Source organism: Citrobacter sp. A316 (assembly GCF_002042945.1).
Taxonomy (GTDB): Bacteria; Pseudomonadota; Gammaproteobacteria; order Enterobacterales; family Enterobacteriaceae; genus Citrobacter; species Citrobacter portucalensis.
This window is the reverse complement of the sequence record NZ_MVFZ01000022.1, coordinates 1-57,224: the sequence shown is the minus strand read 5'-3', so window position 1 is coordinate 57,224 and position 57,224 is coordinate 1. Positions and strand designations below refer to the sequence as shown.

Sequence of the window (57,224 nt, the reverse complement as noted above, 5' to 3'; positions counted from 1 at the left end):
CGGTGTCGTTTGGCCCGGCTGGCGTGGGGCAGGCGGGTAACTTCCGCCAGATGGTCACCGTGCTTGGCGTCCTGGCGGGGGCCGGCATTTTCAACGGCGTCACGAAATATGTTGCGCAGCACCATGACGATCCGACCCGGCTCCGTACGGTAGTCGGTACATCTTCCGCGATGGTGCTGGGATTCTCTACGCTGATGGCGGTAATTTTTCTGCTGGCGGCCGCGCCAATCAGTCAGGGATTGTTTGGCCATACTCATTATCAGGGGCTGGTAAGACTGGTTGCGCTGGTGCAGATGGGCATTGCCTGGGCGAACCTGCTTCTTGCGTTGATGAAGGGCTTTCGCGATGCGGCGGGTAACGCGCTGTCGCTGATTGTGGGTAGCCTGGTGGGTGTGGTGGCTTATTATGGCTGTTATCGCCTGGGAGGGTATGAAGGCGCTTTGCTGGGTCTGGCGTTAGTGCCCGCGTTGGTGGTTATCCCTGCAGCCATCATGCTGATTAAACGTGGCACTATTCCGCTGCATTATCTGAAACCCTCATGGGATAACGGTCTGGCTGGACAGCTAAGCAAGTTTACCCTGATGGCGCTGATTACCTCCGTAACGCTGCCTGTGGCATACGTGATGATGCGAAACCTGCTGGCGGCGCAGTATAGCTGGGATGATGTAGGGATCTGGCAGGGGGTAAGCAGTATCTCTGATGCTTATCTGCAATTCATTACCGCTTCATTCAGCGTTTACTTGCTGCCGACGTTGTCGAGGCTGACCGAAAAGCGCGACATCACACGCGAGGTAGTCAAGTCGCTGAAGTTCGTGTTGCCGGCGGTTGCCGCCGCGAGCTTTACTGTTTGGCTGCTGCGTGATTTTGCGATCTGGCTGCTTTTCTCCGCAAAATTCACCGCCATGCGCGATCTGTTTGCCTGGCAACTGGTCGGCGATGTACTGAAAGTTGGGGCGTATGTCTTTGGGTATCTGGTGATCGCGAAAGCATCGCTGCGGTTTTATATTTTGGCTGAAATTAGCCAGTTCATGTTATTGACGGTGTTTGCTCACTGGCTGATCCCTGCACACGGTGCGCTGGGAGCGGCACAGGCTTATATGGCAACGTACATCGTCTATTTTTCTCTTTGTTGTGGCGTGTTTTTACTCTGGCGTAGGCGGGCATGACTGTACTGATTCACGTTCTGGGATCGGATATCCCTCACCATAACCAAACCGTCCTGCGGTTTTTCAACGACTCGCTGGCTGCGACGAGCGAGCACGCGCGCACGTTTATGGTTGCCGGTCAGGATGCGGGATTCAGTGAGAGCTGCCCGGCGTTATCGCTAAGCTTCTACAGCGGGAAAAAGGCGTTGGCTGACGCTGTTATCGCGAAGGCAAAAGCGGATCGTCAACAGCGTTTCTTCTTCCACGGTCAGTTTAACACCAGCCTGTGGCTGGCGTTGCTGAGTGGGGGGATTAAACCGGCGCAGTTTTACTGGCATATCTGGGGCGCTGATTTATACGAAGTCTCCAGTGGGCTGAAATTCCGCCTGTTTTACCCGATTCGCCGCATGGCGCAGAATCGCGTGGGCTGCGTGTTTGCCACGCGGGGCGATTTACGTTATTTCGCCGAGCAACATCCGCATGTACGGGGTGAGTTGCTCTATTTCCCAACGCGAATGGATCCTTCACTCAATAACATGAGCAATGATTGCCAGCGCAGCGGCAAGATGACGGTGCTGGTTGGCAACTCTGGCGACCGCAGCAATGAGCATGTTGCCGCGCTTCGCGCCGTCCATCAGCAGTTCGGTGACTCGGTGAATGTCATTGTGCCGATGGGTTATCCCGCCAATAATGCGGCCTATATCGACGAGGTTCGCCAGGCCGGTCTGGCGTTATTTAGCGCTGATAATCTGCAAATTTTGAGTGAAAAACTGGAATTTGATGCTTATCTCGCGTTACTACGTCAGTGCGATTTGGGTTACTTTATTTTTGCCCGTCAGCAGGGGATCGGTACGCTTTGTTTGCTGATCCAGGCGGGTATTCCGTGCGTGCTCAACCGTGAAAATCCCTTCTGGCAGGATATGGTGGAACAGAATATTCCGGTGTTATTTACCACTGATGATCTCAATGAAGGCGTTGTACGCGAAGCGCAGCGCCAGTTGGCATCGGTAGATAAAAATACTATTACCTTCTTTAGCCCGAATTATCTGCAGCCGTGGCACAACGCGCTGCGCATTGCTTCAGGAGAAACCGTATGAGCCTGATGCAATTCAGCGGTCTGCTGGTAGTCTGGCTGCTCTCCACCTTGTTTATCGCCACGCTGACCTGGTTTGAGTTCCGTCGCGTGCGTTTTAACTTCAATGTTTTCTTCTCATTGTTGTTCTTGCTGACGTTCTTCTTCGGATTCCCGTTAACCAGCATCCTGGTGTTCCGCTTTGATGTGGCAGTGGCTCCGCCGGAGATCCTGCTGCAGGCCTTGCTGTCAGCCGCCTGTTTCTATGCCGTCTACTACGTGACGTATAAAACGCGCTTGCGCAAACGAGTAGAGGATAAGCCGCGCAGACCGCTGTTTACCATCAATCGCGTTGAAGCCCATTTGACCTGGGTTATCCTGATGGCGATTGCGCTGGTGAGCGTGGGCGTCTTCTTTATGCACAACGGCTTCCTGCTGTTCAGACTGCAATCTTACAGCCAGATTTTTTCCAGTGAAGTCTCTGGTGTCGCCCTGAAGCGTTTCTTCTACTTCTTCATTCCGGCGATGCTGGTGGTTTATTTCCTGCGTCAGGACAGCAAAGCGTGGTTGTTCTTCCTGGTGAGCACCGTCGCGTTTGGTTTGCTGACCTATATGATTGTGGGCGGGACGCGTGCCAATATCATTATCGCGTTTGCCATCTTCTTGTTTATCGGCATTATTCGCGGCTGGATTTCGTTGTGGATGTTGGTCGCCGCAGGCGTGCTGGGCATTGTCGGCATGTTCTGGCTGGCGCTGAAACGCTACGGAATGAGCGTTAGCGGCGATGAGGCGTTCTATACGTTCCTGTACCTTACGCGCGACACCTTCTCACCGTGGGAGAACCTGGCGCTGTTGCTGCAGAATTACCACAATATTGAGTTCCAGGGGCTGGCGCCGATCGTCCGTGACTTCTACGTCTTTATCCCCTCCTGGCTGTGGCCTGGGCGGCCGAGTATTGTACTCAACTCAGCAAACTACTTTACCTGGGAAGTGTTGAACAACCACTCAGGACTGGCGATTTCGCCGACGTTAATTGGTTCACTGGTGGTGATGGGCGGGGCGCTGTTTATACCATTAGGCGCGATTGTTGTTGGGCTCATCATCAAGTGGTTCGACTGGCTGTATGAGCTTGGCAATCGCGAAACCAATCGCTATAAGGCGGCGATTTTGCACAGTTTCTGTTTTGGCGCCATTTTCAATATGATCGTTTTGGCACGTGAAGGGCTGGATTCGTTTGTCTCACGAGTAGTCTTTTTCCTCGTGATTTTCGGCGTTTGCCTACTGGTGGCAAAACTGCTGTTCTGGCTATTCGATAGCGCGGGACTCATCCATAAACGAATCAAGTCGCTGCCCCGTACACAGATTGAAGGATCGTAATGACAGATAACACAACTGCGCCGCTGTATTCGTTGCGCGGATTACAACTGATTGGCTGGCGCGATATGCAACATGCGCTGAATTACCTGTTTGCCGAAGGACACCTCAGGTCAGGAACGCTGGTGGCTATCAACGCTGAGAAGATGCTGACAGCAGAAGATAACCCTGAAGTGAGGGAGCTGATCAACGCCGCGGAGTTCAAATATGCGGATGGAATTAGCGTGGTGCGTTCGGTGCGCAAAAAATTCCCGCAGGCGCAGGTTTCACGCGTGGCCGGAGCTGACCTTTGGGAAGCGCTGATGGCGCGAGCCGGGCAAAACGGAACGCCTGTTTTCCTGGTTGGTGGCAAGCCTGAAGTTCTGGCACAAACAGAAGCAAAACTACGTGCGCAGTGGCGCGTGAACATTGTGGGTAGTCAGGACGGTTATTTTGCCCCAGAGCAGCGTCAGGCGTTGTTTGAGCGTATTCACGCCAGCGGTGCGCAAATTGTGACGGTGGCGATGGGCTCGCCGAAACAAGAGATCTTTATGCGTGATTGCCGCAAGACTCACCCTGACGCGCTGTATATGGGCGTGGGGGGCACCTACGACGTCTTTACCGGTCACGTTAAGCGTGCGCCTAAAATCTGGCAAAATCTGGGGCTGGAGTGGCTGTATCGCTTGTTGTCGCAGCCGAGCCGTATTACTCGACAACTTCGCTTATTACGCTATCTCCGCTGGCACTATACCGGCAACCTCTGACGCCCTCTCTCCTCTGGTAAGTAGCGTGATCTGCTAATTACGCTACTTATTCACAACATAATCGCTGCTTTCTCGCACAATCTATTCATTTTTTGAATGCTTTAATTGCCATTTAAGCGATTTTAGGAAACCATTCGCAACAATCATTGCAGTGCCATGGTGTGTTTGGCGCCAGCCGTTAAGCGGTCGGTGCCGTATGGCCTGTTATGGCATAACAAGATGTACCCATAACGAGAACCGGTAATACCGGACAGCATGCAAACACAACAAGAGGATTTATGGCCGAGAACAAACCTGAGCTACAGCGTGGGCTGGAGGCTCGTCACATCGAATTAATTGCCCTTGGGGGCACTATTGGCGTTGGGCTATTTATGGGGGCCGCCAGTACCCTTAAATGGGCGGGACCTTCGGTTCTGCTGGCGTATATCGTCGCCGGGCTGTTCGTCTTTTTCATCATGCGTTCTATGGGGGAGATGTTATTCCTCGAGCCGGTTGCCGGTTCATTTGCTGTTTACGCCCACCGTTATATGAGTCCCTTCTTTGGCTATCTTACCGCCTGGTCATACTGGTTTATGTGGATGGCGGTGGGGATCTCAGAGATTACCGCCATCGGGGTGTACGTACAGTTCTGGTTCCCGGAAATGGCGCAATGGATACCCGCACTGATCGCAGTCGGACTGGTTGCGTTGGCAAACCTCGCAGCGGTTCGCCTGTATGGTGAAATTGAGTTCTGGTTTGCCATGATCAAAGTGACCACCATCATTGTGATGATCGTCATTGGGGTTGGGGTGATTTTCTTCGGCTTCGGCAATGGCGGCCAGGCGATCGGCTTTGGCAACCTGACCGAGCATGGCGGGTTCTTTGCTGGGGGCTGGAAGGGCTTCCTGACGGCATTGTGTATTGTTGTGGCGTCTTACCAGGGCGTGGAGCTGATTGGCATCACTGCAGGGGAAGCGAAGAATCCACAGGTCACGCTGCGTAGCGCGGTGGGTAAAGTGCTGTGGCGCATTCTGATTTTCTACGTTGGTGCGATTTTTGTCATCGTCACTATTTTCCCGTGGAATGAGATTGGCAGCAACGGCAGCCCGTTTGTTCTCACCTTTGCCAAGATTGGTATTACCGCCGCGGCAGGGATTATTAACTTTGTGGTACTGACGGCGGCGCTGTCTGGCTGTAACAGCGGCATGTACAGCTGTGGGCGTATGCTCTACGCGCTGGCAAAGAATCGCCAGCTTCCTGCCGTTGTTGGAAAAGTATCACGCCATGGCGTGCCGGTTGCCGGTGTAGCTATTTCTATCGCGATCCTGCTGATTGGTTCGTGCCTGAACTACATCATTCCTAACCCGCAGCGCGTGTTTGTTTATGTCTATAGCGCCAGCGTGTTGCCGGGGATGGTGCCGTGGTTTGTGATCCTGATAAGCCAGCTGCGTTTCCGTCAGGCGCATAAAGCGGCGATTGCCAGTCATCCATTCCGCTCCATTCTGTTCCCGTGGGCGAATTATTTGACGATGGCGTTCCTGATTTGCGTATTAATTGGCATGTACTTTAATGAAGATACCCGAATGTCGCTTTTTGTTGGCATGGGTTTCTTACTGGCCGTGACGCTCATTTATAAGGTTTTTGGTCTGAATCGTCATGGCGCAGCCCATAAATTGCGGGAATAAGCGACAAAACGCACAAACCATGACCAAACGATAATTTATTTTAAAAAAGCACTAGACAGAAGACCGAGACCTCCGTAATATCCAGCCCCGCAACGGCGCTAAGCGCCCGTAGCTCAGCTGGATAGAGCGCTGCCCTCCGGAGGCAGAGGTCTCAGGTTCGAATCCTGTCGGGCGCACCATTTAGTAGGGTGCCAGAGCTGCGGTGGTTTTAATACCGCGTAAAAGATTTGCAGTGGTGGCTATAGCTCAGTTGGTAGAGCCCTGGATTGTGATTCCAGTTGTCGTGGGTTCGAATCCCATTAGCCACCCCATTAATTTAAAGTTGTGAAATGCGAAGGTGGCGGAATTGGTAGACGCGCTAGCTTCAGGTGTTAGTGTCCTTAGGATGTGGGGGTTCGAGTCCCCCCCCTCGCACCACGACTTAAAGAATTGAACTAAAAATTCAAAAAGCAGTAAAACGGCGAGTAGCGCAGCTTGGTAGCGCAACTGGTTTGGGACCAGTGGGTCGGAGGTTCGAATCCTCTCTCGCCGACCAATTTTGAACCCCGCTTCGGCGGGGTTTTTTGTTTTCTGATTTTCCCTTCTCAGCCTTCGCACCTGCGAATTTCCTGAAGTCTTAAAAAGTCCGAATACCTGGTTTTTGCAGTGCAAACGTGGCATGCGTTGTGCAATAATATGCGGGTAGATGCTCATTCCATCTCTTATGTTCGCCATCTGGCCTCATAAACTCAGGAATGATGCAGAGCCGTTTACGGTGCTTATCGTCCACAGACAGATGTCGCATCTTATATGCTAAATCATTCATGATGTGTCGAGACGGCCAGCACGGGAATCCCCCGGAGCTTACAAAGGTAAGTGACAGGGGTGAGCGTACGCAGCCAACGAAGAGACAGCGTGAAGGATGATGCATATAGCCTCATCAAACACCATGGACATAACGTTGAGTGAAGCACCCATTTATGTTGTCATACAGACCTGTTTAACGCCTGCTCCAAAAGAGCGGGCGTTTTTTTATGCATATACACGTCATCCTTCGTGCTGCTTCCCGAATGATTTGTGTATACGATTGAAAAATATGTAGGCCCGGTAAGCGAAAGCGCCACCGGGCATTCAGGAATTACTGCGGGGGATTGTTGTTCTGCAGCGTCAACATTAGGCCATCACGGCGCATGGTGGCGGCTTCTTCCGGCTGGTGCAGTCTGTCCAGCGCGTCAGCAAGCCAGGCGTAGTCATAAGCATCAGGGCGCTGTTTGAGAGCGGCACGGAAAGCGAGCGTAGCTTCCTGCCATTCCCCATGCTTCATTAACGACTGACCCAGCGTACTCCACAGCAACGGGCGATCGCCCACGGCTTTAATCTGCTGGCGCAGCACTTTTTCTATCTGTTCCGGATTATTGGTTTTCAGACGCGGGATTGGCAGCACCAGGCGGTCATCGTACTGACGTTTCAAACCATCAATGATGACCTGCTGCGCCGTATCGTGATCGTCACACTCAATCAGATGTTCAGCCATCGCCACCTGCAGGGCAACCTGATGGCGGGTTTTACGGTTCTGGTTTTTCCACCATGCACGTAACCCTTCGCTGCCCTGATCGGCGCGGACCTGATCCATCAAGCCAACCCATGCCTGTTGTTCCAGCATAGCGCGGTGCTCGTCATCACCCACATGCGCTTTTGCCATGGATGGGATGATATCCAGCAAGGAGCTCCATGCGCCGGTGCGAATGTAAGCCTGCTCAGCCAGACGCAGTACTTCCGGATGACGTGGCGTCACCTCCAGCAGTTTGTCTACGCTGTGGCGGGCGGCGTGATTTTCATTACGCGCCAGTTGCAGGCGAACGCGAGCGATTTCTACCGGGATCGTATCATTTCCGGCCAGTTCGGCGGCACGCTCAAGGTGTTGGTTGGCGCGCGCTTCGTCACCGCGCTGCTGAGCCGCTTCTGCCGCCAGCAGATAATTCACTACCGGCTGTTCCGCATGATCGGCATTTTTCGACATCAGCTTCTCAACCTGCTGATAGTCACCTTCTGCCAGTTTGAGCAGCGCCTGTTCGGTCTGCTTACGGGCGCGACGACGCTTACGACCCACAAACCACCCACGGGTATGTGCGCCAGTGCGGAAAATTCGGCGCAACAGCCATTCAATCGCAAACAGGACGACCATGGCGACGATCAGGATGATCACCAGGCCCGTCACGCTGGTTTCGATATTGTAGTTATCCGTCTGGATCAGCACGTAACCCTGATGACCGGCTATCATCGGACCGACGACGATCCCGGCGATCAACAGCACAAAGAGCAACAATACTTTTAGCATCATTATTCTCCTTGCGGCGCGGTTGCCGGAGCGTCTGTCGAAGGCGCTGGCGCAGGCGCTGCTGCTACCGGTGCTGTGGCAGGCTGCGCCAGTAAATTACGTACGCGGGTCTGCATTAACTTGTCGAGAATAGCCTGGCTCTGCAGCGTTTCCGGAACATCCATGCTGATGCTTTGCTGGCTCAGTTGGTCTACTTCTTCAAGGAACGCTTTGGTCGCTGCATCGTCGGTGTCGTAGTAAGCACGCACCCATGTGGAGACATTTTCCAGCGCCTGGCGATATGTTTCTTCCTGATGACGCGGCACGGCCTGGGCAGCCACTAACAGGCGGGAACGGATGTTCTCCCGTAAGTAAACATCCTGGTTCGGCGCCAGCAGCGGAACGGCGGTTTCATCACGACGGCGAACGGTGATAAAGCTGTCCATAAAGTTCTGCCAGCTTTTTTGCAGATTGACGCGCCATTCGCTGATCGAGCTGGAAAGCTCGCTGCTGTCAGAATCCATCGGTGAATCGTCGGTGTCATTGTCGGCCAGACGCAGGTTATCAATCTGATTAGAGAGCTGATTCACTTTCAGGATAATGCCGTCATAGTCGACCTGAGTCACCGCGGATAGGCTCGCGATGTCGTCAGTAATCGCACGTCGCGCGGTAATTAAGCTCGGGTCGTTCATATCTGCCAGACTGGCGTCGGCGCTTTTCAACAGCGCCGCGGCGGTGGTGACGTCCTGATCGCTCCATAATTTACGACCGGCCAGTTTCACCAGAAAATCAGCCTGCGCCAGCAGCCATGTACCAGCATCGCTGCCGGAGATGGTGGCGACTTTTTGCTGGACTTCATCAAGCTGTTTGACCAGCGCCGCCTGTTGGCGAGTGGCTTCATCCAGCTGCGTTGCCTGCTGTTTAATAATGCCTTCCAGCTCAGCTTTTTGGCTTTCCTGGGCTTTTTGCAGCGCCGTCAGCTGGTTCGCCAGCGCATCGCTGGTTGCCGTTTGTGTTGTTGCCTGTTGTTTCCCCCAGCCGTATAGGCCAACGCCTGCTGCCAGAGCAATAGCAATCGCCACAGCGCTCAGAATCAGCGCCGTGCTGTTCTTACTCTTTTTTTCAGTATTAACTGGCTGTGACGTGGTTTCCACGGCCTCCCTGGTCTCTTCAACCACGGCGGAGGATTTTTCTTGTTCCGTCATTATGGCATCCCATTATGAGAGTTATTGTAATGCGCGTAGTAGCGCATCGTTGTCGGCGTTATCAGCGACCTTAATATCTTGCCAGCCCAGTTCCCGGGCGAGGTGCGCCAGACGCTCACTGACGACCAGCAGCCGACAGCGTAGTAACCAGTGCTCACGATACCATTGCGGAATGAGCGACCAGAGCTGCTGTAGCATCTCTCCGCTGGTGACAACCACCGTGGTTACGCCACGGGATTGCCAGCGCATCGCTTCTTCTGCACCATCGTAATATTTTGCACTGCGTTGATAACATTCACAAAAATCGACATCGGCTCCGCGTGCCGTCAGGGTTTCACCTATCAGCTCACGGCCACCGTTGCCGCGTAATATAAGCGCGCGTTTTCCCGCAATATTTTGTAATTCAGGTAATTGTAGCAAGACTTCGCTAATTTCCCGATCCAGAGGGTAGTGAATATTGAAGCCGCTAACAGTATGCAGCGCCAGCGCCGTTGTACGGCCAATGGCAAAATAACGCGGAAGGGATGGCCAGCTTTTCTCTTGCTGCTGAAGCTCAGCATCGGCAAAGGTGACCGCGTGCTGCGAGAGGGCGAAGACCAGATCGTTCTCCGTCAGCGCCGACAGTCGGGAAGCAAGCGTTGCCAGCTCCCGACCTGGTGAAAACTCGATGAGTGGAAAACTCCAGGCCACCTGCCCCAGTGTGCGCAGTCGGCTCACTAACTCTTCCCCTGCGGGAGACGGGCGGGTGACCAGAATACTCATGCGGGGGCTTCTCCGTTATAAACTTCCGCCAGAATGGCGCGCGCACCGTTCTCCAGCAGTTCTTCTGCCAGAGAGATGCCCATCTGTTCGGCATCCTGTGTGGCGCCGCGACGTTCTCCGCATACCATCTGTGAACCGTCTGGTGCGCCGACCAGCGCACGTAGCCAAATCTCACCGTCGATGATTTCGGCATAGCTACCAATAGGTACCTGACATCCCCCTTCCAGGCGGGTGTTCATGGCGCGTTCTGCTTTGACGCGTAGCGCTGTCTCTTCATGGTTGAGCGGTGCTAACAGCGCCTGAGTGCGCAGATCGTCGAGTCGACATTCTATGCCTACAGCGCCTTGTCCGACTGCGGGCAGGGAGACTTCCGGCGGCAGAGCGGTACGGACTCGCGACTCAAGACCTAAACGTTTTAATCCGGCGACCGCCAGTATAATGGCGTCATAATCGCCGTTATCCAGTTTGCTGAGGCGCGTGCCTACGTTGCCGCGCAGCGAACGGATGACGAGATCCGGGCGACGCTTTGCCAACTGGCACTGGCGGCGCAAACTGGATGTCCCGACGATGCTGCCTGCGGGGAGTTCATCCAGCGAGTTGTACTTATTTGAGACGAAAGCATCACGCGGATCCTCTCGCTCACAAATGGTGACCAGCCCAAGACCGTCAGGGAATTCAACCGGCACATCCTTCATGGAATGCACAGCGATATCGGCGCGTTTTTCCAGCAGCGCGACTTCCAGCTCTTTAACAAACAACCCTTTCCCCCCGACCTTCGCCAGCGGGGTATCAAGGATCACATCGCCACGGGTTACCATAGGAACCAGTTCCACGATCAGACCGGGGTGGTTTGCCATTAAGGCGTCTTTGACATAATGTGCCTGCCAGAGCGCAAGGGGGCTTTGGCGTGTGGCAATTCTCAAAACATTGTCTAACATGCTTGTTACCGTCATTATCAATCATTGACCATCCTAACATCCTTATCAAAGGGATGTCAGCGTTACGCTCAAACGTAAGTGAGAGGAAAAGGCGCTGCATCATCACTGGCAGTGAATAATGACGAGAAACCTCCCGACCGTATGAAGGAATTTACACGTAACGAACGGTGCTACACTTGTATGTAGCGCATCTTTCTTTACGGTCAATGAGCAAGGTGTTAAATTGATCACGTTTTAGACCATTTTTTCGGCTGAACAGCATAAAAAAATATGGGCGAAAAACAGGTAACGGTTATTTTTGACATACGGTTTATCCGAATTGATGGCGATTATTGTGAGCGCTTGCGCCGCGGCAATCGACAACATGACGGATAGCAACATCAGGCGATACGTCTTGTACCTCTATATTGAGACTCTGAAACAGAGACTGGATGCCATAAATCAACTGCGTGTGGATCGCGCGCTTGCTGCCATGGGACCTGCCTTCCAGCAGGTATACAGTCTGCTGCCGACATTATTGCACTACCACCATCCGCTGATGCCGGGTTACCTCGATGGTAACGTTCCCAAAGGCATATGCTTTTACACGCCTGATGAAACCCAACGCCACTACCTGAACGAACTGGAACTGTATCGCGGTATGTCGCCGCAGGATCCTCCCAAAGGCGAACTGCCGATCACCGGCGTTTACTCAATGGGCAGCACCTCTTCGGTAGGGCAAAGCTGTTCCTCTGACCTTGATATCTGGGTCTGCCATCAATCCTGGCTGGATAGCGAAGAGCGCCAGCTGCTGCAGCGAAAATGTAGTCTGCTGGAAAGCTGGGCCGCCTCGCTGGGCGTGGAAGTCAGTTTCTTCCTGATTGATGAAAACCGTTTCCGTCACAATGAAAGCGGCAGTCTGGGTGGTGAAGACTGTGGCTCGACGCAGCATATTCTGTTGCTTGATGAATTCTATCGCACCGCTGTGCGCCTCGCGGGTAAACGTATTCTGTGGAATATGGTACCGGGCGACGAAGAAGAGCATTACGACGATTACGTCATGACGCTCTACGCACAGGGGGTGCTAACGCCAAACGAATGGCTGGATCTCGGCGGACTCAGTTCGCTTTCCGCCGAAGAGTACTTTGGCGCCAGCCTCTGGCAGTTGTACAAGAGTATCGACTCCCCGTACAAAGCGGTGCTGAAAACGCTGCTGCTGGAAGCTTATTCCTGGGAATACCCAAATCCACGCCTGCTGGCGAAAGATATTAAACAGCGCCTGCATGACGGCGAGATCGTCTCTTTTGGTCTCGACCCTTACTGCATGATGCTGGAGCGCGTTACCGAGTACCTCACGGCGATCGAAGATCCGACGCGCCTGGATTTAGTGCGTCGATGTTTCTACTTAAAAGTGTGCGAGAAACTGAGCCGTGAGCGCGCCTGCGTGGGCTGGCGTCGTGAAGTATTAAGTCAGTTAGTGAAAGAGTGGGGCTGGGATGACGCCCGTCTGACCATGCTGGATAACCGCGCTAACTGGAAGATTGACCAGGTACGCGAAGCGCATAACGAACTGCTCGATGCGATGATGCAGAGCTATCGTAACCTGATCCGCTTTGCGCGACGCAATAACCTCAGCGTCAGCGCCAGTCCGCAGGATATCGGCGTGCTGACCCGTAAGCTGTATGCCGCGTTTGAAGCGTTGCCGGGTAAAGTCACGCTGGTGAACCCACAGATATCTCCGGATCTCTCGGAACCGAATCTGACCTTTATCCATGTGCCGCCGGGCCGTGCCAACCGTTCCGGTTGGTATCTCTACAACCGCGCGCCTAACATGGACTCGATCATCAGCCATCAGCCGCTGGAATATAACCGCTATCTCAACAAGCTGGTGGCGTGGGCCTGGTTCAACGGCCTGCTGACCTCGCGTACGCATTTGTTTATTAAGGGCAACGGCATTGTTGATTTGCCGAAGCTACAGGAAATGGTCGCCGACGTGTCGCACCACTTCCCGCTGCGACTGCCTGCACCAACGCCGAAAGCGCTGTATAGCCCATGCGAAATTCGCCATCTGGCGATTATCGTTAACCTCGAATATGACCCGACGGCAGCGTTTCGCAATCAGGTGGTGCATTTTGATTTCCGTAAGCTGGACGTCTTCAGCTTTGGCGAAGAGCAAAATTGTCTGGTAGGTAGCGTCGACCTGCTGTACCGCAACTCGTGGAATGAAGTGCGTACGCTGCACTTCAACGGCGAGCAGGCGATGATTGAAGCGTTAAAAACGATTCTGGGCAAAATGCACCAGGATGCCGCGCCGCCGGATAGCGTCGAGGTCTTCTGCTATAGCCAGCATCTGCGTGGTTTAATTCGCACCCGCGTGCAGCAACTGGTGTCTGAGTGCATCGAGCTACGGCTGTCCAGTACCCGCCAGGAAACCGGACGTTTCAAAGCGCTGCGTGTTTCCGGCCAGACGTGGGGACTGTTCTTCGAGCGCCTGAACGTTTCGGTACAGAAGCTGGAAAACGCGATTGAATTCTATGGCGCGATTTCACATAACAAACTGCACGGGCTTTCCGTCCAGGTTGAGACCAACCATGTGAAACTGCCGTCGGTGGTCGACGGTTTTGCCAGCGAAGGGATCATTCAGTTCTTTTTCGAAGAAACGGGTGATGAGCAGGGCTTTAATATCTACATTCTGGACGAAAGCAATCGGGCCGAGGTGTATCACCACTGCGAAGGTAGCAAAGAGGAGTTGGTACGCGACGTAAGCCGCTTCTACTCATCGTCGCACGATCGCTTTACCTACGGCTCCAGCTTCATCAACTTTAACCTGCCGCAGTTCTATCAGATTGTGAAAACCGACGGGCGCGCGCAGGTGATTCCTTTCCGCACCCAGCCGATTAGCGCTGTTCCGCCAGCCAGTCAGGACAACGACACGCCGCTGTTACAGCAGTATTTCTCGTGAGTTAACTTGCCCGGTGGCGCTACGCTTACCGGGCTTACAGCAGGCCGGATAAGCAAAGTGCATCCGGCAAATAAATCAACGGAAGCTCACCTCTTCACCCGCCTGCTGTGTTGCCGCCTGTTCCAGCAGATCCCAGAACGTTTCGCCGCTACGGTCGCAGATCCACTCGTCGCCTTTCAGGTCAAAGTGGTAGCCGCCCTGTTTGGTCGCCAGCCACACCTGGTGCAGCGGCTCCTGACGGTTAATGATAATTTTGCTGCCGTTTTCGAAGCTGATGGTCAGCACGCCGCCGTTGATCTCACAATCGATATCGCTGTCGCCATCCCAGTCATCCAGACGTTCTTCAATGGTCATCCACAGGGTGTCAGCAAGGCGATGAAATTCACTGTCGTTCATTTTCTTATCCTATTTTTCGTGATGCCCGCAGTATAACGTGGAATAAATCGCGATGCAGTTTTTAGCCAAACTCTTGCTTTTACGCCTTCTCCTGCGATGATAGAAAACAGAAAGCATGAACTTTACAGGCAATCCATAATGAAAAACGTGTTAAAGCCACTCGCTGTCATTTTTACTCTGTTCAGCCTGACGGGCTGTGGGCTAAAAGGCCCGCTCTATTTCCCGCCAGCTGATAAAACCGCGCCGCCTCCGACCAAGAGCGTTCAGCCGCAATCGCAATCCACCACGCCTGAGAAAAACGATCGTGGGATTAGTGATGGGCCATCTCAGGTGAATTACTAACGGCAGAAATAGATTTTACATTTCTGTACCCGCGTGAACGGAGTGAATGATGCAATTCTCTAAAATGCATGGCCTTGGCAACGATTTTATGGTCGTCGACGCGGTAACGCAGAATGTCTTTTTCTCACCAGAGCTGATCCGCCGCCTGGCCGACAGGCATCTCGGCGTTGGATTTGATCAACTGCTGGTGGTTGAACCTCCGTATGATCCGGAGCTGGATTTCCACTACCGTATTTTTAATGCCGACGGCAGTGAAGTGTCACAGTGTGGTAATGGCGCCCGCTGTTTTGCCCGTTTTGTTCGCCTGAAAGGGCTGACCAATAAACGTGATATTCGCGTCAGTACCGCGAATGGTCGTATGGTATTAACCGTAACCGACGACGAGCTGGTGCGGGTGAATATGGGTGAACCCAATTTTGAACCCTCGCAGGTTCCTTTTCGCGCTAACAAAGCAGAGAAGACCTATATTATGCGTGCGGCCGAACAGACAGTATTGTGCGGCGTGGTTTCAATGGGGAACCCGCACTGCGTGATTCAGGTTGATGATGTTGATACGGCTACGGTAGAAACACTGGGACCGGTTCTGGAAAGCCACGAACGCTTCCCTGAACGCGCCAATATCGGATTTATGCAGGTGGTAAAACGCGAGCATATCCGACTGCGCGTCTATGAGCGCGGCGCGGGTGAAACGCAGGCCTGCGGCAGCGGCGCATGCGCCGCCGTTGCGGTCGGTATCCAGCAGGGTCTGCTGGCAGAAGAAGTGAAGGTGGAATTACCGGGCGGTCGACTTGATATCGCCTGGAAAGGTCCGGGTCATCCGCTGTATATGACTGGCCCGGCGGCACATGTCTACGACGGATTTATTCACTTATGAAGCAACCAGGGGAAGAACTACAGGAAACGCTCATGGAGCTGGACGACCGGGCGGTCGTCGATTACCTGCAACGTAATCCTGAGTTTTTTATCCGTAATGCCCAGGCCGTTGAAGCGATGCGAGTTCCGCACCCAGTGCGGGGCACGGTCTCTTTAGTGGAATGGCATATGGCGCGGGCACGTAATCATATTAACGTGCTGGAAGAGAACATGGCGTTGTTGATGGAACAAGCCAACGCCAATGAAAGTCTGTTCTATCGTCTGTTAAATCTGCAAGGACGGCTAGTGTCGGCCAGCAGTCTTGACGACATGCTGATGCGATTTCATCGCTGGGCGCGTGAGTTAGGGCTGGCCGGAGCGACGGTTCGTCTGTTCCCGGATCGCTGGCGACTTGGCGCGCCATCAAAATTCACCCATCTGGCATTAAGCCGTCAGGCTTTTGAACCGCTGCGTATCCAGCGCCTGGGCCAGTCACAGCATTATCTTGGGCCGCTTAATGGTCCGGAATTGCTGGTCATGATGCCGGAGGCGAAAGCCATAGGCTCGGTGGCGATGTCGATGCTCGGGCAAGATGGATCCCTGGGCGTGATGCTGTTCAGCAGCCGTGACGTTAATCATTACCAGCAGGGGCAAGGCACGCAATTACTGCAGGAAATCTCGCTTATGTTGCCGGAGCTGCTGGAGCGCTGGATTGAACGCGTATGATCGACTCACCCCTTTCTCAGGATGTGGCGCGTTTTTTGCGCTATCTGGGCGTTGAGCGCCAGCTTAGCCCGATCACATTGCTTAATTATCAGCGTCAGCTTGATGCCATCATTGCGTTAGCCGGAGAAACCGGTCTGCAAAGCTGGCAACAATGTGATGCTGCGATGGTACGCAGTTTTGCCGTGCGCAGTCGTCGTAAAGGACTGGGGCCGGCGAGCCTGGCATTACGTCTCTCCGCGTTACGCAGCTTCTTCGACTGGCTGGTTAATCAGGGCGAACTGAAAGCTAATCCGGCAAAAAGCGTTTCCGCGCCGAAAGCACCGCGTCATTTACCTAAAAATATCGATGTCGACGATGTTAATCGCCTGCTGGATATCGATCTCAACGATCCCCTCGCCGTGCGCGATAGAGCGATGCTGGAAGTGATGTACGGCGCGGGTCTGCGTTTATCTGAGTTGGTTGGGCTGGATATTAAACATCTCGATCTCGACACCGGCGAAGTGTGGGTGATGGGTAAGGGCAGTAAAGAGCGTCGCCTGCCGATTGGCCGCAACGCGGTGGCGTGGATTGAGCACTGGCTGGATCTACGCGGGCTATTTGGTTGCGATGACGATGCGCTATTTCTGTCAAAACTGGGCAAACGCATCTCGGCGCGTAACGTGCAGAAACGCTTTGCTGAATGGGGTATCAAGCAGGGGCTGAACAGCCACGTACATCCCCACAAATTGCGTCACTCCTTTGCGACGCATATGCTGGAGTCGAGCGGCGATCTGCGCGGAGTGCAGGAGTTATTGGGTCATGCCAATCTCTCCACGACTCAAATCTATACCCATCTTGATTTTCAACACCTGGCTTCAGTGTACGATGCGGCGCATCCGCGCGCCAAACGGGGGAAATAATGCGTTTTTACCGGCCTTTGGGGCGCATTTCTGCGCTCACCTTTGACCTTGATGACACCCTTTACGATAACCGTCCCGTTATCACACGCACCGAGCAGGAAGCGCTCGCGTTTGTACAGAATTACCATCCGGCGTTGAATTCGCTGCAAAATAGCGACCTACAGCGCTTACGTCAGGCCGTTCGCGACGCTGAGCCGGAAATCTACCACGATGTTACCCAATGGCGTCACCGTGCCGTAGAGCGCGCTATGCTGGAAGCAGGGTTGTCAGAGGCAGAAGCCAGAATGGGGGCGAATGCGGCAATGATGAATTTTGCCAAATGGCGTAGCCGCATTGAAGTCCCGCAGACGACGCATGACACGCTGAAGGCGTTAGCCCGCAAATGGCCGCTGGTGGCGATCACCAACGGTAACGCGCAGCCGGAACTGTTTGGCCTGGGTGATTACTTTGAGTTTGTGCTGCGTGCCGGTCCTGACGGGCGATCAAAACCCTTTAGCGACATGTACACGTTGGCGGCGGAAAAACTGAAAATGCCTGTGGGTGAGATTCTGCACGTGGGTGATGACCTGACGACAGACGTCGCGGGCGCCATCCGTTGCGGCATGCAGGCCTGCTGGATCAAACCGGAAAATGCCGACCTGATGCAAACCGCAGACAGTCGTTTGCTTCCGCATATCGAAATTTCACAGTTGGCATCTCTGACCTCGCTGATATAATCACCAGCAGAACTCTGTATATATACCCAGCTTTTTGGCGGATGGCGCTACGCTTATCCGCCTTACCTACTTTTACGCGGCGGTGCCAATGGACGTTTCTTACCTGCTCGACAGCCTTAATGATAAACAGCGTGAAGCGGTGGCCGCGCCACGCAGCAACATGCTGGTTCTGGCAGGCGCGGGGAGTGGTAAAACGCGCGTGCTGGTGCACCGTATCGCCTGGTTACTGACGGTTGAGAACAACTCGCCGTACTCCATTATGGCGGTGACCTTTACCAACAAAGCGGCGGCGGAAATGCGCCACCGTATCGGCCAGATCATGGGAACCAGCCAGGGCGGTATGTGGGTAGGGACATTCCACGGTCTGGCGCACCGTCTGCTGCGCGCGCATCATATGGATGCAAACCTGCCGCAGGATTTTCAGATCCTCGACAGCGAAGACCAACTGCGTTTGCTTAAGCGTCTGATCAAGGCGATGAACCTTGATGAGAAGCAGTGGCCGCCGCGTCAGGCGATGTGGTTCATCAACAGCCAGAAAGACGAAGGGCTGCGTCCGCATCACCTGCAAAGCTACGGCAACCCGGTTGAGCAAACCTGGCAGAAAGTGTATCAGGCTTACCAGGAAGCGTGTGACCGCGCGGGGCTGGTCGATTTTGCCGAGCTGCTGCTGCGCGCCCACGAACTGTGGCTCAACAAGCCGCATATCCTGCAGCACTACCGCGAACGCTTTACCAATATCCTGGTGGATGAATTCCAGGATACCAACAACATTCAGTACGCGTGGATCCGCCTGCTGGCGGGCGATACCGGCAAGGTAATGATCGTCGGCGATGACGATCAGTCAATCTATGGCTGGCGCGGAGCGCAGGTGGAGAACATCCAGCGCTTCCTCACGGATTTCCCCGGCGCAGAAACTATTCGCCTGGAGCAGAACTACCGCTCGACTAACAATATCCTCAGCGCGGCCAACGCCTTGATCGAAAACAACAACGGGCGTCTGGGTAAAAAGCTGTGGACTGACGGCGTCGACGGCGAACCGATCTCTCTGTACTGTGCGTTCAACGAACTCGATGAAGCGCGCTTTGTGGTCAATCGTATTAAGACCTGGCAGGACAACGGCGGTGCGCTGGAGCAATGCGCTATTCTTTATCGCAGCAACGCCCAGTCGCGCGTACTGGAAGAGGCGTTGTTACAGGCCAGCATGCCGTATCGGATCTATGGCGGGATGCGCTTCTTCGAACGCCAGGAAATCAAAGATGCGCTCTCTTACCTGCGCCTGATCGCCAACCGCAATGACGACGCCGCGTTTGAACGTGTGGTAAATACGCCAACCCGCGGGATTGGCGATCGTACTTTAGATGTGGTGCGTCAGACCTCCCGTGACCGCCAGCTAACGCTGTGGCAGGCCTGTCGTGAGCTGTTGCAGGAAAAAGCCCTTGCGGGTCGCGCTGCCAGCGCTCTACAGCGCTTTATGGAGCTGATTGACGCACTGGCGCAGGAGACCGCCGATATGCCGCTTCACGTGCAGACTGACCGGGTGATTAAAGACTCCGGCTTGCGCATGATGTACGAGCAGGAAAAAGGCGAGAAAGGCCAGACGCGTATCGAAAACTTAGACGAACTGGTGACGGCAACGCGCCAGTTCAGCTACAACGAAGAAGACGAAGACTTAATGCCGCTGCAGGCGTTCCTGTCTCACGCCGCGCTGGAAGCAGGCGAAGGGCAGGCGGATACCTGGCAGGACGCGGTACAGTTGATGACGCTGCACTCGGCGAAAGGTCTGGAGTTCCCGCAGGTGTTTATCGTGGGGATGGAAGAAGGCATGTTCCCCAGCCAGATGTCGCTGGACGAAGGTGGTCGCCTCGAAGAAGAGCGCCGCCTGGCTTACGTTGGCGTGACCCGCGCAATGCAAAAGCTGACGCTGACCTACGCCGAAACGCGTCGTCTGTACGGCAAAGAGGTTTACCATCGTCCGTCGCGCTTTATCGGCGAACTGCCGGAAGCGTGCGTTGAAGAGGTTCGCCTGCGCGCCACTGTCAGCCGCCCGGTGAGCCATCAGCGGATGGGCACGCCAATGGCGGAAAACGATACCGGCTACAAGCTCGGCCAACGCGTGCGCCACGCTAAATTTGGCGAGGGCACCATCGTCAACCTGGAAGGAAGCGGCGAACACAGTCGTTTGCAGGTCGCGTTCCAGGGGCAGGGGATCAAATGGCTGGTTGCCGCCTACGCCAGACTGGAAACAGTTTAATCGGTTTGGCTTTGCCGGATGGCGACGCTGGCGCGCCTTATCCGGCCTACAGACCGGGTAACAATTTGATTTGTAGGTGGGATAAGACCAAGCCGTCACCCGGCTTTCTGTCTGTTAATATTCTGAAATCATAGATAAATAATTCCCCTCTGCTAACCTTTCTGTATAAGGGGAAATTATTACTTTTTCGCCATCCGTTGCGTGTTGACGTCAAAATTTTGCTGGCGTAACATGCGCGCACGATTACGCTAAGAGGACATTCGCCTTGGACACACCCAGTAGATACTGGCTCATTATCCTGTCATCCAGGATCAACTCCTAAGGCTATCCCTTTTTGCTGATAGCCTTCGCGGTTGTCAGCGACCTTCTGTTTTTTCCCGTCGCGCTGAGTCAGGCTGTTTAATGGTCTGAAACCCAATTTGTTTCTGTGTGCCCTCCGAACTGTCCGATAATTTTTTGCATTGGGAGTCCCGGTCATGCTGAGCGCATTTCAACTGGAAAACAATCGTTTAACTCGCCTTGAGGCAGACGAGATCGAGCACCTGGCCAGTTCGGTTTGGGTCGATTTAGTCGAGCCGGATGACGAAGAACGAAACCGTGTGCAAAAGGACTTGGGCCAGAATCTGGCTACGCGCCCTGAACTGGAAGACATCGAAGCATCCGCACGTTTTTTTGAAGACGAAGACGGTCTGCACATTCACTCCTTCTTCTTTTATGAAGACGCCGACGATCACGCGGGTAACTCAACCGTCGCATTTACCATTCGCGAAGGCCGCCTGTTTACTCTGCGCGAGCGCGAACTGCCGGCCTTCCGCCTGTACCGCATGCGTGCGCGTAACCAGGCGATGGTGGATGGCAACGCCTACGAGCTGTTGCTCGACCTGTTCGAAACCAAAATTGAACAGCTGGCGGATGAGATCGAAAACATCTACAGCGACCTGGAAAAACTCAGCCGTGTGATCATGGAAGGGCGTCAGGGCGATGAATATGACGAAGCGCTGTCGACGCTGGCGGAACTGGAGGATATCGGCTGGAAAGTACGTCTGTGTCTGATGGATACCCAGCGCGCGCTGAACTTCCTGGTACGTAAAGCGCGTTTGCCGGGCAGTCAGCTGGAGCAGGCGCGTGAGATCCTGCGCGATATCGAATCCCTGCTGCCGCACAATGAATCGCTGTTCCAGAAGGTTAACTTCCTGATGCAGGCGGCGATGGGCTTTATCAACATCGAGCAGAACCGCATCATCAAGATCTTCTCGGTGGTTTCTGTGGTATTCCTGCCGCCGACGCTGGTGGCTTCCAGCTACGGGATGAACTTTGAGTTTATGCCGGAATTGCACTGGAGCTTCGGTTACCCGGGCGCGATTGTCTTTATGATGCTCGCGGGTCTGGCGCCGTATCTGTACTTTAAGCGCAAGAACTGGCTGTAATAACTGTACTTTATCCGGCCTGCTGCGATGTGCTTTTGTAGGCCGGATAAGCGAAGCGCTATCCGGCAATCCCCTGGCTCCGACGAACCCGTCGTTGCGTATAAATCGCATCCATCACGAAAATCGCCAGCGCCACCCAGATAAACGCAAACGTGACCATTTTATCTGCTCCCGGGACTTCACCGTAGAAGGTGACGGCCAGCAGGAACATCAGAGTAGGCCCGATATACTGGAAGAATCCCAGCGTTGACAGACGCAGGCGGGTTGCCGCGCCGGTAAAGCACAGCAGCGGAATGGTGGTCACGACACCCGCGGCAATCAGCAGCAGATTGAGCGACATGGGGTTTTGCCCCATATGGCTGGTTGAGCTGTCCGCAATACCAAACAGATAGATGGCCGCAACGGGTAAAAGCCACAGGGTTTCGATCAGCATGCCGGTTTGTGCTTCGACGGCAATCTTCTTGCGCACCAGCCCATAGAACGCAAAGCTGAACGCCAGTCCCAGCGCAATTATTGGCAGCGACCCGAAGGTCCACAGCTGTACCAGTACGCCGCAGGCGGCTAACAGTACCGCCAGCCACTGCATGCGACGAAAGCGCTCACCGAGGAATAGCATGCCCAGCACAATATTCACCAGTGGGTTAATAAAATAGCCGAGGCTGGCTTCCAGCATATGGTGATTATTGACCGCCCAAATGAACAGCAGCCAGTTTCCGCCGATGAGCACTGCAGAGAGCGCCAGCATGAAGATCTTCTTTGGCGTTTGTAGCAGCGTTTTGACGCCTGACCACTGGCGGCTGATACTCATCAGTACCACCATAAAGAAAAATGACCAGATGACGCGGTGCGTCAGGATCTCATCCGCCGGAACATAGTAAATCAGCTTGAAGTAGGCGGGAGCGATACCCCAAATAAAATAAGCAGCAAGAGCGAGTAATACGCCCTGCCGCGTTTGTTTAGCATCCATCGGGAAAACTCATTGCAGAAATGTAACAGCAGTTTACCTTTTTTTGGCCACTTACCCCACCATATAAGTGGCGGTTGCGCTGGCAATATAAAGCTGTTCTTCGTTATGCAGTTCCACGCGCGCAACGGCGACTTTATTACCCGCCCGCAGCAGACTGCTGGTGGCGGTAAAGCGGTTCCCTCTCCCAGGGCGCAGGTAATCAACGCGCAAATCGATTGTCCCCATGCGTGACATCCGCTGACGCAGTTCGTCCTCGCTGATCGTTTCATGGCGAGTCAGCGTACTCCCAACGCATACCAGCCCGGCGGCGACGTCCAGCGCCGAGGCGATCACGCCGCCATGCAGAATGCTTTGCGCCCAGTTGCCGACCATCATCGGTTGGTTATTAAAGGCTAATTGAGCAAATTCTTTCTCATAGCGTTCGAGCTCCAGTCCCAGCGCCCGGTTAAACGGCATATGATAGACAAACATTTCACCCACTAACTTCAGCGCTTCCTCAGCAGTAAGTACGGCAGACATACGATCCCTACATCTTAATGGTTAATGAAATGTTGATATTATGCTTATTATTTGTTGTTTTCTACTTTAGGACGGGATAACTAACGAGGAACTCGCTAAGTATGTAGAATACTTGCCAGATAATTATACAATTCATCAATATTTTGGTTCAGGAGAACATGACCGATGCGGGCGATTCTGGGATGGTTACTACCAGCAGTCATGCTGCCGTTGACCGCGTATGCGCAGGAAGCGACAGTGAAAGAGATTCATGATGCACCAGCAGTTCGTGGCAGTATTATCGCCAACATGCTGCAGGAACATGACAACCCTTTCACGCTTTATCCTTATGACACCAACTATCTTATCTACACCAATACCAGCGACATGAACAAAGAGGCGATCAGCAGTTATAGCTGGTCGGAAAATGCGCGCAAAGATGAGGTTAAGTTTCAGCTAAGCCTGGCGTTTCCGCTCTGGCGCGGGATATTAGGCCCAAACTCGGTACTTGGCGGTTCCTATACCCAGAAGTCCTGGTGGCAGCTTTCGAACAGTGAAGAGTCTTCACCGTTTCGTGAAACCAACTACGAACCGCAATTGTTCCTCGGTTTCGCCACCGACTATCGCTTTGCCGGTTGGACGCTTCGTGATGTCGAAATGGGTTATAACCATGACTCCAACGGCCGCTCCGATCCCACGTCACGTAGCTGGAACCGTCTTTATACCCGTCTGATGGCTGAAAACGGTAACTGGCTGGTGGAAGTTAAGCCGTGGTACGTGATTGGTAGCACTGACGATAACCCTGATATCACCAAATACATGGGCTACTATCAGCTGAAAATGGGCTATCACCTGGGTGACGCGGTTATCAGCGTGAAAGGCCAGTATAACTGGAATACCGGCTACGGCGGCGCAGAGCTGGGGGCCAGTTACCCCATCACGAAGCATGTGCGTCTATACACTCAGGTCTACAGTGGTTACGGCGAATCGCTGATTGACTACAACTTCAATCAGACGCGTGTTGGTGTGGGCGTGATGCTCAACGATATCTTCTGATAAGAATTGAGAGTATTTTAATCATTGCAGTTTCTCTCTCAGGCGCTGAAAATAGCGCCTGTTTTTATTTCAGGCTAATGGGGTTAATGTGGCGCAGGCGGAAGTGTTGAATCTGGAAATGGGCGCTAAACAGGTTTTGCAGGAAACCTTTGGCTACCAACAGTTTCGCCCCGGTCAGGAAGAAATCATTGATACCGTGATCTCTGGTCGCGACTGCCTGGTCGTTATGCCGACCGGCGGCGGTAAATCCCTGTGCTATCAAATTCCCGCATTATTGCTAAACGGACTCACCGTTGTTGTTTCTCCGCTGATTTCCCTGATGAAAGATCAGGTCGATCAACTGCTGGCCAACGGCGTGGCGGCGGCGTGTCTTAACTCTACTCAAAGTCGTGAGCAGCAGCTTGAGGTGATGGCAGGCTGTCGTACAGGACTGATTCGCTTACTGTACATTGCGCCAGAACGCCTGATGCTGGATAACTTCCTTGAGCATCTGGCGCACTGGAATCCGGTGCTGCTGGCGGTTGATGAAGCGCACTGTATTTCGCAGTGGGGGCATGATTTCCGCCCTGAGTACGCTGCGCTGGGCCAGTTACGTCAGCGTTTCCCAACCCTGCCGTTCGTGGCGCTGACCGCGACCGCGGATGAGACAACCCGGCTGGACATTGTGCGTTTGCTGGGACTCAACGACCCGTTAATTCAGATCAGCAGCTTTGACCGCCCGAACATTCGCTACATGTTGATGGAGAAGTTTAAGCCGCTCGATCAGCTGATGCGCTACGTGCAAGAGCAGCGCGGTAAGTCTGGCATTATCTACTGTAACAGTCGCGCCAAAGTCGAAGACACCGCCGCGCGCCTGCAAAGCCGCGGCATCAGCGCCGGGGCCTATCATGCCGGGCTGGAAAACGCCGTACGCGCTGAGGTGCAGGAGAAATTCCAGCGTGATGACCTGCAAATCGTAGTGGCGACCGTGGCGTTCGGTATGGGGATCAACAAACCGAACGTACGCTTCGTGGTGCATTTCGATATTCCGCGCAATATCGAATCCTATTACCAGGAAACCGGCCGCGCCGGGCGTGATGGCCTGCCCGCGGAAGCGATGCTGTTTTACGATCCGGCTGATATGGCATGGCTACGCCGTTGCCTCGAAGAGAAAACCGCTGGGCAACTACTGGATATCGAACGGCATAAGCTCAATGCGATGGGGGCGTTTGCCGAGGCGCAAACCTGTCGTCGTCTTGTGCTGCTGAACTATTTTGGCGAAGGGCGTCAGGAGCCGTGTGGTAACTGCGATATCTGTCTTGACCCGCCAAAACAGTACGACGGACTCATGGATGCGCGCAAAGCGCTGTCGACGATTTACCGTGTTAACCAACGCTTCGGCATGGGGTATGTCGTGGAAGTGCTGCGCGGAGCGAATAACCAGCGTATTCGCGAACTGGCTCATGACAAACTGCCGGTCTATGGCATTGGTCGCGAGCAAAGCCACGAACACTGGGTGAGCGTTATTCGCCAGCTTATTCACCTGGGCCTGGTGACGCAGAATATTGCTCATCACTCCGCGTTACAGCTAACCGAAGCCGCGCGTCCGGTGTTGCGCGGTGACGTTGCGTTACAGCTTGCTGTACCGCGTATTGTGGCGCTGAAACCGCGTGCGATGCAGAAATCCTTCGGTGGTAACTACGACCGCAAACTGTTCGCCAAATTGCGTAAGCTGCGTAAAGCCATTGCCGACGAAGAGAACATCCCGCCGTACGTGGTGTTCAACGACGCCACGCTGATTGAAATGGCCGAACAGATGCCGGTTTCAGCGAGCGAAATGCTGAGCGTCAACGGTGTGGGGATGCGTAAACTTGAGCGTTTCGGTAAAGAGTTTATGGCGCTTATTCGCGCACACGTTGATGGTGACGACGAAGAGTAGTCAGCCGGGCAAAAAAGTGCCAGGATGGTGACTCACTGAACTATTCCCCCGCGAGTCATTTTTATGTTAACGCTATTTTTCACCGTTGCGTTGGTGCATATCGTTGCGCTGATGAGCCCCGGTCCCGATTTCTTTTTTGTTTCTCAAACTGCGGTTAGCCGTTCGCGCAAAGAAGCTATGATGGGTGTGCTGGGTATTACCTGCGGCGTCATGGTCTGGGCTGGCGTGGCACTGCTCGGCTTGCATCTGATTATCGAAAAAATGGCCTGGCTGCACACCATTATTATGGTAGGTGGGGGGCTGTATCTGTGCTGGATGGGTTATCAGATGCTGCGCGGCGCGTTTAAAAAACAGGATGTTGCAGCTCCCACTCCGCAGGTGGAGCTGGCGCAGAGCGGACGCAGCTTTTTGAAAGGTCTGCTGACCAACCTGGCGAACCCTAAAGCCATTATCTATTTTGGCTCCGTCTTCTCATTGTTCGTTGGCGACAACGTGGGAACGGGCGCGCGTTGGGGGATTTTTGCTCTGATTATCGTAGAAACGCTGGCGTGGTTTACCGTGGTCGCCAGCCTGTTTGCGCTCCCGAAAATGCGTCGTGGCTATCAGCGTCTGGCGAAGTGGATTGATGGTTTTGCCGGCGCGCTGTTCGCAGGCTTCGGTATCCATCTGATTATTTCGCGCTAAGTTTGTTGCCCGCCTGGGAGTCCCAGGCGGTATGCGGCTTATTGCGCAAGCTTCTGTAGCTCATCCTTCGAAAGGCCGGTCATTTCCATAATCGCGTCGGTATCAAGACCTCGCTTGAGCATCGCTTTCGCCACATCAGTAAGGGCAATGCGTTTGCCCTCTTCACGTAGTTGATCCGCCATTGTCATCAGTTTTTCTCCATGCTGCGGCACCCGCTGTGCCAGCTTATACAATAATGCCTGAACATCTTGTGTATTCCCTGCTTGCACCATGTAGTTTACCAGCACGGTTATTTGTTGTCCGCTCATCTTCTCCAGCATAAACAGACGGGTAAGTTTATCCAGCAGCTGCGCCATGTCGCGCTGGCGAATGTGTTTTTGTACTAATGTCAGCGCTGCCATACTGCGATGCTGCATGATCTCATCATCTGGAATAACCGTCACATCCACCAACGGAAATGGTGTGCTGTAAAGTTGAAGGGCGGTTCCAGAATCCTCAAAGTGATCCAGCCAGTTCATTGAGCCTTGCCATGGGCTTTGCTTGCCATGGTAAAAGAGAACAGGAATAACCAGCGGCAGAGTGTCGTTTCCAGCCTCAAGATGACGCTGCATCGCTGCGATAGCGTAGCGCATCAGGCGAAATGACATGTGCTTATCCGGTGAGCTTTGATGCTCAATGAGCACATGTACATAGCCATGTCCGCTGGTGGTTTCCAGTGAGTAGAGAATATCGCTGAAATAGGGGCGCAGATCGTCCTCCACAAAACTGCCTGATTCCAGACGGAGCGTTTCCAGTTTGCATATTTTGATTAACGAGGGAGGAAGATGAAGTTCGATAAAGTCCCGCGCGGTTTCCACGCGGGAGAGGAAAGTTTTAAATACTGCGTCATGTGGTGTTGTTACTTCCGCCATCGTTCATCATCCGTGAAAAGTGAATATGGCGGCATTCTGGCATTAGCAATCAATGTCTAACAGTGCAGAATGAAAGACTTTTCTCCCTTTGCGGCGAAGTACGAAAAGCCATGTTCAGAGGCTCTTACAGATAGCATTTCATTGCGAGCGACGTTCCATTTGCTAGGCATGCCTTGCCGATGCCAGCAGGGCGCCTATCAGCATAAACAGCGAGCCAAATACTTTGTTGAGCGCCTTCATTTGCTTTGGCCCTTTAATCCAGCCTGCAATGCGTGTGGCCAGCGTCGCGTAACCGATCATCACAATGATATCGACCACGATGGTCGTAACGCCAAGCACCACGTACTGCATCAGCTGCGGTTCCTGCGGCAGGATAAACTGCGGGAACAGAGCGGCAAGAAAAACAATGCTTTTGGGGTTGGTAAGATTAACAAAGACCGCGCGTTTGAACAGGCGGCTGCGCGATTGTGTATTCGCCATGGTGTTCAGATCGATAGCACCTGCTGCCCGCCATTGTTGAATACCCAGCCAAATCAGATAGGCCGCCCCCGCCCACTTCAACACCTCAAATGCGATCACCGAACGTGAAAATAGCGTTCCCAGTCCCACGCCAACCAGAACGATATGAATGCCCAACCCGGTCTGTAAACCCGCAATCGACGCACTGGCACCGCGATATCCGTGGCTGATGGCGGTGGTCATGGTGTTGATTGCGCCAGAGCCTGGGGACAAGCTCAAAATAATAGAGGTCAGCAGGTAGGCGAACCACCATTCAAAGGTCATGAGAAACTCCCGGATTGTCTATTTTTATGCCACAATACGCTACTGCCGTTAGGTTGTGTCAGTGACGGCGAAAAAAACGATTTTACTTGGTCAGCGAGGCTGGATACCCGATGTTTCAGCAGCAAAAAGACTGGGAAACAAGAGAAAACGCGTTTGCTGCTTTTTCCATGGGGCCACTGACAGATTTCTGGCGTCAGCGGGAAGAAGCGGAATTTACGGGCGTGGATGATATTCCCGTACATTTTGTCCGTTTTCATGCAGAAAAAAACGATCGCGTCATCGTCGTCTGTCCTGGACGCATTGAAAGCTACGTGAAATACGCTGAACTGGCGTATGACCTGTTTCATTCTGGTTTTGACGTTCTCATTATCGATCACCGTGGTCAGGGGCGTTCCGGGCGTATACTTTCGGATCCGCATCGCGGTCATGTCGATAACTTTAATGACTATGTCGACGATCTAACCGCCTTCTGGCAGCAGGAAGTGCTACCAGGCCCGTGGAGAAAACGCTATATCCTGGCGCATTCAATGGGCGGGGCGATTGCCACGTTATTCCTGCAGCGCCACCCGAATCAGTGTGATGCCATCGCGCTTTGCGCACCGATGTTTGGTATTGTGATGCGCTTTCCCGACTGGATGGTACGCCATATTCTGGACTGGGCTGAAGGGCATCCGCGGATCCGCGAAGGCTATGCGATGGGAACCGGGCGCTGGCGGGCGCTGCCGTTCGGTATGAATGCGTTAACCCATAGTCGACAGCGCTATCGGCGCAATCTACGCTTTTATGCTGATGAGCCGCGGTTGCGCGTTGGCGGTCCCACCTATCACTGGGTACGCGAAGGGATTCTGGCTGGCGAACAGGTTTTGGCTGGCGCGGGAGACGACGCGACGCCGACGTTGCTGATTCAGGCCGAAGAAGAGCGTGTGGTAGATAACCGCATGCACGATCGTTTTTGTGAACTCCGCGCCGCAGCGGGCCATCCTGTAGAAGGGGGTCAGCCGCTTGTCATCAAAGGCGCGTACCATGAGATCCTTTTTGAAAAGGACGCCATGCGCTCAGTCGCGCTTAACGCTATTGTCGAATTTTTCGACAAGCATAACTCATCCAGCGGAACCCGCTTTGCCTAGAGGTTGAATTTTCTTATGTATCAGGTTGTTGCATCTGATTTAGACGGTACGCTGCTTTCCCCCGACCATACTCTGTCCCCTTATGCCAAAGAGACGCTGAAGTTATTGACCGCTCGCGGCGTTAACTTCGTGTTTGCGACTGGCCGTCACCATGTTGATGTGGGACAAATTCGCGATAACCTCGGCATTAAAACCTACATGATCACGTCCAACGGCGCGCGCGTGCATGATTCTGACGGGAATCTGGTGTTTTCGCATAACCTTGATCGTGACATTGCCAGCGACCTGTTTGGCGTAGTGAATGCAAACCCGGACATCGTGACTAACGTTTATCGTGATGATGAGTGGTTTATGAATCGCCATCGTCCGGACGAAATGCGATTCTTCAAAGAGGCGGTGTTTAACTATTCCCTGTTTGAACCTGCATTACTGGAGCCTGAAGGCGTCAGCAAAGTGTTCTTCACCACCGACTCTCACGAAAGGCTGCTGCCGCTGGAGCAGGCGATTAACGCCCGCTGGGGCGATCGCGTCAACGTCAGCTTCTCTACGCTTACCTGTCTGGAGGTCATGGCTGGCGGCGTATCGAAAGGTCATGCGCTGGAAGCGGTAGCAAAAGCGATGGGCTACAGCCTGAAAGACTGCATCGCCTTTGGCGACGGGATGAACGATGCGGAAATGCTCTCCATGGCAGGTAAAGGCTGCATTATGGGCAACGCTCACCAGCGCCTGAAGGATCTGCACCCGGAACTGGAAGTCATTGGTCTTAATGCCGACGATGCCGTGCCACACTATCTGCGTGAGCTGTTTTTGCAATAACGCTATTGTTCGTTAGTTGACCAGTTGTCAACTAAGAACTTCGCTACAATGGGTGTACCTTTTGTTAAGAGACATCCATTGTGGCGTTACTCATCATTACCACAATTCTGTGGGCCTTTTCCTTTAGCCTGTTTGGCGAGTACCTTGCCGGTCATGTCGATAGCTATTTTGCGGTGCTGGTGCGCGTTGGGCTGGCGGCGTTGGTGTTCCTGCCGTTTCTACGTACTCGTGGACACAGCGTAAAAACGATCGGGCTATATATGCTGGTGGGTGCCATGCAGCTTGGCATTATGTACATGCTGAGTTTTCACGCCTATCTGTACCTGACGGTTTCAGAACTGCTGCTTTTTACCGTGCTGACGCCGCTCTACATTACGCTGATTTATGACCTGATGAGCGGACGTCGTCTGCGCTGGAGTTATGCCTTTAGTGCGTTACTGGCGGTGATTGGCGCGGGGATCATTCGTTACGATCAGGTGACCAGCCACTTCTGGACCGGTCTGCTGCTGGTGCAGTTGTCCAATATCAGCTTTGCCATTGGTATGGTGGGCTATAAACGTCTGATGGAGACGCGGCCAATGCCGCAGCACAACGCCTTTGCCTGGTTTTATATGGGCGCCTTTATGGTGGCTGTCGTGGCCTGGTTCATGCTGGGCAATGCGCAGAAAATGCCTGCAACCACGCTACAGTGGGGAATTCTGGTCTTTCTTGGCGTGGCGGCGTCCGGCATTGGTTACTTTATGTGGAACTACGGCGCGACCCAGGTGGATGCGGGCACGCTGGGCATCATGAACAATATGCATGTCCCGGCCGGGCTGTTGGTTAACCTGGCTATCTGGCATCAACAACCTCACTGGCCAAGCTTCATCATTGGTGCGGCTGTGATAGTGGCTTCACTGTGGGTACATCGAAAGTGGGTCGTTCCGCACTCCGTACAAACGGCAGGTGATCGCAGGCGTGATTCCGCGCTGAGCGAATAAACGCTTCTGTGACCGGCTGTCGCTGCTCGCCATCACGCACGGCGGCGTACAGTCGGCTCCACAATCCATCACCCAAGGTCTTGGTCACTACCAAACCCTGGCGTTCAAAACTCTCCACCACCCAGTGCGGTAACGCCGCGATACCCATTCTGGCTGCAACCATCTGAATCAGCAGCAGGGTGTTATCCACGCTTTTCAGCGACGGACTAACGCCTGCAGGCTGCAGGAAATGCCGCCATACATCCAGTCGACTCCGTTGCACCGGGTAAATGAGCAGCGTCTCACTGGCCAAATCTTCTGGCGTGATTTGCGTTTTACTGGCCAACGGATGGTCAGGCGCCAGTACCAGGCGGACTTCAAAATCGAACATCGGCGAGTAGTGCAACCCGCTGCGCGGCAGAATGTCGGAGGTTAACACCAGATCCAGCTCATCCTGCTGTAGCGCCGGTTGCGGATCGAACGTCACGCCGGATTTAAAGTCCATCTCCACCTGCGGCCAGTTAGCACGAAAATTCTCCAGAGCGGGCGTCAGCCATTGAATACAACTGTGACATTCAATCGCGATTCGCAGCCGGGTTTGCTGCGGTTCGTTGCAGGCTTGCAGCGCACGACCAATTTGCGGCAACACCTGATTTGCCAGCTGCAGCAAAATTTCGCCCTGCGGCGTAAAGCGCAGAGGCTGGCTTTTACGGATAAAAAGTCGAAAGCCAAGGCGCTGCTCCAGATCGCTGAACTGGTGAGAAAGGGCGGATTGGGTCTGATGCAACGTCGCCGCAGCGGCTGCCAGAGAACCACTATTCCGCAACGCCTGGAGCGTTTTCAGGTGTTTAATCTCGATCATGAAAGTCCTTCACTTCGGCATGAACAAATTGCGCTTGAGGAATATACAGTAACCGCCAATTATGGATGTGTAAACATCTGGACGTCCAAAACTCGTCATATTTCGGCTTGCAGATGCGTTGGCTTCCTCGCTTACCCCAGTCACTTACTTCAGTAAGCTCCTGGGGATGCGCTGTGTCGCCGCCTTCCTGCAAACAGAACTATTTAGAGTTTTTGCTTCAGATTCAATGAAATAAGAGAGGAAGAAAAATGACAATATTGAATCACACCCTCGGTTTCCCTCGCGTTGGCCTGCGTCGCGAGTTGAAGAAAGCGCAAGAAAGCTACTGGGCGGGAAATTCTTCCCGTGAAGATTTGCTGACCGTTGGTCGCGAGCTGCGTGCCCGCCACTGGGATCAGCAGAAGCAGGCGGGCGTTGACCTGCTGCCGGTGGGTGATTTTGCCTGGTACGATCATGTGCTGACCACCAGCCTGCTGCTCGGCAACGTTCCGGCTCGCCATCAAAATAAAGACGGCTCGGTCGATATCGATACCTTATTCCGCATTGGCCGTGGCCGCGCACCAACGGGTGAACCCGCGGCGGCGGCAGAAATGACCAAATGGTTTAACACCAACTATCACTACATGGTGCCAGAGTTCACTAAAGGTCAGCAGTTCAAACTGACCTGGACCCAACTGCTGGATGAAGTGGACGAAGCGCTGGCGCTCGGTCACCAGGTGAAGCCAGTGCTGCTGGGGCCGGTAACCTATCTGTGGCTGGGGAAAGTGAAAGGCGAACAGTTTGACCGCCTGAGCCTGTTGAACGACATTCTGCCGGTTTACCAGCAGGTGCTGGCCGAGCTGGCGAAACGCGGTATTGAGTGGGTGCAAATTGATGAACCCGCGCTGGTACTGGAGCTGCCGCAAGCGTGGCTGGATGCCTTCAAACCAGCTTATGACGCCCTGCAGGGCCAGGTGAAGCTGCTGCTGACCACCTACTTCGAAGGCGTAACGCCGAATCTGGATACCATTACCGCGCTGCCGGTGCAGGGGCTGCACGTTGACTTCGTGCACGGCAAAGATGATGTCGCCGAGTTGCACAAACGTCTGCCTGCCGACTGGCTGCTGTCAGCGGGGCTGGTGAACGGTCGCAACGTCTGGCGCGCCGATCTCAGCGAAAAATACGCACAAATTAAAGATATCGTCGGGAAACGTAACCTGTGGGTGGCTTCTTCCTGCTCCCTGCTGCACAGTCCAATCGATCTCAGTGTGGAAACCCGCCTTGATGCAGAAGTGAAGAGCTGGTTTGCCTTCGCCCTGCAAAAATGCGGAGAGCTGGCGCTGCTGCGCGATGCGTTGAATAGCGGTGATACGGCGGCAATTGTCGAGTGGAGCGCACCGATTCAGGCTCGTCGTCACTCTACCCGCGTACACAACGCTGCAGTGGAAAAACGTCTGGCGGCAATCACCGCCCAGGACAGCCAGCGCGCTAACGCTTACCCGGTTCGCGCCGAGGCGCAACGTGCCCGCTTTAATCTGCCGGCATGGCCGACTACGACTATCGGTTCATTCCCGCAAACCACAGAAATTCGCGGCCTGCGCCTGGACTTCAAAAAGGGCAACCTGGATGCCGGTAACTATCGCACCGGAATTGCGGAACATATCAAACAGGCGATTGTTGAACAGGAACGTCTGGGTCTCGACGTGCTGGTACACGGTGAAGCCGAGCGTAATGACATGGTCGAATACTTTGGCGAGCATCTGGACGGTTTCGTCTTTACCCAGAACGGTTGGGTGCAGAGTTACGGCTCTCGCTGCGTGAAGCCGCCGGTGGTCATTGGCGACGTCAGCCGCCCGGAAGCGATCACCGTTGAGTGGGCGAAGTATGCTCAGTCGCTGACCGACAAACCTGTAAAAGGCATGCTGACCGGTCCGGTGACCATTCTCTGCTGGTCATTCCCGCGTGAAGATGTGACGCGTGAAACCATCGCGAAGCAGATTGCGCTGGCGCTGCGTGATGAGGTGGCGGATCTGGAAGCGGCGGGTATCGGCATCATCCAGATTGATGAACCGGCACTGCGCGAAGGTCTGCCACTGCGTCGCAGCGACTGGGCGGCGTATCTGGAGTGGGGCGTGGAAGCCTTCCGCATTAACGCCGCTGTGGCGAAGGATGAAACCCAGATCCACACCCACATGTGTTATTGCGAGTTCAACGACATCATGGACTCCATTGCGGCGCTGGATGCGGACGTGATCACCATCGAAACCTCACGCTCTGATATGGAGTTGCTGGAATCGTTTGAAGAGTTCGACTATCCGAACGAAATTGGGCCGGGCGTATACGATATTCACTCGCCGAACGTTCCTAGCGTGGAGTGGATTGAAGCCCTGTTGAAGAAAGCCGAGCAGCGCATTCCAGCAGAACGTTTGTGGGTGAACCCAGACTGCGGCCTGAAAACCCGCGGCTGGCCGGAAACGCGTGCCGCGCTGGCAAACATGGTCAAGGCAGCGCAGAATCTGCGTCAGGCATAATTCGGTGCCCGGGAAGCGCTGACGCTTACCCGGGTTACAGGAAATCGCAATAGTAGTAGGCCCGGCCAGGCGTCGCCGCCACCGGGCAATTAACGTTTATTTCTTCCCACCGTATTGCACGAACCACTCCAGCATTCTCTGCCAGCCGTCTTTCGCGGACTCTTCGTGATAGCTCGGGCGATAATCGGCGTTGAACGCATGTCCGGCATCGGGATAGACCACGATTTCCGCTTTAGCATTGGCGGCGCGTAGCGCCTGGCGCATTGTTTCAACGGTATCTTGCGGAATGCTGGTGTCCTGGCCGCCATAAAGTCCTAAAACGGGGGCGTTAAGATCGGTTGCGATATCAACGGGATGTTTTGGCGAGTTGAGGGTTTTATCACCCACCAGTTTGCCATACCACGCCACCGCCGCTTTTAACTGCGGATTATGTGCGGCATACAGCCAGGTGATGCGTCCACCCCAGCAAAATCCGGTGATCATCAACTGGTGCGCATCTCCTCCGTTGCGGGAGGCCCAGCTGGCGACGTGGTCCAGATCGGCCAGTACCTGAGAGTCAGGCACTTTGGCGACAAGGCCACTGAGCAACGTGGGGATATCGGCAAAGTCATTGGGGTCGCCTTCGCGAAAATAGAGTTCTGGTGCGATAGCCAGATACCCTTCCAGAGCCAGACGACGGCAAACGTCACGAATGTGCTCATGAATACCAAAAATCTCCTGCACGACAATGACTACGGGCAGCAGGCCATCAGTCTGTTTTGGTCGTGCGTGATACGCTGGCATATCATCGCCTTGTGATGGTATGGACGTTACACCGGCGATAATTGCAGTATCCGGGGTGTGAACCGTGGTAGACGTCGGTGGAGATACAGCAGGTGCAAAGCCAGATTGTCGTGTTGTCATGGTATTCTCCGTACCCTTAAATATTCAGCAAAAAAGCGCATTGTTAACTATAGACACATGCAACGAACCACATTGCCTTAAACGGGCTATCTTTTGTGCAGGGCTTCCTTACATCACATCATTTATGTGATGCTCATCACTTTTTGATGGTAATTGAATGCAATTGATTTACATCATAGTGATGACTGTCACGAAAATATGTTTATGCCTTCGGTAAAGTGTGTTTTTGCTTCTTCTGACAAAACCGATTCACAGAGGAGTTTTTATGTCTAAGTCTGATGTTTTTCATCTCGGCCTCACTAAGAACGATTTACAAGGGGCTACGCTTGCTATCGTCCCTGGCGACCCGGAGCGTGTGGAAAAGATCGCCGCGCTGATGGATAAGCCGGTTAAGCTGGCATCTCATCGCGAGTTCACCACCTGGCGCGCTGAGCTGGATGGTAAAGCCGTGATCGTTTGTTCTACCGGTATCGGCGGCCCGTCCACCTCTATTGCCGTAGAAGAACTGGCACAGCTGGGCATTCGTACCTTCCTGCGTATCGGTACGACTGGCGCTATCCAACCGCATATCAACGTGGGTGATGTACTGGTTACCACGGCATCTGTTCGTCTGGACGGTGCGAGCCTGCACTTCGCACCAATGGAGTTCCCGGCCGTTGCGGACTTCGAGTGCACCACCGCGCTGGTGGAAGCGGCGAAATCTATCGGCGCCACCACTCACGTGGGCGTTACCGCATCTTCTGACACCTTCTACCCGGGCCAGGAGCGTTATGACACCTTCTCTGGTCGCGTCGTGAGCCGTTTCAAAGGCTCAATGGAAGAGTGGCAGTCTATGGGTGTTATGAACTACGAAATGGAATCTGCTACGCTGCTGACCATGTGCGCAAGCCAGGGTCTGCGTGCCGGTATGGTCGCGGGTGTTATCGTAAACCGTACTCAGCAAGAGATCCCTAATGCGGAAACGATGAAACAAACGGAAAGCCACGCTGTGAAAATCGTGGTAGAAGCCGCGCGTCGTTTACTGTAATTCTCCCTTCTATTCAAAAAGGCCGACGCGTTCGGCCTTTTTATTTTGCGTAGTACCTCGCAGGAAATTCCTTTTAAACTGGACGTTTATACAGCACAATTCTATTTTGTGCGGGTAAGTCGTTGCTGTAAGGGGGCGTTGTGGATATTTCAATTATGATGAGTGCCGTGCTGGCGTTAGCCGCAGGGCTACTGGTAGGGTGGCTGGCAACAAAAGCGCGCGCCGATCAAATCCGTGCCGACCTCATCGAAGAGCGACGTGAACTGGATATTGCGCTAAGCGCCGCTCGCCAGCAGCTCTCGCAGGAAGCTCACTGGCGTGATGAGTGCGAACTACTCAATAACGAATTACGCAGTCTGCACAGTATCAACACCTCTCTGGAAGCCGATCTTCGTGAAGTCACTACCCGGCTGGAAGCAACGCAACAGCATGCGGAAGATAAAATCCGCCAGATGATCAACAGCGAGCAGCGTCTGAGCGAACAGTTTGAAAACCTGGCGAATCGTATTTTCGAGCACAGCAACCGCCGTGTTGATGAGCAAAATCGCCAAAGCCTGAACAGCCTTCTTGCGCCGCTTCGTGAACAACTGGACGGTTTTCGTCGCCAGGTTCAGGATAGCTTTGGTAAAGAGGCGCAAGAACGACATACCCTGGCACACGAAATTCGTAATCTCCAGCAACTGAATGCGCAGATGGCGCAGGAAGCGGTAAACCTGACGCGAGCATTAAAAGGCGATAACAAAACGCAGGGTAACTGGGGAGAGGTCGTACTCTCGCGGGTACTCGAAGCCTCTGGTCTGCGTGAAGGCTATGAATATGAAACCCAGGTCAGCATCGAAAACGATGCCCGTTCGCGAATGCAGCCTGATGTCATCGTTCGGCTACCGCAGGGTAAAGATGTGGTGATCGATGCGAAAATGACGCTGGTCGCCTATGAGCGCTATTTTAACGCAGAAGATGAATACACCCGCGAAAGTGCATTGCAGGAGCACATCGCCTCAGTACGCAACCATATTCGACTGCTGGGGCGCAAAGATTATCAGCAGCTTCCTGGGCTGCGTACGCTTGACTATGTACTGATGTTTATCCCCGTTGAGCCCGCTTTTTTACTGGCGCTCGACAGACAGCCCGAACTGATTACCGAAGCGCTTAGAAATAACATTATGCTGGTGAGCCCCACCACGCTGTTGGTGGCATTGCGCACGATCGCCAACCTGTGGCGCTATGAGCATCAGAGCCGTAATGCGCAACAAATTGCCGATCGGGCCAGCAAACTTTATGACAAGATGCGGTTGTTTGTGGATGATATGTCGGCAATTGGCCAAAGCCTGGACAAAGCCCAGGATAACTACCGACAGGCGATGAAAAAACTCTCTTCCGGTCGTGGAAACGTCCTGTCGCAGGCAGAAGCGTTTCGTAGTTTAGGCGTGGAAATTAAGCGCGAGATTAATCCTGAGTTGGCTGAGCAAGCTACTACACAGGATGAAGAATACCGCTTGCGCTCGGTCCCTGAGACGCAACAAGATGCGCCTTACCCCGAGGATGAAGCGGTAAATCAGCAATCAAACTAGTCCATTTGGGGTAGTTGAACCCGGCAGAAGGGTAGGGCAAATTGGCCCAATCTGTTACACTTCTCGAACATTTTTTGGATGAGCAGGCACTGAGATGGTGGATAATTCACAAGAAACGACGCACTTTGGCTTTCAGACCGTCGCTAAAGAGCAGAAAGCTGACATGGTGGCCCACGTTTTTCATTCTGTGGCGTCTAAATATGACGTTATGAATGACTTAATGTCATTTGGCATTCATCGTTTGTGGAAGCGCTTCACCATTGACTGCAGTGGCGTGCGTCGCGGGCAAACCGTTCTCGATTTAGCGGGCGGTACCGGCGATCTGACGGCGAAATTCTCTCGCATGGTTGGTGAAACCGGCAAAGTTGTGCTGGCGGATATCAATGACTCAATGCTCAAAATGGGTCGCGAAAAGCTGCGTAATATTGGCGTGGTAGGTAACGTTGAGTACGTTCAGGCGAATGCGGAAGCATTACCTTTCCCTGACAACACGTTTGACTGCATCACCATCTCTTTCGGTCTGCGCAACGTAACGGATAAAGACAAAGCATTACGCTCCATGTACCGCGTATTGAAGCCGGGCGGACGTCTACTGGTGCTGGAATTCTCCAAACCCATCATCGAACCGTTGAGCAAAGCCTACGATGCGTACTCTTTCCATGTTCTGCCGCGTATAGGTTCAATGGTCGCAAGCGATGCCGACAGCTACCGCTATTTGGCGGAGTCCATCCGTATGCATCCCGATCAGGACACCTTAAAAGCAATGATGCAAGATGCCGGGTTCGAAAGCGTTGATTACTACAATCTGACAGCAGGTGTCGTTGCGCTGCATCGTGGTTACAAGTTCTGACAGGAGAGTGGGGATGCCTTTAAAACCCTTAGTAACCGCAGGCGTTGAAAATCTGCTCAACACCTTTCTGTACCGTTCTCCTGCGCTGAAGTCAGCCAGAACGCGTTTACAAGGTAAGGTGCTGCGTGTTGATCTCAAAGGATTTTCAACACCGTTAGTCCTGGTGTTTAGCGAGCGCCAGGTCGATGTGCTGGGGGCATGGGAAGGCGAAGCCGATTGCACCGTAATCACATATGCCAGTGTGTTACCGAAATTGCGTGACCGACAGCAACTCACCACGCTTATCCGCAGCGGTGAACTGGAAGTCCAGGGCGATATCCAGGTAGTACAGAACTTTGTTGCGCTAGCCGATCTGGCGGAGTTGGATCCTGCGGAACTGTTAGCACCCTATACCGGCGATATCGTCGCGGAAGGGGTCAGCAAAGTCTTGCGTGGCGGAGCGAAGTTCCTGTGCCATAACTTTCAGCGCCAGCAGCGCTATGTCGCCGAAGCGATCACCGAAGAGTGGCGCATGGCTCCTGGCCCACTAGAGGTTGCATGGTTTGTAGAAGAAACAGCAGCCGTTGAGCGCGCGGTTGAATCTCTGGCCAAACGGCTGGAAAAACTGGAGGCCAAATGACGCCAGGTGAAGTACGGCGCCTTTATTTCATCATTCGCACTTTTTTAAGCTACGGTCTTGATGAACTCATCCCCAAAATGCGAATCACGCTGCCGCTTCGGTTGTGGCGTTACTCGTTGTTCTGGATGCCCAACCGACATAAAGACAAACCGCTGGGAGAAAGGCTGAGACTGGCTTTACAGGAACTCGGCCCGGTGTGGATCAAGTTTGGGCAGATGCTCTCCACCCGTCGTGACCTTTTCCCTCCGCACATCGCCGATCAGCTTGCGCTATTGCAGGATCGGGTTGCCCCGTTCGATGGGCTTAGAGCGAAAAAACAAATCGAAGAGGCCATGGGCGGACTGCCCGTCGAGGAATGGTTTGATGATTTTGAAATCACTCCGCTGGCATCTGCGTCTGTTGCTCAGGTTCACACTGCGCGATTGAAATCGAATGGCAAAGAGGTAGTGATCAAAGTTATTCGCCCGGACATACTGCCGGTCATCAAAGCGGATTTAAAACTGATCTACCGCCTGGCTCGTTGGGTTCCTCGTCTGCTACCAGATGGGCGTCGCCTGCGACCAACAGAAGTTGTCCGTGAATATGAAAAAACGTTGATTGATGAGCTGAATTTGCTGCGTGAATCTGCGAACGCCATTCAGCTACGACGTAATTTTGAAGATAGCCCGATGCTGTACATCCCGGAAGTGTATTCCGACTATTGCAGTCAGAACATGATGGTGATGGAGCGCATTTACGGTATCCCGGTTTCAGATGTCACCACGCTTGAGAAGAACGGCACCAATATGAAACTGTTGGCCGAGCGTGGTGTTCAGGTCTTCTTTACTCAGGTATTTCGCGACAGCTTTTTCCATGCGGATATGCACCCCGGGAACATTTTTGTCAGTTATGAGCACCCTGAAAACCCGAAATACATTGGTATTGATTGTGGGATTGTGGGTTCTTTAAACAAAGAAGATAAGCGTTACCTGGCTGAAAACTTTATTGCGTTCTTTAACCGCGATTACCGCAAAGTTGCTGAACTGCACGTGGATTCTGGTTGGGTTCCGCCGGATACCAACGTAGAAGAGTTTGAATTCGCCATCCGTACCGTGTGCGAGCCGATTTTTGAAAAACCACTGGCGGAGATTTCCTTTGGTCACGTGCTGTTGAATCTGTTCAACACTGCGCGCCGCTTCAATATGGAAGTCCAGCCTCAACTGGTATTGCTCCAGAAGACGCTGCTGTACGTAGAAGGTGTCGGACGACAACTCTACCCGCAGTTAGATTTGTGGAAAACGGCTAAGCCATTCCTCGAATCCTGGATTAAAGATCAGGTCGGTATTCCGGCGCTCGTTAGGGCATTTAAAGAAAAAGCACCGTTCTGGGTCGAAAAAATGCCAGAAATACCTGAACTGGTGTATGACAGTTTGCGCCAGGGCAAATATTTACAGCACAGTGTTGATAAGATTGCCCGCGAGCTTCACGCGAATCATGTACGCCAGGGACAATCCCGTTATTTATTGGGCATTGGCGCAACATTGTTGCTAAGTGGAACATTCCTGCTGGTAAGCCGCCCTGAGTGGGGGCTTATGCCGGGCTGGTTAATGGCGGGAGGCGTCATAGCCTGGTTGATCGGCTGGCGCAAAATGCGCTGAATTTTTCATCGCCCAAGGCAGGTCGTGTAACGTATACTACGGTCTTATTAATTCATCATCTATGACAGAGGAACATGTATGGGTGGTATCAGTATTTGGCAGTTGTTGATCATTGCCGTCATCGTTGTACTGCTATTTGGCACCAAGAAACTCGGCTCCATCGGTTCCGATCTTGGCGCGTCGATTAAAGGCTTCAAAAAAGCGATGGGTGATGATGAGCCTAAGCAAGATAAAACCAGCCAGGACGCTGATTTTACAGCTAAATCCATCACCGATAAGCAAGGTGAAGTGAAAAAGGAAGACGCCAAAAGCCAAGATAAAGAGCAGGTATAATCCGTGTTTGATATCGGTTTTAGCGAACTGTTATTGGTGTTCGTGATCGGCCTCATTGTTCTGGGGCCGCAACGATTGCCTGTAGCGGTAAAAACGGTTGCTGGCTGGGTTCGCGCTTTGCGTTCCCTGGCAACTACTGTTCAGAATGAACTGACCCAGGAGCTTAAGCTTCAGGAGTTTCAGGACAGCCTGAAGAAAGTAGAGAAAGCGAGCCTGACAAATCTGACCCCGGAGCTGAAAGCGTCAATGGATGAGCTGCGTGAAGCGGCGGAATCGATGAAGCGTTCATACAGCGTGCACGATCCTGAGAAAGCGAGCGATGAAGCGCACACTATCCATAATCCGGTGGTGAAAGAAGGTGAAGCGCAGCGAGAAGGGGTCACCCCTGCCGCCGCTGAAAACCAGGCCAGTTCGCCGGAGCAAAAACCGGAATCCACGGGTGCTAAAACGCCAGAGCAGACGGAAAACACTTCCGCCACGTTGATGGATGCAGAAAAGAAAGCTGCCGCACCTGTTGTCGAATCCTCCCCCTCGTCGAGTGATAAACCGTAAACATGGCTGTAGAAGATACCCAACCGCTCATTACGCATCTTATCGAGCTGCGTAAGCGACTCCTGAACTGCATTATTGCGGTTATCGTGATCTTTCTGGCGTTGGTTTACTTTGCCAACGACATTTACCATATGGTTGCGGCACCGCTGATTAAACAGATGCCGCAGGGTGCAACGATGATCGCCACCGATGTGGCCTCTCCGTTCTTTACCCCTATAAAGTTAACCTTCATGGTGTCGCTGATCCTGTCAGCGCCAGTGATCCTCTACCAGGTATGGGCATTCATTGCGCCTGCTTTGTACAAACATGAACGTCGCCTGGTTGTGCCGCTGCTGGTCTCCAGCTCGTTGTTGTTCTACATCGGCATGGCATTCGCCTATTTTGTCGTCTTCCCGTTGGCGTTTGGTTTTCTGGCTAACACGGCTCCGCAAGGCGTGCAGGTATCGACGGACATTGCCAGCTATCTCAGCTTTGTAATGGCGCTATTTATGGCTTTCGGTGTCTCCTTTGAGGTCCCTGTCGCCATTGTGCTGCTATGCTGGATGGGCATTACGACGCCTGATGATTTACGCAAGAAACGCCCTTACGTTGTGGTGGGAGCATTCGTTGTCGGGATGTTACTGACCCCGCCAGATGTCTTCTCGCAAACGTTGTTGGCGATACCGATGTACTGCCTGTTTGAAGTGGGCGTTTTCTTCTCTCGTTTCTATGTCGGTAAGCGACGTACGCGAGATGAGGACAACGAGGCTGAAGAAGCAAAAGAAGCCGAAGCCACCGAGAAAACAGAAGAGTAAATTCAACCGCCCGTCAGGGCGGTTGTCATATGGGAGGTAGCATGTTTGATATTGGCGTTAATTTAACCAGTTCACAATTTGCGAAAGACAGGGATGATGTTGTGGCGCGCGCCTTTGCTGCGGGCGTAAACGGTATGCTTCTGACCGGAACAAACCTGCACGAAAGCCAGCAGGCGCTGAAGTTGGCGCAACATTATCCACATTGCTGGTCCACGGCTGGTGTGCATCCTCATGACAGTAGCCAATGGCAATCCTCAACGGAAGACGAGATTATCGCGCTGGCAAACCAGTCAGAGGTGGTCGCTATTGGCGAGTGCGGTCTGGATTTCAATCGCAATTTCTCCACCCCGCAGGAGCAGGAACGTGCTTTTGAGGCGCAGTTGCGCATTGCCGTTGAACTGCAGATGCCGATTTTCATGCATTGTCGGGATGCCCATGAGCGTTTCCTGACGCTGCTGGAGCCGTGGCTGGATAGCCTCCCAGGCGCGGTGCTGCACTGTTTTACCGGAACGCGGCAGGAGATGCAGGACTGTGTGGACCGAGGGCTTTATATTGGTATTACCGGCTGGGTCTGTGATGAGCGTCGTGGGATGGAACTGCGGGAACTGCTGCCGTTTATTCCGGTAGAAAGACTACTGATCGAAACTGATGCACCTTACCTACTTCCTCGCGACTTAACGCCTAAACCGACGTCACGGCGCAATGAACCGGCGCACCTGCCACATATTCTTGAGCGTATTGCCCACTGGCGCGGGGAAGATCCTCAATGGCTGTCAGCAACCATTGATGCTAACGTCCGAACTCTGTTCGAAGTGACCTTCTAAACGGCTTAAATTTTTCGAAAGCCGGTATTTTTCACGCTCTGCTTAATCTCTTTATTCAACAGGTTAAGCAGTAGCATGGAACGCGCTTCGCCATCCGGTTCGGTGAAGATCGCTTTTAGCCCCTCAAACGCCCCTTCAGTAATAATCACGCTGTCCCCTGGCTGAGGAGTTTGCGGGTCAACAATACCTTCAGGCTTGTAGATAGAAAGCTGGTGAATAACGGGGGAAGGGACGGTCGCAGGCGTCGCGCCAAAACGGACGAAATGGCTGACACCACGTGTGGCATTGATAGTGGTGGTGTGGATCACTTCCGGGTCGAACTCGACAAACATGTAATTAGGGAATAGTGGTTCACTGACTGTGGTACGTTTACCGCGCACTATTTTTTCCAGGGTGATCATAGGCGTCAGGCAGTTCACCGCCTGTCTTTCCAGGTGTTCCTGGGCTCGCTGAAGTTGCCCACGTTTGCAGTACAGTAAATACCAGGATTGCATAATAACTCTTATCCGCTTGTTCTGGGCGCCAGCATAGCAAAAGCCATACGTTAAGTTAATTATACCCGCCTCAACGCAGGCTGAAACCCAATGGGTATATACTCCCAGGGCTTATATGTATCGCCAGAGTTCACGCTAATTTAACAAAAATACAGCATCCCAATGATGAACGCCGTATAATGAAGCGCTTACGAAGAGGCCATAATGGACGCCATGAAATATCACGATTTACGCGACTTCCTGACGCTGCTTGAACAGCAGGGTGAGCTCAAACGCATTTCAATTGAGGTGGATCCCCACCTGGAGATTACTGAAATTGCCGATCGCACCCTGCGTGCCGGTGGGCCTGCGTTGCTGTTTGAGAATCCGAAAGGCTATTCAATGCCGGTGCTGTGTAACCTGTTTGGCACACCAAAGCGTGTTGCGATGGGAATGGGACAAGAAGATGTCTCGGCGCTACGAGAAGTCGGTAAATTGTTGGCGTTTTTGAAAGAGCCAGAGCCACCGAAAGGATTCCGCGATCTGTTTGATAAGCTGCCGCAGTTTAAGCAGGTGTTGAACATGCCGACTAAGCGGTTGCGCGGTGCACCTTGTCAGCAAAAAATCTACTCAGGCGATGACGTAGATTTAAACCGCATTCCGATTATGACCTGCTGGCCGGAAGATGCCGCGCCGCTGATTACCTGGGGACTCACCGTAACGCGTGGTCCGCATAAAGAGCGGCAGAATCTGGGCATCTATCGCCAGCAGCTGATTGGTAAAAACAAGCTTATAATGCGCTGGTTGTCCCATCGCGGCGGCGCGCTTGATTATCAGGAGTGGTGCGCAGCGCATCCGGGTGAACGTTTCCCGGTTTCAGTGGCGTTGGGGGCAGATCCTGCGACCATTCTGGGGGCCGTAACGCCCGTCCCTGATACATTATCCGAGTACGCATTTGCCGGGCTGTTGCGCGGTACCAAGACCGAAGTGGTTAAATGTATTTCCAACGACCTGGAAGTGCCTGCCAGCGCAGAAATCGTGCTGGAAGGGTATATCGAACCGGGTGAGCTGGCTCCGGAAGGGCCGTATGGCGATCATACCGGCTACTACAACGAAGTAGATAGCTTCCCGGTCTTTACCGTCACCCACATTACCCAGCGTGAAGATGCAATTTATCACTCTACCTATACCGGACGCCCGCCAGATGAACCTGCGGTGCTCGGCGTGGCGCTAAACGAAGTCTTCGTGCCTATTTTGCAAAAGCAGTTCCCGGAAATCGTCGATTTTTATCTGCCTCCGGAAGGCTGTTCATATCGTCTGGCCGTCGTGACGATGAAAAAACAGTACGCTGGCCATGCCAAACGCGTCATGATGGGTGTTTGGTCGTTTTTGCGCCAGTTTATGTACACCAAATTTGTTATTGTTTGCGATGATGACGTCAACGCACGCGACTGGAATGATGTGATTTGGGCAATTACTACCCGTATGGACCCTGCACGGGATACGGTACTGGTAGAGAATACGCCAATTGATTACCTGGACTTTGCCTCGCCGGTTTCCGGCCTTGGTTCAAAAATGGGGCTGGATGCCACAAATAAATGGCCGGGCGAAACCCAACGCGAATGGGGACGTCCGATTAAAAAAGATCCTGAAGTAACTGCGCGTATTGACGCAATTTGGGATGAACTGGCCATCTTTAATGACGGCAAAAGCGCCTGAGGCGCGATCGTTTTGCCTATTGATCCGACAGAGAGAGCGCATGACAACCTTAAGCTGTAAAGTGACCTCGGTAGAAGCTATCACTGACACCGTATATCGCGTTCGTTTAGTGCCAGACGCGGCGTTTTCCTTTCGTGCTGGCCAGTATTTAATGGTCGTGATGGACGAAAGGGATAAGCGTCCGTTCTCCATGGCATCAACGCCGGACGAGCAAGGATTCATTGAGCTGCACGTTGGCGCCTCTGAGCTAAATCTTTATGCCATGGCCGTGATGGACCGCATTCTGAAAGACCGGGAGATCAAGGTCGACATTCCGCATGGCGAAGCCTGGCTGCGTGACGAAGACGAGCGCCCGCTGATCCTGATTGCCGGTGGTACAGGGTTCTCTTATGTGCGTTCTATTCTGCTTACCGCGCTGGCGCGCAATCCAAATCGCGATATCACCATTTACTGGGGCGGGCGCGAAGAGAAGCATCTCTACGATCTCTCCGAGCTGGAAGCGCTGTCAGTGAATCACCCGAATCTGCGCGTTGAGCCAGTGGTGGAACAGCCTGAAGACGGCTGGCGTGGTCGTACGGGAACCGTGTTAACGGCAGTATTGCAGGATTACGGTACCCTGGCGGAGCATGATATCTACATCGCTGGTCGTTTCGAAATGGCCAAAATCGCGCGCGATCTGTTCTGTAATGAACGCAGTGCGCGTGAAGATCGCCTGTTTGGCGACGCTTTCGCGTTCATTTAAGCGCTGTGCGCCGGAGCCCTTCCGGCGCATCATCACCAACCTTACTTCTTCTAACGGGGTGCAAGCCCGGTCTCGTTGTTTCTCTTTTTCACCATATTTTTTAGTAAACATGTATTTTCTATCTATTCATCATAAAACTTAGCTTTTGTGACATGTCTCTTTTTGTTTAGTAAACAAAATTGGCAAACTAGACGCAATCAAATTGCGAGGTGCAAACGAGGAAAACCATGAGGCTCGGACTGGATATTGGCGGGACTAAAATCGAAGCAGTGGTGATTGATAACGCGGGTGAAATTGTTTACCGCGAGCGATGCGCGACACCAAAGCAGAGTTACGGTGATTTTTTCCAGGCCGTGACGGAGATGATTGCTAAGGCCAGACTGGCCGTTAATCAGCCTTTATCGGTTGGCGTTGGGGTGCCTGGCGCGGTGGATAGCGAAGGTTTGATTAAGAATTCGAACATCCTGGCGCTCAATCAGCAGGCCTTTGCTCAAGACCTTGAGCAAGCGTTAGGAATGCCCGTGCCGGTTACTAATGATGCCAACTGCTTTACTTTGTCAGAAGCGATGGACGGTAGTGGGCGTGGGCATAGCGTGGTATTTGGTGTGATTCTCGGTACCGGATGCGGTGGCGGAGTATGCATCGATAACCGGTTGATCTCCGGCCCCAACGCCTGTGCCGGAGAGTGGGGGCATAATGCATTGCCGCGCTACCACGAATCTCAGGACGGGGCTGGAGTGATGTGCTATTGCGGGCAGTTGAACTGTATTGAGAGCTTTATTTCCGGCAGCGGTCTGGAACGCCAGTACCTGAATCACACCGCGCAGCATGTGGGTGTTCCGCAAATTATGCAACGGGTAGAATCGGGTGATGCAGATGCCTGTTTGTTATGGGAACGCTATTGCGATCAACTGGCGCGCGCGTTGGCAAGCATTGTGAATACGCTCGATCCCGATGTTATCGTGCTAGGAGGAGGGGTATCCAATATCGATTTACTGTATTCGGGTTTGCAGGCGCGAGTGGCGCAGTATGTATTTGGTAAGCAGTGCCGCACACCGATCGTTCGGGCCCGCCACGGCGACAGCAGCGGTGTACGTGGTGCGGCCTGGCTGGGGGCACAACAAGCCATAGTAGAATCAATGAGAGTGAAATGACGAAACCTGTACGTATCAGAGATATTGCCGAAGCTTGTGGTGTCTCGGTTGGCGCTGTTTCCCGCGCCCTGAAAGGGCAGCCGGGGCTGCGTGAAGACACCCGGCTGCGCATTATTTCAGTGGCGCAGCAGCAGGGTTATGATTTTTCCCGTCTGCGCACTGACAAGATCAAACGCGTCCTGTTTTTGCTTCACCGCCAGCACAATATCAGCCGGGCATTGCCGTTTTATTCTCAACTACTGCTGGGGATAGAAGATAACTGTCGTGACCATGGTATTGCGCTGAGCTTTCTCTCCATTGGTCCAGGCGACGCGGTGAGTGAGCAAGTGCTGCTGCACCAGCCTGATGCGCTGATCTGTGCCGGATTTTTTGAGCCTGAATTACTTGGCTTGCTGCAACAGATGAAACTGCCGTTGGTGCTGGTGGATCTCTGGGCGCCGGGCTTGCCTTGCGTGAACCCGGATAACACCCAGGGCGGTTATCTGGCTACACAACATTTGATTGCACAAGGTCGCAGCCGTATTGCTTTTCTTGCCAGCACGCTTGCGCACTACAGCATCCGTCAGCGCGAGAAGGGCTACCGTCAGGCATTGTATGAAGCCCGTTTGCTGATGCCGCCAGAGTATGAAGCCATTGCGCCGCCGCTGCTGGATACCGAGCAATCTTTGGTGGAAGCGGTTAATGAATTGCTCAGTCTGCCAGAGCCGCCCGACGCTATTTTTGCCTATAACGATGCGGCAGCGCTGGTTGTGCAACGGGTGTGCGCGCAGCAGGGTATACGTATCCCGGAAGATCTCGCACTGGTTGGGTTTGATGATATCGATGCTGCGGCTTGGTCACATCCACCACTCACTACCATTGCGGTTGATAAACAACAATTGGGGCGTGAAGCGCTGCGTTTATTGCTGGAAGAAAATCAGGAAGAGAATCTGATGTTGCCGGTGCAATTAGTTGTACGCGCCAGTTCAGGGAAATAAAAAAACCCGCCCCTGACAGGCGGGAAGAACGGCAACTAAACTTTCTCTCTTCGCCATTGGCACCATAACTGTGTTGGCTGCGCTCATTCACCCGAATCACTTACTACACGTAAGCTCATCGGGGTTCATTCACTTGCCGCCTTGTTCTGGCACCAATGGCTTTGAGATAACATTTCGTAGGCCGGGCAAGCGAAGCGCCCCCGGCATGCTTTGATTAAACTCGCTCAAATACCGTAGCGATGCCCTGGCCTAACCCGATACACATCGTCGCCAGGCCAAACTGCACGTCTTTGCGTTCCATCAGATTGAGCAGGGTGGTGCTGATACGCGCCCCGGAGCAACCCAGCGGATGACCCAAAGCGATCGCTCCGCCGTTGAGGTTGATCTTCTCATCGATCTGCTCCATCAGCCCCAGATCTTTAATGCACGGCAGGATCTGAGCGGCAAAGGCTTCGTTCATCTCAAACAAGCCGATGTCGCTGGTGGAAAGTCCCGCTTTTTTCAGCGCGAGTTTTGAGGCCGGAACCGGACCATAACCCATAATTGACGGGTCACAGCCAACAACAGCCATCGAACGAATACGGGCACGTGGCGTCAGACCCAGCTCACGGGCGCGACTTTCGCTCATGACCAGCATCGCCGCAGCGCCGTCGGAGAGTGCGGAGGAGGTACCGGCAGTGACCGTTCCGCTAACCGGATCGAACGCCGGGCGCAGGGTGGAGAGCGCTTCAACGGTTGTTTCCGGGCGGATAACCTCATCGTAGTTAAACTGCTTCAGCACGCCGTCGGCATCATGGCCGCCGGTCGGGATGATTTCGTTTTTAAATGCACCAGACTGTGTTGCAGCCCAGGCACGAGCATGTGAACGTGCGGCGAAAGCATCCTGCATTTCACGGCTGATGCCATGCATACGCGAGAGCATTTCTGCAGTCAGACCCATCATTCCCGCGGCTTTTGCCACGTTGCGGCTCATGCCCGGATGGAAATCAACGCCGTGGCTCATTGGTACATGGCCCATGTGCTCCACGCCGCCAATCAGGCACGCCTGAGCATCGCCGGTCATGATCATGCGTGCCGCGTCGTGCAGCGCCTGCATTGATGAACCGCACAGGCGGTTGACCGTGACGGCCGGAACGGAGCGCGGAACTTCCGCCAGCAGCGCGGCGTTACGGGCGATGTTGAAACCCTGCTCCAGCGTTTGCTGCACACAGCCCCAGTAAATATCATCAAGCGCGGATGGCTCCAGCGCAGGATTTCGCGCCAGCAGGCTACGCATTAAGTGTGCGGAGAGATCTTCTGCCCGCACGTTACGAAACGCGCCCCCTTTCGAACGGCCCATTGGGGTACGGATCGCATCAACAATTACAACCTGTTCCATTGTGACTCCTTAAGCCGTTTTCAGGCTGCCAACCGGGCGGGCAGGCTCAACCTGGGGATAATACGGTTCGTTATGGCGCGCCTTATCACGCAGACCGGCCGGAACTTCATACAGCGCTCCGAGGTGTTGATACTGCTGGGCCATATCGAGATACTTCGCGCTGCCGAGCGTATCCAGCCAGCGGAACGCGCCGCCGTGGAACGGAGGGAAGCCCAGGCCATACACCAGCGCCATATCGGCTTCTGCCGGGCTGGCGATAATGCCTTCTTCCAGACAACGCACCACTTCGTTGACCATTGGGATCATCATGCGAGCGATAATCTCTTCATCACTGAAGTCGCGTTTCGGCTGGCTGACTTCTGCCAGCAGATCGTCAACGGTGGCATCCTCTTCTTTCTTCGGCTTGCCCTTGTTGTCTTCTTTATAACGCCAGAATCCAAGACCGTTTTTCTGTCCGAAACGGTTCGCATCAAACAGGGCGTCTATCGCGTCGCGATAATCTTTCTGCATTCGCTGAGGGAAGCCTGCAGACATCACTGCCTGCGCGTGATGCGCGGTATCAATTCCCACCACGTCCAGCAGATAAGCCGGGCCCATCGGCCAGCCAAACTGTTTTTCCATGACTTTGTCGACTTTGCGGAAATCCGCCCCGTCGCGCAGCAGCTGGCTGAAACCGGCAAAATACGGGAACAGCACGCGGTTCACGAAGAAACCGGGGCAGTCGTTGACCACAATTGGCGTTTTGCCCATCTGGCTTGCCCACGCGACAACTTTGGCGATGGTTTCATCCGAGCTTTTTTCGCCGCGAATGATCTCAACCAGTGGCATGCGGTGTACTGGGTTAAAGAAGTGCATCCCACAGAAGTTTTCCGGGCGCTTGAGCGCGCTGGCCAGCTCGTTGATTGGGATGGTAGAGGTATTCGACGCCAGTACGGTGTCCGGGCGTACCTGATCTTCGGTTTCCGCCAGTACCGCTTTTTTCACTTTCGGGTTTTCCACGACAGCTTCAACCACCACGTCCACACGCTCAAAACCGCTATAGTCGAGGGTTGGATGAATAGTAGAAATCACGCCCGCCATTTTCAGACCGTCAATTTTGCCGCGCTCAAGCTGTTTGTTCAGCAGCTTGGCCGCTTCGGTCATGCCCAGCGTTAATGATTTGTCGTTGATATCTTTCATGACAACCGGCACGCCTTTCCAGGCCGACTGGTAAGCGATGCCGCCACCCATAATGCCTGCGCCCAGCACAGCCGCTTGCTTCGGTGCTTCAATATTTTTGGTGAGCTTTTTGGCTTTGGCTTTCACGAACTGATCGTTAAGGAAGATCCCAACCAGCGCGCGAGCTTCACTGGTGTGCGCCAGTGGAACAAAGCTTTTATTTTCCAGATTCAGCGCTTCTTCACGGCCAAAACGGGCCGCTGCTTCAATGGTTTTTACCGCGGTAATCGGCGCGGGATAATGCTTACCTGCCGTCTGTGCCACCATGCCTTTAGCGATGGTAAAGCTCATAGCCGCTTCAATTTTGCTGAGTTTCAACGGCTCCAGCTTCGGCTGACGTTTGGCCTTCCAGTCGAGGTCGCCGCTAATCGCCTGACGTAATACCGCGATCGCGCCATCAAGCAGTTTGTCTTGTTTCACTACGCCATCGACCAGGCCAATTTTTAGAGCCTGCTCAGCACCAACATCTTTGCCTGCCGCAATAATTTCCAGCGCGCTGTCCGCACCCAGCATACGTGGCATACGAACGGAGCCGCCAAAGCCCGGCATAATGCCCAGCTTGGTTTCCGGCAAGCCAATGCGCAGGTCCGGCGTTGCCAGACGATAATCGGTTGCCAGAACACACTCGCAGCCGCCGCCCAGCGCATAGCCGTTTACCGCTGAGAGGGTCGGAACAGGCAGATCTTCGAGGCGATTAAAGACGCTGTTGGCAAAATGCAGCCACTGGCTCAGTTGCTCTTCCGGCACGAGGAACAGTGAAAGGAATTCGGTGATATCGGCGCCAACAATAAAGGCTGCTTTGTTAGAACGCAGCAGCAGCCCTTTTAAATTCGGTTGTTTTTCCAGCACATCAAGCGCATGGCCCAGGCTGGCAACGGTGGCCGTGTCGAGTTTATTGACCGAACCAGGGGCATCGAACACCAGTTCGGCGATGCCATCTTCCAGCCAGTCTAGGTACAGGGTGTCGCCTTTGTAAAGCATGTCAGTCTCCTGAATCCGCAAGGTGATCTGGTCATACCAGATGAATCGAAGTGTGTGTTTTATGTTAATAAAATGCAAATGAATGATTAAAGAAATGACGATTTGATCACGCTCGGCAGAAATCACGCACTCACAAAGCGATGTGCTAAGATGCGGAGACTTGAGGTCAAAAAAACAGAAGGATAGAAAATGGAATCACTGGCCGCACTCTATAAAAATCATATCGTTACCTTACAAGAACGGACACGCGACGCGCTGGAGCGCTTCAAGCTGGATGCGTTACTTATTCACTCAGGCGAGCTTGTTAACGTCTTTCTCGACGATCATCCGTACCCGTTTAAGGTCAATCCGCAATTCAAAGCCTGGGTGCCTGTCACGCAGGTTCCTAACTGCTGGTTGCTGGTGGATGGCGTAAACAAGCCGAAACTGTGGTTCTACCTGCCGGTCGATTACTGGCACAACGTTGAGCCGCTACCCACCTCTTTCTGGACGGAAGAAATTGAGATCATCGCGCTGCCGAAAGCGGATGGTATCGGTAGCCAACTGCCTGCTGCTCGCGGCAATATCGGTTACATCGGCCCGGTTCCAGAACGTGCCCTGCAGCTGGACATCACGGCCAGCAACATCAACCCGAAAGGGGTGATCGACTACCTGCATTATTACCGCGCCTATAAAACGGACTACGAACTGGCCTGTATGCGCGAAGCGCAGAAAATGGCGGTAAATGGACACCGTGCAGCGGAAGAAGCGTTCCGTTCGGGAATGAGCGAGTTTGACATCAACCTCGCTTACCTGACTGCGACCGGTCACCGCGACACCGACGTGCCATACAGCAACATCGTTGCGCTTAACGAGCATGCTTCGGTTCTTCATTACACCAAGCTGGATCATCAGGCGCCGTCTGAAATCCGCAGCTTCCTGCTCGACGCTGGTGCGGAATACAACGGCTATGCAGCAGACCTGACGCGTACCTGGTCGGCGAAAAGCGATAACGACTATGCGCATCTGGTGAAAGACGTTAACGACGAAGAGCTGGCGCTGATTGCCACCATGAAAGCAGGCACCAGCTACGTGGATTATCACATTCAGTTCCATCAGCGTATCGCGAAGCTGCTGCGTAAGCATCAAATCATCACCGATATGAGTGAAGAGGCGATGGTGGAAAACGATCTTACCGGGCCGTTTATGCCGCACGGCATCGGTCACCCGCTGGGCCTGCAGGTTCATGATGTCGCTGGCTTTATGCAGGACGACAGCGGTACCCATATGGCCGCGCCGTCGAAGTATCCTTACCTGCGTTGCACCCGCGTACTGCAACCGGGCATGGTTCTGACCATCGAACCGGGCATTTACTTCATTGAATCTCTGCTGGCACCGTGGCGTGAAGGGCAATTCAGCAAACACTTCAACTGGCAGAAAATTGAAGCCCTGAAACCGTTCGGCGGTATTCGTATTGAAGACAACGTGGTGGTCCACGAAAACAATATCGAAAACATGACGCGGGATTTGAAACTGGCGTAATGGACAGTTGGTTAATCCCTGCGGCGCCGGTTAGCGTCGTTGAAGAGATCAAAAAAAGCCGCTTCATTACGCTGCTCGCCCATACGGACGGCGTAGAAGCGGCAAAGGCGTTTGTTGAGTCAGTCAAAGCGGAACACCCGGACGCCCGCCACCATTGCGTGGCGTGGGTGGCGGGTGCGCCCAATGACTCGCAGCAGCTGGGATTTTCAGACGATGGCGAACCGGCGGGTACGGCAGGTAAACCGATGCTCGCGCAGCTGATGGGGAGCGGCGTCGGCGAGATTACCGCTGTAGTCGTGCGTTACTACGGCGGTATCCTTCTCGGTACTGGAGGATTGGTAAAAGCCTACGGTGGCGGTGTGAATCAGGCGTTGCGCCAGTTAACGACACAGCGCAAGACGCCATTAACCGAATATACTTTGCAGTGTGAGTACGGTCAGCTGGCAGGCATTGAAGCCTTGCTGGGGCAGTTTGACGGTAAAGTCGTTGCCAGTGATTACCAGGCTTTTGTTCGGCTCAGGGTGGCGCTTCCTTTTGCCAAAGTGGATGAGTTTTCGGCAAAACTGGCGGATTTTAGTCGTGGTTCATTGCAATTGTTAGCGATTGAAGAATAATCCCCACCTCATTTTAAAGAACTAAGGAAGCGGCAGAGATGCATTTTCGCGCCATCACCCGAATCGTTGGACTACTGGTCATCTTATTCTCGGGGACAATGATTATCCCTGGACTGGTAGCGCTCATCTACCGCGATGGGGCAGGGCGTGCATTCACCCAAACTTTCTTCGTTGCTCTGGCGATCGGCTCCATGCTGTGGTGGCCAAACCGTAAAGAGAAGGGCGAGCTGAAATCGCGCGAAGGATTTCTGATTGTCGTTTTGTTCTGGACCGTTCTGGGCAGCGTGGGTGCGCTACCGTTCATCTTTGCGGAAAGCCCTAACCTGACGATAACCGACGCTTTTTTTGAATCCTTTTCCGGATTGACCACTACAGGTGCGACGACGCTGGTGGGGCTGGATTCATTGCCACACGCGATTCTCTTTTATCGCCAGATGCTGCAATGGTTCGGCGGGATGGGGATCATCGTGCTGGCGGTGGCTATCCTGCCTATTCTTGGCGTGGGTGGGATGCAGCTCTATCGTGCAGAAATGCCGGGGCCGCTGAAAGATAATAAGATGCGCCCGCGTATTGCCGAAACGGCGAAAACGCTGTGGCTTATCTATGTATTGCTGACGGTGGCGTGCGCGCTGGCGCTATGGTTTGCCGGGATGCCCGCGTTTGACGCCATTGGGCACAGTTTTGCCACGATCGCCATCGGTGGTTTTTCCACACACGATGCCAGCGTGGGGTATTTCGACAGCCCCACAATTAACACCATCATTGCTATCTTCTTGCTGATCTCCGGTTGTAACTATGGTCTGCACTTCTCTTTATTAAGTGGGCGTAGTCTGAAGGTTTACTGGCGCGATCCGGAATTCCGCATGTTTATCGGCGTGCAGTTGACGCTGGTGGCAGTCTGTACGTTGGTGCTGTGGATACACAATACCTATGGCTCGGCGCTCACGACGATCAACCAGGCCTTTTTCCAGGTGGTATCGATGGCGACGACAGCCGGGTTTACCACGGATAGTATTGCCCGCTGGCCGCTGTTCCTGCCAGTGCTGTTGCTGTGTTCTGCTTTTATCGGCGGCTGTGCCGGGTCGACGGGCGGTGGTCTGAAGGTGATTCGTATCCTGCTGCTGTTTAAGCAGGGTAACCGCGAATTGAAACGACTGGTCCATCCGAATGCGGTTTACAGTATCAAACTGGGTAACCGTGCGTTGCCGGAGCGAATCCTTGAAGCAGTGTGGGGATTTTTCTCTGCCTATGCGTTGGTCTTTATTATCAGTATGCTGGCGATTATTGCGACCGGTGTTGATGACTTCTCCGCGTTTGCCTCCGTTGTGGCAACGTTGAATAACCTGGGGCCTGGACTGGGGGTTGTTGCCGACAACTTTGCCAGTATGAACCCTGTGGCAAAGTGGATCCTGATAGCCAATATGCTGTTTGGTCGTCTGGAGGTCTTTACTCTGCTGGTGCTCTTTACCCCTACCTTCTGGCGTGAATAATGGAGTAACACGTGAAAACACTGATTCTTTTTTCTTCCCGGGACGGACAAACGCGTGAAATCGCTGAATATCTGGCTTCTGAACTCAAAGAGCTGGGCGTTTGGGCAGATGTTGTTAATTTGCATCGTACCGCGGAGCCGGACTGGCAAAATTATGACAGCGTGGTGATTGGTGCCTCGATTCGCTATGGTCATTACCATGCTGCTTTTCAGGAGTTTGTGAAAAAGCATGCCACACGGCTGAATTCGATGCCGAGTGCGTTCTACTCCGTAAACCTCGTTGCTCGTAAACCGGAGAAACGTACGCCGCAAACCAACAGCTATGCGCGTAAGTTTCTGATGAGTTCGCCGTGGCGACCAGACCACAGTGCAGTCATTGCGGGTGCTTTACGGTATCCCCGCTATCGCTGGTATGACCGCGTTATGATCCAACTGATAATGAAGATGTCAGGCGGTGAAACAGATACGAATAAAGAAGTGGTGTATACCGATTGGGAACAGGTTGCGAGATTCGCGCGGGAAATCGCCCAATTAACCAACAAAGCGTTGTTAAAATAAGCGCAAAGAATAAAAAATACGCACTCGGAAGATTATTTTAAATTTCCCCTTGTCAGCCTGAAATAACTCCCTATAATGCGCCTCCACTGACACGGAACAACGGATTACAAGCCGCCGGGTCAGCGGGGTTCCACTGAGAACTTCGGCGAAGGAAGCGAAATTAAATGCTTGACTTCGTAGCGGGATGGCGTAATATGCACACCCCGCGCCGCTGAGAAAAAGCGAAGCGGCACTGCTCTTTAACAATTTATCAGACAATCTGTGTGGGCACTCGAAGATACGGATTCTTAACGTCGCAAGACGAAAAATGAATACCAAGTCTCTGAGTGAACATACGTAATTCATTACGAAGTTTAATTCACGAGCATCAAACTTAAATTGAAGAGTTTGATCATGGCTCAGATTGAACGCTGGCGGCAGGCCTAACACATGCAAGTCGAACGGTAGCAC

The 57,224-nt window shown here is 53.4% G+C and carries 52 protein-coding genes, 4 tRNA genes and 1 rRNA gene (1 of these 57 running past the window's edge); 43 read left to right on the top strand and 14 right to left on the bottom strand.

Annotated elements, in window-relative coordinates; genetic code table 11:
- The 9 genes from wzxE to BZK41_RS22365 form a co-directional block, all read left to right on the top strand.
- Window positions 1–1,166, top strand: partial view of a lipid III flippase WzxE gene (wzxE, locus tag BZK41_RS22405; protein ID WP_079939634.1) — the 3' portion only. The gene continues 85 nt to the left of window position 1, outside the view; the window shows 1,166 of its 1,251 coding nt (coding positions 86–1,251); the start codon falls outside the window, past its left edge; the stop codon is at window positions 1,164–1,166.
- Complete coding sequence (locus BZK41_RS22400; RefSeq protein WP_079939633.1) at window positions 1,163–2,242, top strand: TDP-N-acetylfucosamine:lipid II N-acetylfucosaminyltransferase; 1,080 nt, start codon at window positions 1,163–1,165, stop codon at window positions 2,240–2,242. The genes wzxE and BZK41_RS22400 overlap by 4 nt, the downstream gene beginning before the upstream one ends.
- The gene (gene wzyE, locus BZK41_RS22395; protein WP_079939632.1) at window positions 2,239–3,594 is read left to right on the top strand and encodes an ECA oligosaccharide polymerase; all 1,356 of its coding nucleotides are present in this window, start codon (window positions 2,239–2,241) and stop codon (window positions 3,592–3,594) included. Before BZK41_RS22400 ends, wzyE begins: the two co-directional genes overlap by 4 nt.
- Window positions 3,594–4,334: a lipopolysaccharide N-acetylmannosaminouronosyltransferase gene (gene wecG / locus BZK41_RS22390; RefSeq protein WP_003828982.1), complete on the top strand. Its 741-nt coding sequence runs from the start codon at window positions 3,594–3,596 to the stop codon at window positions 4,332–4,334. The genes wzyE and wecG overlap by 1 nt, the downstream gene beginning before the upstream one ends.
- A gap of 278 nt (window positions 4,335–4,612) precedes the next feature.
- Complete coding sequence (locus tag BZK41_RS22385) at window positions 4,613–5,998, top strand: amino acid permease (protein WP_079939631.1); 1,386 nt, start codon at window positions 4,613–4,615, stop codon at window positions 5,996–5,998.
- A gap of 102 nt (window positions 5,999–6,100) precedes the next feature.
- Window positions 6,101–6,177, top strand: a tRNA-Arg gene (locus tag BZK41_RS22380).
- Between the two features lie 56 nt (window positions 6,178–6,233).
- Window positions 6,234–6,309, top strand: a tRNA-His gene (locus tag BZK41_RS22375).
- Window positions 6,310–6,329: 20 nt separating this feature from the next.
- A tRNA-Leu gene (locus tag BZK41_RS22370) sits at window positions 6,330–6,415 on the top strand.
- A gap of 41 nt (window positions 6,416–6,456) precedes the next feature.
- A tRNA-Pro gene (locus BZK41_RS22365) sits at window positions 6,457–6,533 on the top strand.
- A 582-nt stretch (window positions 6,534–7,115) separates the two neighbouring features.
- Here the strand turns inward: BZK41_RS22365 and hemY are convergent.
- From hemY to hemC, 4 genes are read right to left on the bottom strand one after another with little or no spacing between them, the layout of a single operon-like run.
- Window positions 7,116–8,315, bottom strand: a complete 1,200-nt coding sequence (gene hemY / locus BZK41_RS22360) for a protoheme IX biogenesis protein HemY (protein WP_016151234.1) — start codon at window positions 8,313–8,315, stop codon at window positions 7,116–7,118.
- Window positions 8,316–8,317: 2 nt separating this feature from the next.
- Window positions 8,318–9,499 (bottom strand): uroporphyrinogen-III C-methyltransferase, encoded by a 1,182-nt coding sequence (gene hemX, locus BZK41_RS22355; protein WP_079939630.1) that lies wholly within the window; start codon window positions 9,497–9,499, stop codon window positions 8,318–8,320.
- 21 nt (window positions 9,500–9,520) lie between these two features.
- Window positions 9,521–10,261, bottom strand: coding sequence for a uroporphyrinogen-III synthase (hemD, locus tag BZK41_RS22350; RefSeq protein ID WP_079939629.1), 741 nt, complete (start codon window positions 10,259–10,261; stop codon window positions 9,521–9,523).
- Complete coding sequence (hemC, locus tag BZK41_RS22345) at window positions 10,258–11,199, bottom strand: hydroxymethylbilane synthase (RefSeq protein ID WP_079939628.1); 942 nt, start codon at window positions 11,197–11,199, stop codon at window positions 10,258–10,260. The genes hemD and hemC overlap by 4 nt, the downstream gene beginning before the upstream one ends.
- A gap of 394 nt (window positions 11,200–11,593) precedes the next feature.
- On the opposite strand from hemC, the gene cyaA reads away from it, so the two are divergent.
- Window positions 11,594–14,140: a class I adenylate cyclase gene (gene cyaA, locus BZK41_RS22340; RefSeq protein ID WP_032934207.1), complete on the top strand. Its 2,547-nt coding sequence runs from the start codon at window positions 11,594–11,596 to the stop codon at window positions 14,138–14,140.
- 75 nt (window positions 14,141–14,215) lie between these two features.
- On the opposite strand, the gene cyaY is transcribed toward cyaA, so the two are convergent.
- Window positions 14,216–14,536 carry an iron donor protein CyaY gene (gene cyaY / locus BZK41_RS22335; RefSeq protein ID WP_003828967.1) on the bottom strand — a complete coding sequence of 107 codons (321 nt, stop codon included), beginning with the start codon at window positions 14,534–14,536 and terminating at the stop codon, window positions 14,216–14,218.
- Window positions 14,537–14,674: 138 nt separating this feature from the next.
- On the opposite strand from cyaY, the gene BZK41_RS22330 reads away from it, so the two are divergent.
- The 8 genes from BZK41_RS22330 (at window position 14,675) to corA (ending at window position 21,749) form a co-directional block, all read left to right on the top strand.
- Entirely contained in the window at window positions 14,675–14,878 is a 204-nt protein-coding gene (locus BZK41_RS22330; RefSeq protein ID WP_003017937.1) for a lipoprotein, read from the top strand.
- Window positions 14,879–14,927: 49 nt separating this feature from the next.
- Window positions 14,928–15,752 (top strand): diaminopimelate epimerase, encoded by an 825-nt coding sequence (dapF, locus tag BZK41_RS22325; protein ID WP_079939627.1) that lies wholly within the window; start codon window positions 14,928–14,930, stop codon window positions 15,750–15,752.
- Complete coding sequence (locus BZK41_RS22320; RefSeq protein ID WP_008787084.1) at window positions 15,749–16,456, top strand: DUF484 domain-containing protein; 708 nt, start codon at window positions 15,749–15,751, stop codon at window positions 16,454–16,456. The genes dapF and BZK41_RS22320 overlap by 4 nt, the downstream gene beginning before the upstream one ends.
- Window positions 16,453–17,355, top strand: coding sequence for a tyrosine recombinase XerC (xerC, locus tag BZK41_RS22315; protein WP_079939626.1), 903 nt, complete (start codon window positions 16,453–16,455; stop codon window positions 17,353–17,355). Before BZK41_RS22320 ends, xerC begins: the two co-directional genes overlap by 4 nt.
- Window positions 17,355–18,071, top strand: a complete 717-nt coding sequence (gene yigB, locus BZK41_RS22310) for a 5-amino-6-(5-phospho-D-ribitylamino)uracil phosphatase YigB (protein WP_079939625.1) — start codon at window positions 17,355–17,357, stop codon at window positions 18,069–18,071. Before xerC ends, yigB begins: the two co-directional genes overlap by 1 nt.
- A gap of 88 nt (window positions 18,072–18,159) precedes the next feature.
- Window positions 18,160–20,322: a DNA helicase II gene (uvrD, locus tag BZK41_RS22305; RefSeq protein ID WP_003828957.1), complete on the top strand. Its 2,163-nt coding sequence runs from the start codon at window positions 18,160–18,162 to the stop codon at window positions 20,320–20,322.
- A 265-nt stretch (window positions 20,323–20,587) separates the two neighbouring features.
- Window positions 20,588–20,644 (top strand): YsgD/CorL family protein, encoded by a 57-nt coding sequence (gene ysgD, locus BZK41_RS27425; protein WP_212723238.1) that lies wholly within the window; start codon window positions 20,588–20,590, stop codon window positions 20,642–20,644.
- A gap of 154 nt (window positions 20,645–20,798) precedes the next feature.
- Complete coding sequence (gene corA / locus BZK41_RS22295) at window positions 20,799–21,749, top strand: magnesium/cobalt transporter CorA (protein ID WP_003017920.1); 951 nt, start codon at window positions 20,799–20,801, stop codon at window positions 21,747–21,749.
- A gap of 58 nt (window positions 21,750–21,807) precedes the next feature.
- On the opposite strand, the gene rarD is transcribed toward corA, so the two are convergent.
- Together rarD and yigI are read right to left on the bottom strand one after the other, a co-directional pair.
- On the bottom strand, window positions 21,808–22,716 hold the full coding sequence (gene rarD / locus BZK41_RS22290) for an EamA family transporter RarD (protein WP_079939624.1): 909 nt from the start codon (window positions 22,714–22,716) through the stop codon (window positions 21,808–21,810).
- Window positions 22,717–22,767: 51 nt separating this feature from the next.
- The gene (gene yigI / locus BZK41_RS22285; RefSeq protein ID WP_003017917.1) at window positions 22,768–23,235 is read right to left on the bottom strand and encodes an acyl-CoA thioesterase YigI; all 468 of its coding nucleotides are present in this window, start codon (window positions 23,233–23,235) and stop codon (window positions 22,768–22,770) included.
- Between the two features lie 165 nt (window positions 23,236–23,400).
- Here yigI and pldA point away from each other — a divergent pair, with 165 nt between their 5' ends.
- The 3 genes from pldA to rhtC all read left to right on the top strand — a co-directional run bounded on the left by pldA (window position 23,401) and on the right by rhtC (window position 26,872).
- On the top strand, window positions 23,401–24,270 hold the full coding sequence (pldA, locus tag BZK41_RS22280; RefSeq protein WP_079939623.1) for a phospholipase A: 870 nt from the start codon (window positions 23,401–23,403) through the stop codon (window positions 24,268–24,270).
- An 88-nt stretch (window positions 24,271–24,358) separates the two neighbouring features.
- Window positions 24,359–26,188 carry an ATP-dependent DNA helicase RecQ gene (gene recQ / locus BZK41_RS22275; RefSeq protein WP_079939622.1) on the top strand — a complete coding sequence of 610 codons (1,830 nt, stop codon included), beginning with the start codon at window positions 24,359–24,361 and terminating at the stop codon, window positions 26,186–26,188.
- A gap of 63 nt (window positions 26,189–26,251) precedes the next feature.
- Window positions 26,252–26,872, top strand: coding sequence for a threonine export protein RhtC (gene rhtC, locus BZK41_RS22270; RefSeq protein WP_003828942.1), 621 nt, complete (start codon window positions 26,252–26,254; stop codon window positions 26,870–26,872).
- A gap of 38 nt (window positions 26,873–26,910) precedes the next feature.
- On the opposite strand, the gene BZK41_RS22265 is transcribed toward rhtC, so the two are convergent.
- Window positions 26,911–27,783, bottom strand: a complete 873-nt coding sequence (locus BZK41_RS22265) for an Rpn family recombination-promoting nuclease/putative transposase (RefSeq protein ID WP_079939621.1) — start codon at window positions 27,781–27,783, stop codon at window positions 26,911–26,913.
- A 162-nt stretch (window positions 27,784–27,945) separates the two neighbouring features.
- Window positions 27,946–28,566 carry a homoserine/homoserine lactone efflux protein gene (gene rhtB / locus BZK41_RS22260; protein ID WP_003828938.1) on the bottom strand — a complete coding sequence of 207 codons (621 nt, stop codon included), beginning with the start codon at window positions 28,564–28,566 and terminating at the stop codon, window positions 27,946–27,948.
- 110 nt (window positions 28,567–28,676) lie between these two features.
- Between rhtB and pldB the strand changes: the two genes are divergently transcribed.
- From pldB to BZK41_RS22245, 3 genes are all read left to right on the top strand, one after another.
- Window positions 28,677–29,693 carry a lysophospholipase L2 gene (gene pldB / locus BZK41_RS22255; protein ID WP_079939620.1) on the top strand — a complete coding sequence of 339 codons (1,017 nt, stop codon included), beginning with the start codon at window positions 28,677–28,679 and terminating at the stop codon, window positions 29,691–29,693.
- 15 nt (window positions 29,694–29,708) lie between these two features.
- Window positions 29,709–30,509 carry a sugar/pyridoxal phosphate phosphatase YigL gene (yigL, locus tag BZK41_RS22250; RefSeq protein WP_008787091.1) on the top strand — a complete coding sequence of 267 codons (801 nt, stop codon included), beginning with the start codon at window positions 29,709–29,711 and terminating at the stop codon, window positions 30,507–30,509.
- 80 nt (window positions 30,510–30,589) lie between these two features.
- Window positions 30,590–31,489: a carboxylate/amino acid/amine transporter gene (locus BZK41_RS22245; protein ID WP_003828930.1), complete on the top strand. Its 900-nt coding sequence runs from the start codon at window positions 30,590–30,592 to the stop codon at window positions 31,487–31,489.
- Here the strand turns inward: BZK41_RS22245 and metR are convergent.
- A complete protein-coding gene (gene metR, locus BZK41_RS22240) occupies window positions 31,377–32,330 on the bottom strand; it encodes an HTH-type transcriptional regulator MetR (protein WP_003017908.1) in 954 nt (317 codons plus the stop codon). The genes BZK41_RS22245 and metR overlap by 113 nt on opposite strands.
- Before the next feature lie 248 nt (window positions 32,331–32,578).
- Between metR and metE the strand changes: the two genes are divergently transcribed.
- The gene (gene metE, locus BZK41_RS22235; RefSeq protein ID WP_079939619.1) at window positions 32,579–34,840 is read left to right on the top strand and encodes a 5-methyltetrahydropteroyltriglutamate--homocysteine S-methyltransferase; all 2,262 of its coding nucleotides are present in this window, start codon (window positions 32,579–32,581) and stop codon (window positions 34,838–34,840) included.
- Window positions 34,841–34,936: 96 nt separating this feature from the next.
- Here the strand turns inward: metE and BZK41_RS22230 are convergent, their stop codons facing one another.
- The gene (locus tag BZK41_RS22230) at window positions 34,937–35,743 is read right to left on the bottom strand and encodes a dienelactone hydrolase family protein (RefSeq protein ID WP_079939618.1); all 807 of its coding nucleotides are present in this window, start codon (window positions 35,741–35,743) and stop codon (window positions 34,937–34,939) included.
- A 265-nt stretch (window positions 35,744–36,008) separates the two neighbouring features.
- On the opposite strand from BZK41_RS22230, the gene udp reads away from it, so the two are divergent.
- The 9 genes from udp to tatD all read left to right on the top strand — a co-directional run bounded on the left by udp (window position 36,009) and on the right by tatD (window position 43,950).
- On the top strand, window positions 36,009–36,770 hold the full coding sequence (gene udp / locus BZK41_RS22225; protein ID WP_003828923.1) for a uridine phosphorylase: 762 nt from the start codon (window positions 36,009–36,011) through the stop codon (window positions 36,768–36,770).
- A 140-nt stretch (window positions 36,771–36,910) separates the two neighbouring features.
- The gene (gene rmuC, locus BZK41_RS22220; protein WP_139762653.1) at window positions 36,911–38,341 is read left to right on the top strand and encodes a DNA recombination protein RmuC; all 1,431 of its coding nucleotides are present in this window, start codon (window positions 36,911–36,913) and stop codon (window positions 38,339–38,341) included.
- A 94-nt stretch (window positions 38,342–38,435) separates the two neighbouring features.
- Window positions 38,436–39,191 carry a bifunctional demethylmenaquinone methyltransferase/2-methoxy-6-polyprenyl-1,4-benzoquinol methylase UbiE gene (gene ubiE, locus BZK41_RS22215; RefSeq protein ID WP_003017897.1) on the top strand — a complete coding sequence of 252 codons (756 nt, stop codon included), beginning with the start codon at window positions 38,436–38,438 and terminating at the stop codon, window positions 39,189–39,191.
- A 13-nt stretch (window positions 39,192–39,204) separates the two neighbouring features.
- Complete coding sequence (ubiJ, locus tag BZK41_RS22210) at window positions 39,205–39,810, top strand: ubiquinone biosynthesis protein UbiJ (RefSeq protein ID WP_079939616.1); 606 nt, start codon at window positions 39,205–39,207, stop codon at window positions 39,808–39,810.
- Window positions 39,807–41,447, top strand: coding sequence for a ubiquinone biosynthesis regulatory protein kinase UbiB (gene ubiB / locus BZK41_RS22205; RefSeq protein ID WP_003828916.1), 1,641 nt, complete (start codon window positions 39,807–39,809; stop codon window positions 41,445–41,447). The genes ubiJ and ubiB overlap by 4 nt, the downstream gene beginning before the upstream one ends.
- A gap of 78 nt (window positions 41,448–41,525) precedes the next feature.
- Window positions 41,526–41,780, top strand: a complete 255-nt coding sequence (tatA, locus tag BZK41_RS22200) for a Sec-independent protein translocase subunit TatA (RefSeq protein ID WP_003017888.1) — start codon at window positions 41,526–41,528, stop codon at window positions 41,778–41,780.
- A gap of 3 nt (window positions 41,781–41,783) precedes the next feature.
- Complete coding sequence (tatB, locus tag BZK41_RS22195; protein ID WP_048227528.1) at window positions 41,784–42,332, top strand: Sec-independent protein translocase protein TatB; 549 nt, start codon at window positions 41,784–41,786, stop codon at window positions 42,330–42,332.
- A 2-nt stretch (window positions 42,333–42,334) separates the two neighbouring features.
- A complete protein-coding gene (gene tatC, locus BZK41_RS22190; RefSeq protein ID WP_016155142.1) occupies window positions 42,335–43,126 on the top strand; it encodes a Sec-independent protein translocase subunit TatC in 792 nt (263 codons plus the stop codon).
- A gap of 41 nt (window positions 43,127–43,167) precedes the next feature.
- Window positions 43,168–43,950, top strand: coding sequence for a 3'-5' ssDNA/RNA exonuclease TatD (tatD, locus tag BZK41_RS22185; protein ID WP_079939615.1), 783 nt, complete (start codon window positions 43,168–43,170; stop codon window positions 43,948–43,950).
- A 5-nt stretch (window positions 43,951–43,955) separates the two neighbouring features.
- Here the strand turns inward: tatD and rfaH are convergent, their stop codons facing one another.
- Window positions 43,956–44,444: a transcription/translation regulatory transformer protein RfaH gene (gene rfaH / locus BZK41_RS22180; RefSeq protein WP_043019003.1), complete on the bottom strand. Its 489-nt coding sequence runs from the start codon at window positions 44,442–44,444 to the stop codon at window positions 43,956–43,958.
- Between the two features lie 204 nt (window positions 44,445–44,648).
- On the opposite strand from rfaH, the gene ubiD reads away from it, so the two are divergent.
- The 4 genes from ubiD to BZK41_RS22160 all read left to right on the top strand — a co-directional run bounded on the left by ubiD (window position 44,649) and on the right by BZK41_RS22160 (window position 49,015).
- Complete coding sequence (ubiD, locus tag BZK41_RS22175) at window positions 44,649–46,142, top strand: 4-hydroxy-3-polyprenylbenzoate decarboxylase (protein WP_079939614.1); 1,494 nt, start codon at window positions 44,649–44,651, stop codon at window positions 46,140–46,142.
- Window positions 46,143–46,182: 40 nt separating this feature from the next.
- Complete coding sequence (gene fre, locus BZK41_RS22170; protein WP_003828903.1) at window positions 46,183–46,884, top strand: NAD(P)H-flavin reductase; 702 nt, start codon at window positions 46,183–46,185, stop codon at window positions 46,882–46,884.
- Between the two features lie 227 nt (window positions 46,885–47,111).
- Window positions 47,112–48,038 carry an ROK family protein gene (locus BZK41_RS22165; RefSeq protein WP_079939613.1) on the top strand — a complete coding sequence of 309 codons (927 nt, stop codon included), beginning with the start codon at window positions 47,112–47,114 and terminating at the stop codon, window positions 48,036–48,038.
- Window positions 48,035–49,015, top strand: a complete 981-nt coding sequence (locus BZK41_RS22160; RefSeq protein ID WP_079939612.1) for a LacI family DNA-binding transcriptional regulator — start codon at window positions 48,035–48,037, stop codon at window positions 49,013–49,015. The genes BZK41_RS22165 and BZK41_RS22160 overlap by 4 nt, the downstream gene beginning before the upstream one ends.
- A 214-nt stretch (window positions 49,016–49,229) precedes the next feature.
- Here BZK41_RS22160 and fadA read toward each other — a convergent pair whose 3' ends face one another.
- Both fadA and fadB read right to left on the bottom strand, forming a co-directional pair.
- Complete coding sequence (fadA, locus tag BZK41_RS22155) at window positions 49,230–50,393, bottom strand: acetyl-CoA C-acyltransferase FadA (protein WP_079939611.1); 1,164 nt, start codon at window positions 50,391–50,393, stop codon at window positions 49,230–49,232.
- 9 nt (window positions 50,394–50,402) lie between these two features.
- On the bottom strand, window positions 50,403–52,592 hold the full coding sequence (gene fadB / locus BZK41_RS22150) for a fatty acid oxidation complex subunit alpha FadB (RefSeq protein ID WP_079939610.1): 2,190 nt from the start codon (window positions 52,590–52,592) through the stop codon (window positions 50,403–50,405).
- 189 nt (window positions 52,593–52,781) lie between these two features.
- Here fadB and pepQ point away from each other — a divergent pair, with 189 nt between their 5' ends.
- The 5 genes from pepQ to BZK41_RS22125 form a co-directional block, all read left to right on the top strand.
- Window positions 52,782–54,113: a Xaa-Pro dipeptidase gene (gene pepQ / locus BZK41_RS22145; RefSeq protein WP_079939609.1), complete on the top strand. Its 1,332-nt coding sequence runs from the start codon at window positions 52,782–52,784 to the stop codon at window positions 54,111–54,113.
- Window positions 54,113–54,727, top strand: a complete 615-nt coding sequence (locus tag BZK41_RS22140; RefSeq protein ID WP_003017851.1) for an IMPACT family protein — start codon at window positions 54,113–54,115, stop codon at window positions 54,725–54,727. Before pepQ ends, BZK41_RS22140 begins: the two co-directional genes overlap by 1 nt.
- A 38-nt stretch (window positions 54,728–54,765) precedes the next feature.
- Window positions 54,766–56,217, top strand: coding sequence for a Trk system potassium transporter TrkH (trkH, locus tag BZK41_RS22135; RefSeq protein ID WP_003017848.1), 1,452 nt, complete (start codon window positions 54,766–54,768; stop codon window positions 56,215–56,217).
- 11 nt (window positions 56,218–56,228) lie between these two features.
- Entirely contained in the window at window positions 56,229–56,774 is a 546-nt protein-coding gene (gene hemG / locus BZK41_RS22130) for a menaquinone-dependent protoporphyrinogen IX dehydrogenase (protein ID WP_048237121.1), read from the top strand.
- 375 nt (window positions 56,775–57,149) lie between these two features.
- Window positions 57,150–57,224: ribosomal RNA gene (locus tag BZK41_RS22125) — 16S ribosomal RNA — on the top strand; the annotation flags it as partial.

What these genes read in the sequence shown, in the direction of transcription:
- BZK41_RS22400 (WP_079939633.1), top strand. Translation starts at nt 1,163, where the DNA reads ATGACTGTACTGATTCACGTTCTGGGATCGGATATCCCTCACCATAAC.
- wzyE (WP_079939632.1), top strand. Translation starts at nt 2,239, where the DNA reads ATGAGCCTGATGCAATTCAGCGGTCTGCTGGTAGTCTGGCTGCTCTCC.
- wecG (WP_003828982.1), top strand. Translation starts at nt 3,594, where the DNA reads ATGACAGATAACACAACTGCGCCGCTGTATTCGTTGCGCGGATTACAA.
- BZK41_RS22385 (WP_079939631.1), top strand. Translation starts at nt 4,613, where the DNA reads ATGGCCGAGAACAAACCTGAGCTACAGCGTGGGCTGGAGGCTCGTCAC.
- hemY (WP_016151234.1), bottom strand. Translation starts at nt 8,315, where the DNA reads ATGCTAAAAGTATTGTTGCTCTTTGTGCTGTTGATCGCCGGGATCGTC.
- hemX (WP_079939630.1), bottom strand. Translation starts at nt 9,499, where the DNA reads ATGACGGAACAAGAAAAATCCTCCGCCGTGGTTGAAGAGACCAGGGAG.
- hemD (WP_079939629.1), bottom strand. Translation starts at nt 10,261, where the DNA reads ATGAGTATTCTGGTCACCCGCCCGTCTCCCGCAGGGGAAGAGTTAGTG.
- hemC (WP_079939628.1), bottom strand. Translation starts at nt 11,199, where the DNA reads ATGTTAGACAATGTTTTGAGAATTGCCACACGCCAAAGCCCCCTTGCG.
- cyaY (WP_003828967.1), bottom strand. Translation starts at nt 14,536, where the DNA reads ATGAACGACAGTGAATTTCATCGCCTTGCTGACACCCTGTGGATGACC.
- BZK41_RS22330 (WP_003017937.1), top strand. Translation starts at nt 14,675, where the DNA reads ATGAAAAACGTGTTAAAGCCACTCGCTGTCATTTTTACTCTGTTCAGC.
- dapF (WP_079939627.1), top strand. Translation starts at nt 14,928, where the DNA reads ATGCAATTCTCTAAAATGCATGGCCTTGGCAACGATTTTATGGTCGTC.
- BZK41_RS22320 (WP_008787084.1), top strand. Translation starts at nt 15,749, where the DNA reads ATGAAGCAACCAGGGGAAGAACTACAGGAAACGCTCATGGAGCTGGAC.
- xerC (WP_079939626.1), top strand. Translation starts at nt 16,453, where the DNA reads ATGATCGACTCACCCCTTTCTCAGGATGTGGCGCGTTTTTTGCGCTAT.
- yigB (WP_079939625.1), top strand. Translation starts at nt 17,355, where the DNA reads ATGCGTTTTTACCGGCCTTTGGGGCGCATTTCTGCGCTCACCTTTGAC.
- uvrD (WP_003828957.1), top strand. Translation starts at nt 18,160, where the DNA reads ATGGACGTTTCTTACCTGCTCGACAGCCTTAATGATAAACAGCGTGAA.
- corA (WP_003017920.1), top strand. Translation starts at nt 20,799, where the DNA reads ATGCTGAGCGCATTTCAACTGGAAAACAATCGTTTAACTCGCCTTGAG.
- rarD (WP_079939624.1), bottom strand. Translation starts at nt 22,716, where the DNA reads ATGGATGCTAAACAAACGCGGCAGGGCGTATTACTCGCTCTTGCTGCT.
- yigI (WP_003017917.1), bottom strand. Translation starts at nt 23,235, where the DNA reads ATGTCTGCCGTACTTACTGCTGAGGAAGCGCTGAAGTTAGTGGGTGAA.
- pldA (WP_079939623.1), top strand. Translation starts at nt 23,401, where the DNA reads ATGCGGGCGATTCTGGGATGGTTACTACCAGCAGTCATGCTGCCGTTG.
- rhtC (WP_003828942.1), top strand. Translation starts at nt 26,252, where the DNA reads ATGTTAACGCTATTTTTCACCGTTGCGTTGGTGCATATCGTTGCGCTG.
- BZK41_RS22265 (WP_079939621.1), bottom strand. Translation starts at nt 27,783, where the DNA reads ATGGCGGAAGTAACAACACCACATGACGCAGTATTTAAAACTTTCCTC.
- rhtB (WP_003828938.1), bottom strand. Translation starts at nt 28,566, where the DNA reads ATGACCTTTGAATGGTGGTTCGCCTACCTGCTGACCTCTATTATTTTG.
- pldB (WP_079939620.1), top strand. Translation starts at nt 28,677, where the DNA reads ATGTTTCAGCAGCAAAAAGACTGGGAAACAAGAGAAAACGCGTTTGCT.
- yigL (WP_008787091.1), top strand. Translation starts at nt 29,709, where the DNA reads ATGTATCAGGTTGTTGCATCTGATTTAGACGGTACGCTGCTTTCCCCC.
- metR (WP_003017908.1), bottom strand. Translation starts at nt 32,330, where the DNA reads ATGATCGAGATTAAACACCTGAAAACGCTCCAGGCGTTGCGGAATAGT.
- metE (WP_079939619.1), top strand. Translation starts at nt 32,579, where the DNA reads ATGACAATATTGAATCACACCCTCGGTTTCCCTCGCGTTGGCCTGCGT.
- BZK41_RS22230 (WP_079939618.1), bottom strand. Translation starts at nt 35,743, where the DNA reads ATGACAACACGACAATCTGGCTTTGCACCTGCTGTATCTCCACCGACG.
- udp (WP_003828923.1), top strand. Translation starts at nt 36,009, where the DNA reads ATGTCTAAGTCTGATGTTTTTCATCTCGGCCTCACTAAGAACGATTTA.
- ubiE (WP_003017897.1), top strand. Translation starts at nt 38,436, where the DNA reads ATGGTGGATAATTCACAAGAAACGACGCACTTTGGCTTTCAGACCGTC.
- ubiJ (WP_079939616.1), top strand. Translation starts at nt 39,205, where the DNA reads ATGCCTTTAAAACCCTTAGTAACCGCAGGCGTTGAAAATCTGCTCAAC.
- ubiB (WP_003828916.1), top strand. Translation starts at nt 39,807, where the DNA reads ATGACGCCAGGTGAAGTACGGCGCCTTTATTTCATCATTCGCACTTTT.
- tatA (WP_003017888.1), top strand. Translation starts at nt 41,526, where the DNA reads ATGGGTGGTATCAGTATTTGGCAGTTGTTGATCATTGCCGTCATCGTT.
- tatC (WP_016155142.1), top strand. Translation starts at nt 42,335, where the DNA reads ATGGCTGTAGAAGATACCCAACCGCTCATTACGCATCTTATCGAGCTG.
- tatD (WP_079939615.1), top strand. Translation starts at nt 43,168, where the DNA reads ATGTTTGATATTGGCGTTAATTTAACCAGTTCACAATTTGCGAAAGAC.
- rfaH (WP_043019003.1), bottom strand. Translation starts at nt 44,444, where the DNA reads ATGCAATCCTGGTATTTACTGTACTGCAAACGTGGGCAACTTCAGCGA.
- ubiD (WP_079939614.1), top strand. Translation starts at nt 44,649, where the DNA reads ATGGACGCCATGAAATATCACGATTTACGCGACTTCCTGACGCTGCTT.
- fre (WP_003828903.1), top strand. Translation starts at nt 46,183, where the DNA reads ATGACAACCTTAAGCTGTAAAGTGACCTCGGTAGAAGCTATCACTGAC.
- BZK41_RS22165 (WP_079939613.1), top strand. Translation starts at nt 47,112, where the DNA reads ATGAGGCTCGGACTGGATATTGGCGGGACTAAAATCGAAGCAGTGGTG.
- BZK41_RS22160 (WP_079939612.1), top strand. Translation starts at nt 48,035, where the DNA reads ATGACGAAACCTGTACGTATCAGAGATATTGCCGAAGCTTGTGGTGTC.
- fadA (WP_079939611.1), bottom strand. Translation starts at nt 50,393, where the DNA reads ATGGAACAGGTTGTAATTGTTGATGCGATCCGTACCCCAATGGGCCGT.
- fadB (WP_079939610.1), bottom strand. Translation starts at nt 52,592, where the DNA reads ATGCTTTACAAAGGCGACACCCTGTACCTAGACTGGCTGGAAGATGGC.
- pepQ (WP_079939609.1), top strand. Translation starts at nt 52,782, where the DNA reads ATGGAATCACTGGCCGCACTCTATAAAAATCATATCGTTACCTTACAA.
- BZK41_RS22140 (WP_003017851.1), top strand. Translation starts at nt 54,113, where the DNA reads ATGGACAGTTGGTTAATCCCTGCGGCGCCGGTTAGCGTCGTTGAAGAG.
- trkH (WP_003017848.1), top strand. Translation starts at nt 54,766, where the DNA reads ATGCATTTTCGCGCCATCACCCGAATCGTTGGACTACTGGTCATCTTA.